Source organism: Amycolatopsis sp. NPDC034160, from assembly GCF_055575355.1.
In genome coordinates, this window is the sequence record NZ_JBVISU010000004.1 from 290,933 (window position 1) to 348,603 (window position 57,671).

39 protein-coding genes and 3 pseudogenes (1 of these 42 cut by a window edge) are annotated in these 57,671 nt (G+C 69.7%); 22 read left to right on the forward strand and 20 right to left on the reverse strand.

The window, feature by feature from the left end:
• Positions 1-1,250, reverse strand: a 1,250-nt coding sequence (locus ACZ54P_RS13010; protein WP_465461714.1) for a glycoside hydrolase family 27 protein, incomplete at its 3' end; no start/stop codon positions are given.
• 541 nt (positions 1,251-1,791) lie between these two features.
• Between ACZ54P_RS13010 and ACZ54P_RS13015 the strand changes: the two genes are divergently transcribed.
• Entirely contained in the window at positions 1,792-4,101 is a 2,310-nt protein-coding gene (locus ACZ54P_RS13015) for a beta-L-arabinofuranosidase domain-containing protein (protein WP_465461715.1), read from the forward strand.
• A gap of 257 nt (positions 4,102-4,358) precedes the next feature.
• Here the strand turns inward: ACZ54P_RS13015 and ACZ54P_RS13020 are convergent.
• The 6 genes and pseudogenes from ACZ54P_RS13020 to ACZ54P_RS13045 all read right to left on the reverse strand — a co-directional run.
• A pseudogene (locus tag ACZ54P_RS13020) lies at positions 4,359-4,505 on the reverse strand (HNH endonuclease); the annotation flags it as partial.
• 138 nt (positions 4,506-4,643) lie between these two features.
• A complete protein-coding gene (locus tag ACZ54P_RS13025; protein WP_465461716.1) occupies positions 4,644-5,525 on the reverse strand; it encodes a carboxymuconolactone decarboxylase family protein in 882 nt (293 codons plus the stop codon).
• Positions 5,525-6,758, reverse strand: a pseudogene (locus ACZ54P_RS13030) (RNA polymerase sigma factor). Before ACZ54P_RS13030 ends, ACZ54P_RS13025 begins: the two are co-directional and overlap by 1 nt.
• Complete coding sequence (locus ACZ54P_RS13035) at positions 6,755-7,129, reverse strand: YciI family protein (RefSeq protein WP_465461717.1); 375 nt, start codon at positions 7,127-7,129, stop codon at positions 6,755-6,757. The pseudogene ACZ54P_RS13030 and the gene ACZ54P_RS13035 overlap by 4 nt, the downstream one beginning before the upstream one ends.
• Positions 7,130-7,433: 304 nt before the next feature.
• Positions 7,434-7,805: a hypothetical protein gene (locus ACZ54P_RS13040; RefSeq protein WP_465461718.1), complete on the reverse strand. Its 372-nt coding sequence runs from the start codon at positions 7,803-7,805 to the stop codon at positions 7,434-7,436.
• A 112-nt stretch (positions 7,806-7,917) separates the two neighbouring features.
• The gene (locus ACZ54P_RS13045; protein ID WP_465461719.1) at positions 7,918-8,049 is read right to left on the reverse strand and encodes a hypothetical protein; all 132 of its coding nucleotides are present in this window, start codon (positions 8,047-8,049) and stop codon (positions 7,918-7,920) included.
• Between the two features lie 330 nt (positions 8,050-8,379).
• Between ACZ54P_RS13045 and ACZ54P_RS13050 the strand changes: the two genes are divergently transcribed.
• Complete coding sequence (locus ACZ54P_RS13050; RefSeq protein ID WP_465461720.1) at positions 8,380-8,781, forward strand: sensor histidine kinase; 402 nt, start codon at positions 8,380-8,382, stop codon at positions 8,779-8,781.
• Between the two features lie 130 nt (positions 8,782-8,911).
• On the opposite strand, the gene ACZ54P_RS13055 is transcribed toward ACZ54P_RS13050, so the two are convergent.
• The 5 genes and pseudogenes from ACZ54P_RS13055 to ACZ54P_RS13075 all read right to left on the reverse strand — a co-directional run bounded on the left by ACZ54P_RS13055 (position 8,912) and on the right by ACZ54P_RS13075 (position 11,361).
• Entirely contained in the window at positions 8,912-9,724 is an 813-nt protein-coding gene (locus ACZ54P_RS13055) for a S1 family peptidase (RefSeq protein ID WP_465461721.1), read from the reverse strand.
• A gap of 9 nt (positions 9,725-9,733) precedes the next feature.
• On the reverse strand, positions 9,734-10,099 hold the full coding sequence (locus tag ACZ54P_RS13060) for a hypothetical protein (protein ID WP_465461722.1): 366 nt from the start codon (positions 10,097-10,099) through the stop codon (positions 9,734-9,736).
• A gap of 80 nt (positions 10,100-10,179) precedes the next feature.
• The gene (locus tag ACZ54P_RS13065; RefSeq protein WP_465461723.1) at positions 10,180-10,305 is read right to left on the reverse strand and encodes a hypothetical protein; all 126 of its coding nucleotides are present in this window, start codon (positions 10,303-10,305) and stop codon (positions 10,180-10,182) included.
• A 67-nt stretch (positions 10,306-10,372) separates the two neighbouring features.
• Positions 10,373-10,513 (reverse strand): annotated as a pseudogene (locus ACZ54P_RS13070) (hypothetical protein); the annotation flags it as partial.
• A gap of 89 nt (positions 10,514-10,602) precedes the next feature.
• Positions 10,603-11,361 carry a calcium-binding protein gene (locus ACZ54P_RS13075; protein ID WP_465461724.1) on the reverse strand — a complete coding sequence of 253 codons (759 nt, stop codon included), beginning with the start codon at positions 11,359-11,361 and terminating at the stop codon, positions 10,603-10,605.
• 460 nt (positions 11,362-11,821) lie between these two features.
• On the opposite strand from ACZ54P_RS13075, the gene ACZ54P_RS13080 reads away from it, so the two are divergent.
• Complete coding sequence (locus ACZ54P_RS13080; protein ID WP_465461725.1) at positions 11,822-12,730, forward strand: universal stress protein; 909 nt, start codon at positions 11,822-11,824, stop codon at positions 12,728-12,730.
• A gap of 60 nt (positions 12,731-12,790) precedes the next feature.
• On the opposite strand, the gene ACZ54P_RS13085 is transcribed toward ACZ54P_RS13080, so the two are convergent.
• Positions 12,791-13,768 (reverse strand): FG-GAP repeat domain-containing protein, encoded by a 978-nt coding sequence (locus ACZ54P_RS13085; protein WP_465461726.1) that lies wholly within the window; start codon positions 13,766-13,768, stop codon positions 12,791-12,793.
• A 105-nt stretch (positions 13,769-13,873) separates the two neighbouring features.
• Between ACZ54P_RS13085 and ACZ54P_RS13090 the strand changes: the two genes are divergently transcribed.
• Positions 13,874-14,260, forward strand: a complete 387-nt coding sequence (locus ACZ54P_RS13090; protein ID WP_465461727.1) for a VOC family protein — start codon at positions 13,874-13,876, stop codon at positions 14,258-14,260.
• Between the two features lie 50 nt (positions 14,261-14,310).
• On the opposite strand, the gene ACZ54P_RS13095 is transcribed toward ACZ54P_RS13090, so the two are convergent.
• Positions 14,311-15,645 carry an MFS transporter gene (locus ACZ54P_RS13095; RefSeq protein ID WP_465461728.1) on the reverse strand — a complete coding sequence of 445 codons (1,335 nt, stop codon included), beginning with the start codon at positions 15,643-15,645 and terminating at the stop codon, positions 14,311-14,313.
• Between the two features lie 136 nt (positions 15,646-15,781).
• Positions 15,782-15,904: a hypothetical protein gene (locus ACZ54P_RS13100; RefSeq protein ID WP_465461729.1), complete on the reverse strand. Its 123-nt coding sequence runs from the start codon at positions 15,902-15,904 to the stop codon at positions 15,782-15,784.
• 816 nt (positions 15,905-16,720) lie between these two features.
• Here ACZ54P_RS13100 and ACZ54P_RS13105 point away from each other — a divergent pair.
• The 8 genes from ACZ54P_RS13105 (at position 16,721) to ACZ54P_RS13140 (ending at position 41,210) form a co-directional block, all read left to right on the forward strand.
• Positions 16,721-20,149: a non-ribosomal peptide synthetase gene (locus tag ACZ54P_RS13105; protein ID WP_465461730.1), complete on the forward strand. Its 3,429-nt coding sequence runs from the start codon at positions 16,721-16,723 to the stop codon at positions 20,147-20,149.
• Positions 20,146-23,604: an acyl carrier protein gene (locus ACZ54P_RS13110; protein ID WP_465461731.1), complete on the forward strand. Its 3,459-nt coding sequence runs from the start codon at positions 20,146-20,148 to the stop codon at positions 23,602-23,604. The genes ACZ54P_RS13105 and ACZ54P_RS13110 overlap by 4 nt, the downstream gene beginning before the upstream one ends.
• 190 nt (positions 23,605-23,794) lie before the next feature.
• Entirely contained in the window at positions 23,795-29,128 is a 5,334-nt protein-coding gene (locus tag ACZ54P_RS13115; RefSeq protein ID WP_465461732.1) for a type I polyketide synthase, read from the forward strand.
• Positions 29,129-29,256: 128 nt separating this feature from the next.
• Complete coding sequence (locus ACZ54P_RS13120) at positions 29,257-32,295, forward strand: non-ribosomal peptide synthetase (protein ID WP_465461733.1); 3,039 nt, start codon at positions 29,257-29,259, stop codon at positions 32,293-32,295.
• Positions 32,292-37,727, forward strand: a complete 5,436-nt coding sequence (locus ACZ54P_RS13125) for a non-ribosomal peptide synthetase/MFS transporter (RefSeq protein ID WP_465461734.1) — start codon at positions 32,292-32,294, stop codon at positions 37,725-37,727. Before ACZ54P_RS13120 ends, ACZ54P_RS13125 begins: the two co-directional genes overlap by 4 nt.
• Positions 37,724-38,995 (forward strand): ATP-grasp domain-containing protein, encoded by a 1,272-nt coding sequence (locus tag ACZ54P_RS13130; protein ID WP_465461735.1) that lies wholly within the window; start codon positions 37,724-37,726, stop codon positions 38,993-38,995. The genes ACZ54P_RS13125 and ACZ54P_RS13130 overlap by 4 nt, the downstream gene beginning before the upstream one ends.
• On the forward strand, positions 38,992-40,269 hold the full coding sequence (locus tag ACZ54P_RS13135; RefSeq protein ID WP_465461736.1) for an ATP-grasp domain-containing protein: 1,278 nt from the start codon (positions 38,992-38,994) through the stop codon (positions 40,267-40,269). The genes ACZ54P_RS13130 and ACZ54P_RS13135 overlap by 4 nt, the downstream gene beginning before the upstream one ends.
• The gene (locus ACZ54P_RS13140) at positions 40,266-41,210 is read left to right on the forward strand and encodes a TauD/TfdA family dioxygenase (RefSeq protein WP_465461737.1); all 945 of its coding nucleotides are present in this window, start codon (positions 40,266-40,268) and stop codon (positions 41,208-41,210) included. The genes ACZ54P_RS13135 and ACZ54P_RS13140 overlap by 4 nt, the downstream gene beginning before the upstream one ends.
• A 547-nt stretch (positions 41,211-41,757) precedes the next feature.
• Here the strand turns inward: ACZ54P_RS13140 and ACZ54P_RS13145 are convergent.
• Complete coding sequence (locus tag ACZ54P_RS13145; protein WP_465461738.1) at positions 41,758-42,159, reverse strand: hypothetical protein; 402 nt, start codon at positions 42,157-42,159, stop codon at positions 41,758-41,760.
• Between the two features lie 550 nt (positions 42,160-42,709).
• Between ACZ54P_RS13145 and ACZ54P_RS13150 the strand changes: the two genes are divergently transcribed.
• The 3 genes from ACZ54P_RS13150 to ACZ54P_RS13160 all read left to right on the forward strand — a co-directional run bounded on the left by ACZ54P_RS13150 (position 42,710) and on the right by ACZ54P_RS13160 (position 46,967).
• Positions 42,710-45,115, forward strand: coding sequence for an ABC transporter permease subunit (locus ACZ54P_RS13150; protein ID WP_465461739.1), 2,406 nt, complete (start codon positions 42,710-42,712; stop codon positions 45,113-45,115).
• Positions 45,116-45,142: 27 nt separating this feature from the next.
• Positions 45,143-46,117, forward strand: coding sequence for a glycine betaine ABC transporter substrate-binding protein (locus tag ACZ54P_RS13155; RefSeq protein ID WP_465461740.1), 975 nt, complete (start codon positions 45,143-45,145; stop codon positions 46,115-46,117).
• A gap of 61 nt (positions 46,118-46,178) precedes the next feature.
• Complete coding sequence (locus ACZ54P_RS13160) at positions 46,179-46,967, forward strand: LLM class flavin-dependent oxidoreductase (protein WP_465461741.1); 789 nt, start codon at positions 46,179-46,181, stop codon at positions 46,965-46,967.
• A gap of 103 nt (positions 46,968-47,070) precedes the next feature.
• On the opposite strand, the gene ACZ54P_RS13165 is transcribed toward ACZ54P_RS13160, so the two are convergent.
• A complete protein-coding gene (locus tag ACZ54P_RS13165) occupies positions 47,071-47,427 on the reverse strand; it encodes a hypothetical protein (RefSeq protein WP_465461742.1) in 357 nt (118 codons plus the stop codon).
• A gap of 116 nt (positions 47,428-47,543) precedes the next feature.
• On the opposite strand from ACZ54P_RS13165, the gene ACZ54P_RS13170 reads away from it, so the two are divergent.
• From ACZ54P_RS13170 to ACZ54P_RS13180, 3 genes are all read left to right on the forward strand, one after another.
• The gene (locus ACZ54P_RS13170; protein ID WP_465461743.1) at positions 47,544-48,515 is read left to right on the forward strand and encodes a GlxA family transcriptional regulator; all 972 of its coding nucleotides are present in this window, start codon (positions 47,544-47,546) and stop codon (positions 48,513-48,515) included.
• Between the two features lie 96 nt (positions 48,516-48,611).
• On the forward strand, positions 48,612-48,965 hold the full coding sequence (locus ACZ54P_RS13175) for a DUF3253 domain-containing protein (RefSeq protein ID WP_465461744.1): 354 nt from the start codon (positions 48,612-48,614) through the stop codon (positions 48,963-48,965).
• Positions 48,958-49,257 (forward strand): hypothetical protein, encoded by a 300-nt coding sequence (locus ACZ54P_RS13180; protein ID WP_465461745.1) that lies wholly within the window; start codon positions 48,958-48,960, stop codon positions 49,255-49,257. The genes ACZ54P_RS13175 and ACZ54P_RS13180 overlap by 8 nt, the downstream gene beginning before the upstream one ends.
• A gap of 84 nt (positions 49,258-49,341) precedes the next feature.
• Here the strand turns inward: ACZ54P_RS13180 and ACZ54P_RS13185 are convergent, their stop codons facing one another.
• The gene (locus ACZ54P_RS13185) at positions 49,342-50,694 is read right to left on the reverse strand and encodes a hypothetical protein (RefSeq protein ID WP_465461746.1); all 1,353 of its coding nucleotides are present in this window, start codon (positions 50,692-50,694) and stop codon (positions 49,342-49,344) included.
• Between the two features lie 267 nt (positions 50,695-50,961).
• The gene (locus ACZ54P_RS13190; protein ID WP_167386329.1) at positions 50,962-51,117 is read right to left on the reverse strand and encodes a hypothetical protein; all 156 of its coding nucleotides are present in this window, start codon (positions 51,115-51,117) and stop codon (positions 50,962-50,964) included.
• A gap of 535 nt (positions 51,118-51,652) precedes the next feature.
• Here ACZ54P_RS13190 and ACZ54P_RS13195 point away from each other — a divergent pair.
• Complete coding sequence (locus ACZ54P_RS13195) at positions 51,653-51,937, forward strand: hypothetical protein (RefSeq protein ID WP_465461747.1); 285 nt, start codon at positions 51,653-51,655, stop codon at positions 51,935-51,937.
• A 172-nt stretch (positions 51,938-52,109) separates the two neighbouring features.
• On the opposite strand, the gene ACZ54P_RS13200 is transcribed toward ACZ54P_RS13195, so the two are convergent.
• Positions 52,110-54,887 carry an AfsR/SARP family transcriptional regulator gene (locus ACZ54P_RS13200; RefSeq protein ID WP_465461748.1) on the reverse strand — a complete coding sequence of 926 codons (2,778 nt, stop codon included), beginning with the start codon at positions 54,885-54,887 and terminating at the stop codon, positions 52,110-52,112.
• A gap of 137 nt (positions 54,888-55,024) precedes the next feature.
• On the opposite strand from ACZ54P_RS13200, the gene ACZ54P_RS13205 reads away from it, so the two are divergent.
• The 3 genes in view from ACZ54P_RS13205 to ACZ54P_RS13215 are tightly spaced (each overlapping or abutting the next) and all read left to right on the forward strand, a layout consistent with a single transcriptional unit that may run on beyond the window.
• Entirely contained in the window at positions 55,025-55,705 is a 681-nt protein-coding gene (locus ACZ54P_RS13205) for a hypothetical protein (RefSeq protein WP_465461749.1), read from the forward strand.
• Positions 55,702-57,381: a PrsW family intramembrane metalloprotease gene (locus ACZ54P_RS13210; RefSeq protein ID WP_465461750.1), complete on the forward strand. Its 1,680-nt coding sequence runs from the start codon at positions 55,702-55,704 to the stop codon at positions 57,379-57,381. The genes ACZ54P_RS13205 and ACZ54P_RS13210 overlap by 4 nt, the downstream gene beginning before the upstream one ends.
• Positions 57,374-57,671, forward strand: the beginning of a protein-coding gene (locus ACZ54P_RS13215; protein ID WP_465461751.1) for a hypothetical protein. Its footprint extends 299 nt past the window's final position; 298 of the gene's 597 nt are visible here — the first part of the coding sequence; the start codon lies at positions 57,374-57,376; the stop codon falls past the right edge of the window. The genes ACZ54P_RS13210 and ACZ54P_RS13215 overlap by 8 nt, the downstream gene beginning before the upstream one ends.

The following is a 57,671-nucleotide window of genomic DNA, read 5'->3' on the forward strand; positions in this document are numbered from 1 at the left end:
GTACCGCCCTCGACCCGGTACACCGCCACGCCGTGCGCCGGGACGACGGCGGAAATCTGCCCGCCGCTGCCGGACGTGGCACCGGTCCACAGATCGGTCAGCGTGAACGACCCGCCGGACAACCCGATCTGCGCCGACGTGGTGGTGACGGTGGTGGTCGCCTCGCCGCGATTGAAGAGGCCGACCGCGACCGAACCGTCCGACAGTGCTTTGGCGAAGATCTCCGTGGCGCCGTCGTCGCGTACCCGGCGTCCGCCCGCGCCGAGTTTGTCCTGGTTCACCGCGAGCAGCCGCTGGCTGCGCAGGATCGCGCTGACGTCGGCGGACATGGTCCGGATGTCGTTGCCCGCCATCAACGGCGCGGCCATCAAGGCCCAGAGCGCGAAATGCGACCGGGACTCGGTGAGCGTCAGGCCGGGCCGCCCGACCACCAGCATGTCCGGGTCGTTCCAGTGGCCGGGGCCCGCCTGCGAGGCCAGGGGAGCGGTGATGTCGACGACGTTGCCGACGCCCATGGGGTAACTGTTGGTGTTGCCGTTCTGCCAGATGTCCAGCAGATCCTCGGTGGTGCGCCACAGATCCGCGATCTCGCCCCAGTTGTACTTGTCACCGGTGGGGGCGTGATAACTGTTCGGGTTGATGCTGTACACGATCGGCCGTCCGGTGGCACGCACCGCGTCCCGCATGATCGTGAACCGGGCGACCTGTTCGTCCCGGCTGCCGTCGGGGGAACACCAGTCGTACTTCAGGTAGTCCACGCCCCAGGAAGCGAACGTGCGCGCGTCTTGCGCTTCATGCCCCATGCTGCCGGTGGAGCCCGGGTACGCGCCGCCGCGCTGAGCACAGGTGCGCTCGGTCGGCACCTGGTAGATCCCGAACTTCAGGCCCCGGTCGTGGATGTAGTCACCCAAGGCCTTCATACCACTGGGGAACTTCGTCGGGTGGGCACGCAGATTTCCCTGGGTGTCACGCTGCGGGTCGAACCAGCAGTCGTCGACCACCACGTAGCGGTATCCCGCGTCCCGCATCCCCGAAGAGACCATCGCGTCCGCCGCCTGGCGGATCACCGTCTCGTTGACACCGCCGCAGCCGAAACTGTTCCAACTGTTCCAGCCCAACGGAGGAGTGACCGCGGGACTGCCCGGTGCCGCGTCGGCCACCCGCCGATCCGACGCGCCCGTCACCAAGGCCAGCGCCGCGGCCGCGATCGCCACCACGGCGACCAGTCGCCGGCGTGCTTGAGTGAGCATCGTTGCTCCTTCGGTGGTCAGTGTGATCCATTGTGGACACTCGGCTGATCAGCAGGATTTCGTGTGGGGAGAGACCGGGACATCGGCGGGAGAAAGGACTAGTGGCCCCGAAATGCGGGCACGGTGAAGAACGCACCGAGAGTGAACGGAGTGGCGAGCGATCCAGTGGCGATTCGCCGGTGAACCATGAGGACTCCCGGAAGAGTGCCGAAACCGGTTCGATCAGCTCCATATCGTACGGGATTCGCCGCGGAGAGCGCAATGCGTCGGGTTCACGGCCGGGGCCGAGGAGCGAAACCTGTACGGCGCCTTGACTGTGGCGGTGTTATCGGCCACGCTCGTGCTAGCTCTGCCGAGTACCGCCCTTGCTCTGTCGACTCGCAGCACCGGTCTCATCCATGCCTGCCAGGCGAACGGATAGGTATGTTAGCGCTAACAATACCGCTGTGGCAACGACTTCACGGTGGCGCCGGGTAAGGCGGAGCTATGTCCACAATGTACTGATTTCGGCGCGTCGTTCTCCAGGGAAAGGGACACAAGGATGTCTTCCTCTTTCAGCCGGCGGCGGCTTCTGCAAGCGACGGGAGCCGCGACGGTCGCCTCTGTCGTGGGGGACTACTTCGGCGGCTCGCTCGCGCATGCGGCGGTGCCCCCGGTCAGGCCGGACCTCGGGGTGTCCGCGTATCCCTTCCCGCTCGGCCAGGTGCGGCTGAGCGCGAGCCGGTGGCTGGACAACCAGAACCGCACCGTGAACTATCTGCGGTTCGTCGACGTAGACCGGTTGCTGTACAACTTTCGGGCCAACCACCGGCTGCCCACCAAGGGTGCCGCTCCCACTGGCGGCTGGGACGCGCCGGATTTCCCGTTCCGCAGCCATATGCAGGGACATTTCCTCTCGGCGTGGGCGCAGGTGTACGCGGTGACCGGGGACGCCGTCTGCCGTGACAAGGCCGTGTACATGGTGGCGGAATTGGCCAAATGCCAAGCGAACAACGGCGTGGCCGGGTTCCGCGGCGGGTATCTGTCAGGCTTTGCGGAGGCGGACTTCAATGCCTTGGAAGCGCGGACCCTGACCAACGGCAACGTACCGTACTACTGCATCCACAAGACCCTGGCCGGTTTGCTGGATGTGTGGCGCTACCTGGGAAGTACTCAGGCCCGTGACGTTCTGTTGCGGCTGGCGGGGTGGGTCGACCAGCGCACCGGCCGGTTGACCGGACAGCAGATGCAGGCGATGTTGGCGACGGAGTTCGGCGGCATGAACGCCGTGCTGGCGGATCTGTACCAGCAGACCGGCGACTCGCGCTGGCTCGCCGTCGCCCAGCGCTTCGACCACGCCGCGGTGTTCACCCCGCTGGCGGCCGGCCAGGACCAGCTCAACGGGATCCACGCCAACACGCAGGTACCCAAATGGATCGGTGCCGCGCGGGAGTACAAGGCCACCGGTACCCCTCGCTACCGCGACATCGCCGGAAACGCCTGGGGGATCTGCGTCGACGCGCACACCTACGCCATCGGCGGCAACAGCCAAGCCGAGCATTTCCGGCCGCCCAACGCCATCGCCGGCTACCTGAGCAAGGACACCTGCGAAAGCTGCAACACTTACAACATGCTGAAACTCACCCGGGAACTGTTCGCGCTGGATCCCGGCCGGGCCGAGCTGTTCGACTACTACGAGCGGGCGTGGCTGAACCAGATGATCGGCCAGCAGAACCCGGCGGACCCCCATGGACACGTCACCTACTTCACTCCGCTGAACCCGGGTGGCCGTCGTGGTGTGGGGCCGGCGTGGGGCGGCGGCACATGGAGCACCGACTACGACTCGTTCTGGTGTTGTCAGGGCACGGGCCTGGAGATGCACACGGCCCTGATGGACTCCATCTACTTCTCCAGTGGCTCCACGCTGATCGTGAACATGTTCCTGCCCTCCGTGCTCAACTGGGCGCAGCGGGGGATCACCGTCACGCAGACCACGTCGTACCCGGTCGGCGACACCACGACCTTGCGGGTCACCGGCAACGTCGGCGGGACGTGGTCGATGCGCCTCCGCGTCCCCGGCTGGACGAGCGGGGCCACCATCAGTGTCAATGGCACGGCCCAGAACATCACCACCACGCCGGGCAGCTACGCCACCTTGACCCGCTCGTGGAACCCCGGCGACGCAGTCACCCTTCGCCTGCCGATGCGCGTCATCACGCGCCCGACCAACGACGATCCGAACGTCGCCGCGATCACCTACGGCCCGACGGTCCTGTCCGGGAACTACGGGAACACCGCACTCAGCGCACTGCCGTCACTGAACACTTCCTCGATCACCCGGACCAATGGCAGCTCGCTGGCCTTCACCGCCACCGCGAACGGATCCACCGTCGACCTGGGTCCGTTCCACGACGCCCACGGCCACAACTACACCGTCTACTGGAACGTCGGCGGCACTGCTCGCCTCGTGAACGTGGGCAGTGGCCTCGTGCTGGGCATCCAGGACATGTCCACGGCCGACGGCGGCCGTGCGCTGCAGTGGCCCGACTCGGGCACCGCGGACCACGACTGGGAGATCATCACGGAGGGAGACGCCGTCCGCTTCCGCAACGCCAACAGCGGCAAGGTACTAGGTGTCCGCGACATGTCCACAGTGGACAACGCGGAGGTCCTGCAGTGGGCGGACAACGGCACCGCCGACCACCGGTGGACGCTGCTCGACCAAGGGGACGGGACGTACAAGATCCGCAACGTGCACAGCGGCAAGCTGCTCGGCATCGAGAACAATTCCGCCAGCGTGGGCGCCTTCGCCGTCCAGGAGGCCGATAACGGCACCGCCGACAACCGATGGCGAATCGTGCGCGACAACTGACGGCGAGCGTGGCCCCGCGCGGTTCCGTTGAGCGGTAAGTCAAAGGTCTCTGGTGGCCGAGGCCTGTGGTTCCCGAGGTCGCGTTGGGAACCTATGCCGCAATGCACGCCATCGGTCCGATGGTGGGTGTGTTTCCGGAAACGCTGCGTGTGTGGATCGTCTAGGCCGGTCCCATGCCGGTGCCCCAGTGCGGTCTCCAGGCATGGCGAGGGGCTCGTCGCCGGTGTGGCTGGCGGGTTCCTCGGGTGATGCGGGGGTCAAGCGGCGCGGTGGAGGATGTTGCGTCTGGGTTTTCGTAGCGGGTCCAGGTACTGGGGCGGTGTGGACTCCGGGAGCCCGTTGGCCGCCAGTCGGACTTCCCAATCCCCGTGGTGAATCAGTCGGTGATGAACACCGCGCAGCAGAGGCCGCTCCAGAAGTGGTAAGTGCCCCGCACCCTCCATGATCTACCGAGCCCCACTGTCGATTACCGGACGGAAGTCTTTTACGGTCAGGGTACGAATCGGCCACCACGCGCCATGTTCGCCTTACCCCTCAACGGTTCACCGGGACGGACCACCGCCGAGAGCGTGGTGGCCGGCGTCGAAGCTGCGCAGGGCCGCTCCGACCGCGGCGGCGACGGTGATCTCGAAGGCTTCGTCTTCGCTGTGGCCGGCCTCTGCGAGTGCGGCGAAGTCTGTTTCAGTGATCTTGAAGGAAGTGTCGCGAACCTTCTTCGCGTAGGACTGCAAAGGCTCGGGGAGGGCGTCCCCGGCCGCGGCGGCGGTTCGGCGAGCGGGGCTGGTCGTGGCGGGTGCCCTCAGCACCGAGTGCCGCAGGTTCTGGACGACGTCGCCGTGGTCGGCTGGGCGGCCGTCGGCGAGCAGAAAGCCGGGGAAGCGATAGCCGAACCGGTGCAGCGAGCGGGTTCCGCTCTGCAACTGGCCCTCGCGGAGGGTGAACCCGAACGCGTTGGCCAGGCGGTTGACGATGTTCCACACCAGGTTCACGCGCAGCGCTTCGAGGACGGCGTGCTCGGGGATGCCGGTCGTCGTGGCGGCTTCGAGGTGGTCGGGGTCGAGGGTGACCGATTCGAGGAAGGCGCGGACGGTGAGGAGTTCGGGTCGCGCGGAGGCGGGGTCGTCCGGATCGATCTCACCGGTGCCGGCGATCCGGGTCAGCTCGGCGTGGGTGACGACGCAGAACGGGCATTCGTGCAGCTGTGCCGTGCTCATGGCGAGGAATTCGCGTTCCCCCGCGGTCCAATACGACGGCCCGCGCATCGCCTCGGCTGTCAGGTCGAGCAGTGGTCTGGTGAGAAAGCCGGGGCGATACAGCAGCATCTTCACGATGTCCGAACTGGCCACGCTCGACATTTTGGAGGTGAGGGCGAAGAACACCTTCGCGCGACGTCGGTGGTTGTTGTCGAGAATGGACAGTCTCATCAGGACTCCGGAGTTTCGAGTGCGTGCAGCCGGCAGGCGAGATAGCGCCGGTCAGCGGGGTTGGCGGCGAGGTCGTGCGCGCGCCGGTATGCCGTGGCCGCGTCTTCGGCGCGGCCGAGGCGGCGCAGGAGGTCGGCGCGGGCCGCGTGTAGCAAGTGGTAGCTGTCGAGGCCCTTTATCTCGTCCATGAGCGCCAGTCCTTCGGCCGGGCCGGTGGCCATGGCGACCGCGACAGCGTGATTCAACGCCACCACCGGGGACGGTGTCGAAGCGAGCAGCCTGGCGTACAGGGCGGCGATGCCGGACCAGTCGGTGTGCGCGGGCGTCGGTGCCTGAGCGTGCATGATCGCGATGGCGGCCTGCAGCTGGTAGGGGCCCGCCGTGCCGGAACCCAGCGCGCGATCCAGCAGGCTGACGGCTTCGGCGATTTCGGCGCTGTCCCAGCGTGAGCGATCCTGGTCTTCGAGCAGGACGAGGTCCCCGGCGGGGTTGTAGCGGGCCGCGGTGCGTGAGTCGTGGACGAGCAGCAAAGCCGCCAGTCCCAGCGCTTCCGGTTCGTCGGGCATGAGGGTGGCGACCAGCCTGGCGAGCCGGATCGCCTCCTGCTGCAGTTCGCGGTATTCGGGCTGGTCGCCGCCGGCGGTGTAGCCCTGGGTGAAGATCAGGTAGATCACCGCGAGGACGCCGGAGAGCCGCTCGGGCAGGAGATGGTCGGCGGGTACCTCGAAGCCGACCCCGGCGTCACGGATCTTGCGTTTGGCCCGCACCAGTCGTTGGGCCAGGGTCGCTTCACCGATCAGGAAGGTGCGGGCGATCTGCCCGGCGGTCAGCCCGGCCACGGCCTGCAAGGTCAGCGCGACCCGTGCTTCCTCGGCCAGAGCGGGATGGCAGCAGGTGAAGAGGAGGCTGAGCCGCTCGTTGCCGATAGCGAGAAGGCTGTCGCCACCGGGATCCATGGTCATCACCTCCTCCTGTGCTCCCAGCAGCGCGAGCTTTTCCCGCCCGCGCCGGGATCCGGCGGATCCGGTCGATGGCGCTGTTGCGGGCCGCCGTCAGCAGCCATGCGACCGGATCGTCAGGTGCCGTGCCCGCCCATTTGTCCAGCGCGAGCGCGCACGCGTCCTGCAGTGCGTCTTCGGCGAGTTCGAAATCGCCCAGCGCACGGACGAGGGCGGCGAGCATCCGGCCGCGGTGCTCGCGGTAGACCTCCAGCAGGACGCGGGTGGAGGTCATAGGCCGGTGGCCGCCCGGTGATCGAGGTCCGGTATCCCGGCGATCGGCCGGACCTCGATGGTGCCCTCTTCGGCCATCGGGCACAGCGCGGCCAGTTCGAGGGCTTCGTCGAGGTTGCGGCAGTCGAGGATGTACGCCCCACCGAGATGTTCATGGGTCTCGAGGAACGGGCCGTCGGTGATCAGCGTCTTGCCTTCGCGGACGCTGACCGTGGTGGCGGTGTGCTCACCCCGCAGGGGATGGCCCGCGACGAACGCGCCGCGACGGCGGCATTCTTCGGCGAACGCGTTCACCCTGGCCAGCGCCTCGGGAAAGCCGGGATCCCCCGGTTCGGGGCGCTCGCAGTTGTAGACCAGCAGCATGTATTGCATCTGTCCTCCAGCGCAGCGGATTCGGACTGTCGAAGAGGATGACGAACAGCCTGACCGTATCTCGACAGACGACCGCCGCTGATCAACGTGGCGAGGAGGTGGTTGCGCTTCTGGCCGAGCGCCATACCCGCGGAATTCGCTCCGAAGGCCCTTTGAGACTGGACTACAGCTCCCGCAACTCTTTCGAGGCGCTGCCGATCCCGCTCGACGCGTCGGGGAGGCTGACGCTGCCCCTCCGTGTCACACCCTGCCGACCGGACCAAGGTACCCGAGATCCGGCGACGAGAAGGGGTGAACCGAGAAGCTAGCGAGGCCGCTGCGGCCAGGCGGGATGGCTGGGCGGTTCGGCGAGGTCTTCGAGATAGGTGACCTCGCTGAAGTCCTCGTCCGCGACGGGGGTCCGACGGGGACGAGGCGGCGGCGGGGGAGCTTCGGACACCTGTTCACCGGCGAGTTCGGCTTCGACGGCGGCCAGGGCGGGCCAGACCTTCTCCTTCGCCTTCGGCGCGAACAACGCGAGCGCCAGTGGGTGGTCGCACGTGCCCGCGGCGACGTCCTCCCAGGTGAACTTGCCCTCGCGGACGGCGTCGGCGGCCCGCGAGAGCCGAGGTGAACAATCCGGCCGCGCGGCGGCTCGCCGGAACACCTCGGCGGAGAACGCGGGTTCGACTGTCACGGGACCTCCCGCCGGATCAGGGGGCAGGCTGCCTCGCCTCAGACGAGTTCGCCGATGCCTACGGACGCGCCGCTTGATCTTACCTTCTTAGTGGGTGATCACGTCTCACACGTCAGCGCGCCGGACCAGGCGCGACGCCCTCGTTGACGGCGAAGAGCGCGATGACCAGTCCTGCCACCGCGTCCAGCCAGGTCCAGCCGAGCACCGCGTAAGCCACCAAGCCGAGGAGCGTGGTCACGCTCAACCAGACGCAGAGTCGCGTTTCGGCCGCGTCGGCGACGACGAGCCGCGAGTTTCATCTCCAGTCCGGTCCGGCGTTTCGCAGCGGTGAGAAAGGACATGGTCACGATGGAGACCGCGGTCAGGACGAGGCCGACCACCGATTGCCCCGGTCTGGTTCCGCCGACGATTCCCGGACACTCTCGAAAAGGATAAAAGCACCCAAGGCGAAGAACGTGAGCGCCACGAACCGCGGCGCGCGGTATTCCTTTGGGCCGAAGAGCACATCGCCGAGGTGCTCGTGGCCCGTGAAACCTACGACGCTAGTTCTTTTCCGGCATCGCCGAAGAGCGCCGTGGGAACGCCGGAACGTGTCCGGGCGGCCGACGTCGTCGACGACCGCTGCGAGGTATGGCGCGCCGTCGCCGCGGAACGCGGTGTGCGCCTGCGCGCGGACCACGCGAACGGGGACCTGGAGGTTCTGGTCAGCCCCGGCAACCTCGAACAGGTGCTGGACAACGTGCTCGCCAATGCAGTGGGGCTCTCGCCGTCCGGTGGTGCGGTCGTCGTCCGGACCGCCAGGGAGGGCGAGCACGTGCTGATCGAGGTGGCCGATGAAGGGCCCGGTCTGCCCGAGGCCGGCCAGCTCCAGGCGTTCGACCGGTTCTGGCGCGGTTCGGGTACGACCGGGCCCTCGGGCTCCGGCTGCGGGCTGGCGATCGTCAACAGCTCGTCACGGATGACGGCGGCACCGTAGGTCTCTCGGACGCCGACGGCGGGGGCTTGTGCGTCCGCATCCGGCTGCGTTCCGTTTCCTAGCGGCTTTTTCTTCGCGGGAAACGACCATCATCCCTTGTGGACAGTCCGGTAAGGCGGGACCGGGCACATCAGCGGATGGTGTGGCGGATCCAGTCGGCGTAGGCGGGCACGCTGGTGTAGAGGCCAGGCCCGTTGGCGCAGGGCACGTCGTTGTCGCCCGGACCGGAGGTGACGCCGATCAGCTCCCACCGGCCACCCTTCCCGCGCTGGACCTGCGGCCCGCCGGAGTCGCCCATGCACGCCATCGCGCCACGCTTGCGGCTGATGGTGCACAGCCTGGTCGAATCCGCGTATCCAGGGGAGCACTCGGACTCCGCCCCGCGGCGGGTGTCGAGCTGCTGGAGCCGTTCGGGGAACACCGCCTTGGTGATGTCGGCGGTGTCGACGGTGGTGCCGAAGCCCAGCAAACGGGTCGGCGTGCCGGGGCGACCGGGACGGACGGCGATGCGGATCGGCTGTTCGGAGACCGGACGGTCCAGGCGTACCAGCGCGATGTCGTTCTTGTTCGGCGAGTCCGGCTGGTAGCCGGGGTGGCGCACCATGCGATCGATCGCGCGGACGGTGCCGCCGGAGGTCCGCCGCTCACTGCCGATGCGCACGGTCCCCTCCGGCCTGGCCGGGTTGTTCTCCGGGTCGACGCAGTGCGCCGCGGTCACCACCCACTGAGGGTGGATCAGCACCGCCCCGCAAACACCCTTGGCGTTGTTCATCTCGGGCACGACCTCCGGGATCGAGGCCATGAACTCGTAACGCTCGGTGGAGTTCTTCCCGTTCACCACGGCATCGGCGCCGCCGGGTACCGCGACCGCGCAGAACGCCACGGCCAGCGCGACACTGGCGGTACGAATCATGTTACGGCGCAAGTAATCCACTCTCGACATGCTCTTCCTTCATTCGGTGGCTTCGGTCTTTTCCAGCATCGCCGTCCGCCGCGTCTCGCACCATCGGGTCAGCCCGCCGATCCGCGGTGGCGGCGCCCCGACTCGGGTGGTAGCGCCTGCGCTACCAGCGTCGGAGGCAGGGCCAGCCATGGTGCGCCGGCGGGCATGCGGTTGACGGTCGTGGCGAGACCGCGCCAGTCGTCGTGGCCGGGCTGGAAGAGCCCGCCGGAGAACCCAGCCGTCGACCGCGTCCTTGGCCGTCCTGAGCACGGTGCCCTGCCCGGGCAGCATCGCGAAGCGCAGGTCGTCGCGCAGCAGGGACATCAGCCCGTCGAGATCGTTGCGCTCATGGGCGTCGATGTAGGCCTTCACCACACCGCGCTCGTCATCCGACAGTTCGTGGGTGGCGGGGCCGCGCCAGTCAAGGCGGTGGCCGGGCAGTCGCCCGCGCATCGTCACGCGCGCGGCGGCAGGTGCTGGACGGCGACGATGAACGCCAACTCGATCGTCTCCCGCGCCATCACCGATTCCTGCGGGTGCTCGGGGAGCGCCCGGCCGGGGTACGGCTGCAGGTACAACATCTCGGAGCCGTACCCCGGCTGTGCGCTTCTCCAAAAAGTCCAGGCAAACGTTCGTCGCGATCCGGTACAGCCAGGTCCGCAGCGCGGAGTTGCCCTTGAACGACTCCCGCTTGTTCCACGCCCGCGCGCCGTAGCACCTGAACGGGCCGCCGCGATGAACGTGGTTTCGTCGCTGCCCAGCGGGCTGGCGTCGGTCATGGTCGTCAATCCTTCCACCGCGGCGAGGGGGCTACCAGAACTGATGCCGCGGTGGAGGACTTCTGATCGGTGAAGCCCGCTGGGGAGCGACGAAGGCCGTCAGATGGTGACGTGGGTGGCTCGTGGCCCGGCGGGTAGGAGGCAGGTGTAGCTCAATGGGAGCAGGCTCACGAAGGTTCCGCCCGCCCCGGTGCAGATGCGGTTGGCTTCCTGGACGCGGCGGTTGGTCGTGTTGAGAGGGTTGAACACGCAGACGTAGCCGACCGGATTCACGGTGAGGGTCAGTACGCCGCCGGTGGCGTTGCACAGTTCGGTGGCGTTTCCCGTGCTCGAGCCTGGTCCCGTTGTCGGTGGTGTGCTCGTGTTCTCGCAGCTGGCGTGGATGTCGGGGTCCGGCGTGGGTCCTTGGCAGGTGTCGATGCCGTCGCCGCCGTCGAGACTGTCCTGGCTGCCGTCGTTGGAGGCGCCGATGAGGGTGTCGTTGCCCGCGCTGCCGGAGATGGTGTCGATGTCCAGCCCGCCGGCGAGCGTGTCGGCCCCGGTGCCGCCGGTGATGGTGTCGTTGCCGTCGCCGCCGTTGACCGTGTCGTCGAAGTCCGAGCCGGTGATGGTGTCGTTACCGCCGTTGCCGTTGATCGTCTTGGCGGGGTTCGTGCCCCCGCAGTCGATCGTGTCGTTGCCGGGACTTCCGGTCACGACCGTGCTGGTCTGGGTCACGCCCGGGCTGACGACGCAGTTGACGGCGGCGTGGGCGGTCAGCGGGGCAGCAGCCCACAAGACCGGGACCGCGAGGGTTCCGGCCAGCATGGCGACGATTCCCCGGCGGACTGGATTCTGCTGAAATCTCATCTTCTTCATTTCCCGAAACACCATGAGCGATGACTCGCGCGGGCGCGGCGCGCCGGCGGAATGGAGTGGTGCGAACTGTCGACGTTCGCCTCGTTCGCACAAAAAACCTCGGTTCGTGATCGTGAACCGGGATTTCACGGATATGTCACGTCACCGAGGTCTGGGGGTACGACAGGCAACTTACTCCGGCGGTCACGGAAACCGATACGGCAGTACCCCGAATGCGCGTGCATCGTCTCGCCGGTGCGACCGGCGCCTCATCGCGTTGGATGGCGCTGGGAGGCGTAGAGTCCGCTGTGTCGAGAGCAACTCGTGCGCACGCGTCTGATCTTCGACTTTTCTCCTCGTCCCAGGCCCCTGGACGGCCAGGGAAGACCTCTGGATCACCCAAGAGACTCGGTGCCGAACCGACACGCGTGATGACCGCGGTGAAGAAGACGGTCTCGCCACGACTAACAGGAGTTGCCCGATGAACGACATGATGTCCGGTCTACCGGTCGTCGCCGGTGTCGACGGGTCGGTCTCGGCCACCCACGCGGCGCACTGGGCGGCGGCGGAGGCCACCCGCAGGCACGTGCGGTTGCGGCTGGTGCGCGCCATCGACGTGGCCGCCTACGCCCACCACGGCGGATTCGGTGCGCCGCACGGTTTCCTCGCCGCTTTGCAGGCTGAGGGGAAGCAGGTGCTCGACGATCTGCGCGACGCGCTGCTGCGGATCCATCCGGCTCTGCCGATCGAGACGGAACTGCGGACCTCCGATGCGGTGCCCGCCTTGCTGGCCGACTCCGCCAAAGCCTGTCTGGTCGTCCTCGGTTCCCGAGGTCTTGGTGGATTCAGCGGCATCCTGATCGGGTCGACCGCGGTCGCACTTCCCGCGCGCGGGAAGTGCCCGGTCGCGGTGATCCGCGGCTGGACCGGCCATGAGGTGCCCGCCTCGGCCGGGCCCGTGGTGGTCGGGGTCGACGGCACGTCCGCCGGCGAACCGGCGCTGGCGGTGGCCTTCGAACAAGCCTCCGCGCTCGGCGCGGACCTCGTCGCCGTCCACGCCTGGACCGAGCTCGCCTCGGTCGCCGCCCACACCTACGCCCACCAGTTCGCCGTCGACTGGACCGCGATGGAGAACCGCGAACGCGACGCGCTCGCCGGACAACTCGCCGCCTGGCAAGAGAAATACCCGGACGTGACCGTGCGCCAGGTCGTCAGCCGCGACCGACCGGTGCGGTGCCTGCTGAAGAACGCCGAGAACGCGCAGCTGCTGGTCGTCGGCTGCCGAGGTGACGGCGGGTTCACCGGCATGCTGCACGGCTCGACCAGCCAAGCCCTCGTCTACCACGCGACCTGCCCGCTGCTGGTGGTCCACACCGACGTCCCGCGATGAGCGCGCTCGGTCAGGGCGGTGGCGTGACTGCGGCTTCGTGTTCGACGGTGACGGAGTACGTCATTGCGAGCGCAGAACCCAGACGTCGGTGTCGTTCACCGCGACAAGGTCCGCGTCGCCGTCTCCGTCGACGTCGGCCGTGAGGGTCTCCTTCGTGCCGAAGAAGGAACCCGCGTACCACGACTCGGGTGGGGAGTAGCTCGACCCGGTGGAGCGCATCACCCGCACGTCGTTTTCGTTGACCGCGATGAGGTCCGCGTCTCCGTCGGCGTCGATGTCCGCGGTGAGGGTCTTCTTGCTGCCGTGGAAAGGAATCGCCGACCACGACACCGGAGCGTCGAACCAGCGGTTCGCCGTGCCGGCCACCACCCTCGTGCCACTCGCGTCGACAAGAATGAGGTCGGCCTTGCCGTCACCGGTCGCGTCGGCCGCCAAGGTCGCCTTCCCGCCGCGGATGGGTGGTGCCCACGCGACCAGCGGCAGGGTCGCGGTGCCGTCCGACCTCGCCGCCAGGGTGGCCACGTCGAACAGGCCGAGCACGTCGGTGTGCCCGTCGCCGTCCAGATCGGCGGCCAAATTCCCGTAGTCCCCGGCGATGGTGTTGTTCAGCCACTGGGTGGGCGTCCCGAACCGTTCCACGCCGAAGTGGTCCACGATCGACCTCGCCACGAAGATGCCGCGCGGTGTCGAGGCCGTGGGCCGCCGGACGGCGATGGCGTCCGCGCGGCCGTCGTTGTCCATGTCGCCGACGAAGTTGGCGTTACCGTTGAAACCGCTGCTCAGGAAGTTTCCGGCGCCCCAGTTTTGTTGTGGCCCGAAGGCGGAACCGCTCGACCGCAGCACGTAGCACCCGTACAGATAAGTGTTGTAGCTGACCAGGTCGTCCTTGCCGTCGCCGTCGACGTCCCCCGCCATGACCGCGACCTGCGCCGTGAACGGTCCGGCCGACCACTGTTCCGGGACGCCGGACGCAGCCGCCGGCGGGGCGAGAGTCAGGATGAGCAGACCGGCCACACCGGCCATCACCAAAGCACGCATCACGTCCCCTTCGTGTCGGCTCCAGTACTCAAGTCGTGACGGGCCGCGAAACGTTACGGGCGAGCGTGTTGACCTCCAGCGGACTCGAGGTGTCATGGTGCTTTCATGACAGTGCAGCTGAATCACACCATCATCAACGCCACCGACCGATCCGCCACGGCGGACTTCCTGGTCTCGATCCTCGGTCTGCCCGAGCCCGCCGAATTCGGCCCGTTCCTGGTGGTCCAGACCGGCAACGGCGTCTCGCTCGATGTCATGCGCAGCACCGAGGAGTTCTCCAGGCAGCACTACGCTTTCCTGGTCGAGGAGGACGAGTTCGACACGATCTTCGGGCGGATCCGCGAAAAAGGTCTACCGTACTGGGCGGGGCCGGGACACCTCGGTGCGGGGGAGATCAACACCAACGACGGCGGCCGGGGCGTCTACTTCGACGACCCGGACGGTCACGTGCTGGAGATCCTCACCAGGCCGTACGGATCCGGTAGCGCCTGAGAAACGTCCGGAGCCGACCACGGTGGCCGGACGACTTGAAGATTCTCGAGTCACCTGCTGTCGGAATTCAGGTCGGCACCCCGGGTTTCGGCGCTGAGGAGCAGCGCGACGAGGGTGACGGCGATCGTGCCGACGAGGTACAGCACGACCGCCGTGGGACCCTGTTTTTCGACCAGCCAGACGGCGATGAGCGGCGCGGGCGCGCCGGCGACGATCGAGGAGCCCTGGAACACCAGGGAAGCCCCGGCGAACCGGCGGCGGGTCGGGAAGAGTTCGGCGATCCACGCGGCTTCCGGTCCGGCCAAAAGGCCGTGCAGTGCCGCACCGACGCCGATGCCGAGATAGAGCAGAACCAGATTGTCGGCCTGGACGACGGCGAAGAAGACCGGTGCCCACACCGCGAGGCCCGCCGCCGGGACCAGCATGGCGAGACGCCGTCCGACGAGGTCCGACCAGTGGCCGCCGGCCAGCATTCCCGCGAACTGCAGCAGTGATCCGACGGCCACGGCGAGGAGGACGTCGGGCTTGTCGTAACCGAAGGTCTTCGTGGCATAGGCGACCACGAAGACGGTGTAGACGTAGAAGGCCACGTTCTCGCCCAGCCGCACGCCGAGACCGCGGAGGAGAGGACCGGGGTGGGCGAGTGTCTCGACGATGCTCGACCGCTCCCGGACGACGTCCGCCGCTGCCCGCGCCGCCTGGAACGCCGGCGACTCGTCGATGCGCCGCCGGATCCAGAAACCGATGACCAGGAGCGGGATCGCGAACAGGAAACCGACGCGCCACCCCCACTCGTCGAAGGCGTTTTCGGGGAGTACCAAGGCGATCCCGCCGACCACGGCCGTGGCCAGCACCGTGCCCAGCGGCGCTCCCGCCTGCGGCCACGCCGACCAGAAGCCGCGCCGCTTCGGGCTTCCGTACTCGCTGACCATCAGCACCGCCGCGCCGAACTCGCCACCGAGGGCGAACCCCTGGATCAGCCTCAGCACGACGAGCGAGATCGTCGCGCCGATGCCGACCTGGGAGTAGGTGGGGAGCAGCCCGATCGCGGAGGTCGACAGGCCGAGCAGCAGGAAAGTGGTCACCAGCATGGGTTTGCGCCCGAGGCGATCGCCGAGATGCCCGAAGACGATGCCGCCGATCGGGCGTGCGACGAAGCCGAGTCCCTGTGTCGCCAGCGCGAGCAGCAGCTGGGCGAACCCGTCGCCACCGGGGAAGAACAGCGGCCCGAGCACGGTGGCCGCCAGGATCCCGTAGAGCGCGAAGTCGTACCACTCCAGCACCGCGCCGGCGGTGCTACCCGCCAGGACCCGCCTGAACGCCGACCGGCTGACGCCGCCGGAACTCGGCCCGGCCGTTTCGTGCGAGGCGGGCACGTTCGTCACTTTCACTCCTCGTCGAGTCGGCCGGATCAGGCGCCGCGTTCGATATTCGGACACCTTGAGACGTCATCCGGACACGGAGGAAGATAGACGGCGGTGGCGGGATCGCGCAAACATTCCGAGCGCCGATGTCGGCCGCTCACGGCCACCGGGCGGTGAGCTGTTCCGCCGCCGGCACGTTGTCGCCGGCGGGCAGTTCGACCACGAAGGTAAAGTGGATGCTCGCGCGGCCGCGGTCTCCAGTGTCTCCGGCGAAAGCCATGCCGGTGTCTACAAGGGACATTGCCCGGCGACCGAATGTCTGATTGACGGCTCTATGTCCGGATCTCTGGGTTGTGAGTGCCAATGAGGGTTATAGAGGGGTAAGGCGTGCGTGTCGTGGTGGAGTTGGCGGGATCGGGCAGCGGCTGGGCTGTGAAGGAGTCCTTGAGGGACCCAGAGTCCCTCGAAATTTCCCTCACCCTGTGCCGGAAGGCCATGCGTGGTGACGACGGTTCTTTCCGATGGCTGAGGAAAAGTGGCGTAGTCGAGTCGCTGTGGTCGTGAGTGGCGATTCGGGTTAGAACCCGAATCGCCACTCACGACCAACCCAGCCCATCTCGCGCTGGACGCCGGGTCGGTCGGTGGGCGGGTGGACGATCACCCGGGTGTCGAGCACGCCACCGTGCCGAACAAGTTACGCGAACGCGACATTCATCGTAAGACGGCGCGGTCGCATTTCTGAATCGATTACAGAGAATCGGCCGCCAGTGGTTCGTGAACGTATTCCGCGACAAGGTGTCAGTTAATCTCCGACGCATTACTGAACGTAATTGATCGAGTGTCGAAGGTGGTCGGCAAGTCGGGCGCGAAGTGCGGACCGGCCCGCAGATTGGGCTGAAAGACGTGGTCAGCTGCAACATGTGGTCCAAGATCGTGGGCTATTCGGACTAAATCGAAGGAATCCGTATTCCTCGACGCGCCCGGTCGACTTAACCTTGCGTAATTCTTCACCGGAATGTTCACTGGGGAGCAAGATGAAGTCCACGCCGTTGTTGTCGCGCGTCCGAAAAACCTCGGAGCGACTGCTCGACGCCCGATGACCCAAATCGGTTGCGTCGAAAGATTCGACGTGCACGTCCGGCATTCGCCCGACCGGATCGCGGTCTTCGAGCACGGTACCGGCCTCACCTACGCCGGGCTCGCCGGGCTCGCGGGCGGCCGCGCGCTGCGGTTGCGCGACGCCGGTGTCCGGCCGGGGGAGCGGGTCGGGCTCGTCACCGGGCACGGCAGCGCCGCGATCGCGGCGCTTTTCGGCACCCTCGCCGCGGGCTGCACTTACGTCCCGCTGGACCCCACCTTCCCCCGGGAGCGTCTCGAGTACCAGCTCGCGGCCGCGCGGGTGACCGCCGTGCTCGCCGATCCCGAGTACGTCGAGCTGGCGGAGTTCTTGTGCCGCACCGGATCCGCGCGGCTCGTGCACTCGGGCACGGAGACCGCGCCGCTCCCGGTACCGGAAATCGATCCGGACAGCCCGGCGTACGTGCTGTTCACCTCCGGGTCCACCGGCAGGCCGAAGGCGGTCGCGCAGAGCCACCGGAACCTCCTGCACGTCGTCGACAACCAGATCGCCGCGCTCGGCATCACCGCGGCCGACCGGCTCAGCCTGCTCGCGTCGTTCGGCTTCGACGCGGCGATCCCGGATCTCTACCCGGCACTGCTCACCGGTGCCGCGCTCGTGCCGGTCGACCTGCGCGCGCACGGACTCGCCCACGCCGCGCGCGAGCTGGCCCGGCACGAGGTGACCGTCTACCACTCGACGCCCACGGTCTACCGGCACCTGCTCGACATCCTCGGCGAGACGGGCCTCCCGTCGGTGCGGACGGTGCTGCTCGGCGGCGAGCAGGCGACCCACGCCGACGTCCGCCGCGGCCGGTTCGCGCCGGACTGCGTGTTCGTCAACGGCTACGGCGCCACCGAGGTGACTTTCGCCGCGCAGTACCGGACGACCGCCGCCGAACTGGACCCGGCCGCCGACGGGCCGCTGCCGATCGGGCGCGCGCTGCCCGGGTTCACCCTCGCCGTGCTGGACAGCGGCGAACTCGAAGTGCGCGGGCGGCATCTCGTCGGCGGCTACCTCGACCAGCCGAGCCCGGCGTTCGGGGTGACGGCCGACGGTGGCCGTCGTTACCGGACCGGCGACCTCGGCAGGCTGCTGCCGGACGGGAACGTCGTCTGCCTCGGCAGGCTCGACCGGCAGGTCAAGGTGCGCGGCTTCCGGGTGGAGCTGACCGAGATCGAGGCCCGGCTCGCCGAACAGCCCGGCGTGGCCGAGGCCCGCGCGATCGTGCGTGACGGCGACCTGCTCGCCTACGTGACCGCGGCCGGCCCGCGTCCGGACGGCCAGCTGCTGAGGGTGGCGCTGGCGGCCGTCCTGCCCGGCTACTCGGTACCCGCGGCCGTCGCCGTGCTGGACGAATTTCCGTTGACCGTCACCGGAAAACTCGACGAACGGGCGCTGCCGGACCCGCGCTCGACCGCGACCGTCCCGGCCGAGCGGCTGACCCCGGCCGAGGAACGCGTGCACCGGATCTGGTGCGCGGTGCTGGGCCGTGACCGGGTCGGGCGCACCGAGGCGTTCTTCGACGCGGGCGGCGACTCGCTGCGGCTCGGCCGGGTGCAGGTGCGGCTGGCCGACGAGTTCGGGGCGGACGTCCCGCTCCTCGCCCTGTTCGAGCGGACGACGATCGCCGGGCAGGCAGCGTGGCTCACGGAGTCCACTTCGGACATTCCGCCGCCGGTCACCGCCGAGGAGCCGGCCGGGGATCTCATCGCCGTCGTCGGGCTGGCCTGCCGGTTCCCCGGCGCGCCGGACGCCGCCTCGTTCTGGTGGAACCTGTGCGCGGGCGTCGACTCGATCCACGACTACGCCGACGACGAGCTGGCGGTGCTGGGCATCGGGCCCGGCCTGCGTGCCGACCCGGCGTATGTGCGGGCGGGCGGCCGGATCGAGGGTGTCGAGGAGTTCGACGCCGGGTTCTTCGGGTTCACCGCCGACGAGGCCGCGCGGACCGACCCGCAGCACCGGCTGTTCCTCGAAACGGCGTGGCGGGCACTCGAGGACGCGGGACGCGACCCCGCCGCCGAGACCGGGCCGGTCGGGGTGTTCACGGCGACCTCGGTGAACCGCTACTTCCTGTTCCATCTGTTCGGCAACCCGGCGGTGACCGGTGACGTCGACCCGGACGACTGGGAGGGCCGGCTGACCGGCCGCCAGCTCTCCGACCACCTGCCCGGCCAGGTCGCCTACCGGCTCGGGCTGACCGGGCCCGCGATCGCCGTGCAGAGCGCGTGCTCGAGCTCGCTCGCGGCGGTGGCGCTGGCCGCGCAGAGTCTCGCGGACTACCGGTGCGACGTCGCGCTGGCCGGCGGGGCGAACGTGACGTGGCCGCGGTACCGCGGCGGCGGGCTCGTCTCGCCGGACGGCAGGTGCCGCGCGTTCGACGTCGCCGCGGCGGGTGCCGGGTTCAGCTCGGGCGCCGGGGTGGTCGTGCTGCGGCGGCTGGCGGACGCGCTCGCCGACCGCGACCACGTCTACGCCGTGCTGCCCGGCTGGGCGATCACGAACGACGGCCCGGACCGCGCGGGCTACGCCGTGCCCGGACCGGCCGGGCAGGCGGCCGCGGTGGCCGAGGCACTGGCCATCGCGGAGGTCGCCCCGAACGAGGTCGCGCTGCTCGAAGCCCACGGCAGCGGCACCCCGCTCGGCGACGCGATCGAGGTGGCCGCGCTCAACCGCGTCTACCGGGACGCGCCGCCGGAAACATGCGCGCTGGGCTCGGTGAAGACGAACATCGGGCACCTCGACGCGGCGGCGGGCGTGGCCGGGCTGATCAAGGCCGTGTTGTCCGTGCGGCACGGCGTCATCCCGCCGAGCCTGCACTTCACGGCCCCGCACCCGGAGGTCGACCTGGCGGGCGGCCCCTGGTACGTCCCGGCGAAGGCCGCCGACTGGCCCGCCCGTGAGCGGCGGGTGGCCGGGGTCAGCTCGTTCGGCATGGGCGGCACGAACGTGCACGTGATCGTGGAGGAGGCCCCTGCCGCCCCACCACGGCAGGCGGCGAGCGGTCTGTTCGTACTGCCGGTGTCCGCGCGTGACCCGAAGGCGTTGCGCGCGGCGGTTTCCCGGCTGCGCGAGCGGCTCGCCACGGACGCGCCGGACCTCGGGGACGCGGCGTACACGCTTTCCGTCCGGCGGGCGTTCGCGTGCCGCGCCGCCGTGGTGGCGGACTCGGTCGCGGCGGCGGTCGCCGCGCTCGATGCGGTGCTGGCGAACGGAACCGACGTCGAAGGCCCGGCCGGGGCGGAGCGGGACCTGGCTGCCCACTGGGTCGGGGGCGGCGACGTCGGGTGGGCCGCGGGCGCTGAACCGGGCCGCGTCCCCTTGCCGGGTTATCCGTTCCAGCGGGAGCGGCACTGGATCGACCCACCGTCTCACCACACATCCGATCAGGGGAGCCTTCGGTGACCGACACTTTGCCCGTCGCGGGCGGCCACGGCCCGCCACTGTCCTATCCGGACACCACGCTCACCGGGCTGATCCTCGCCCAGGCCGCGCGCACCCCGGGCGCCGTCGCCGTCCGGCAGGGCGCCGTCCGGCTCACCTACCGCGAACTGGTCGCGTCGGCGACCGGCGTCGCCCGGCTGCTGCGGGCTCACGGCGCCGGGCCCGGCGCCCGCGTCGGGGTCTGCGCCGACCGGCGGCCGGAGCTGATCTCGACCGTCGTGGGTGTGCTGCTGTCCGGAGCCGCCTACGTACCGCTCGAACCCGGTGGACCGAAGGCCCGGCTGGCCGAAATCGCCGCGGACGCCGGGGTCTCCCTCGTCGTCGGTAATCGCGCACGGGCCGAATTCGGTGCCACGGAAGGCATCGAGGCCCTCGACGTGCCCCCGCCCGCGGACGGGCCCGCCGAGTGCCCAGCCGGGCCGGACGACCTCGTCCACCTCCTCTACACCTCCGGCTCCACCGGTCGCCCCAAGGGCGTGCTGACCAGTCACCGCAACGTGGTCGCGTTCGTCACCGGATTCGCCGCCGCCCTCGGGATCCGGCCCGGCGCCCGGGCGCTCGGCATCTCCTCCCTCGCCTTCGACGCCTTCACCATGGACGTGTTCGTCCCGTTGGCGCACGGCGGATCGGTCCAGCTCGCCGGTGCCGCCGACCGGGCCGACCCCGAACGGCTGCGGCGGTTCCTCGTCGAGCACGACGTCGAGTGGGGCTTCGTCACGCCGACGCTGCTGTCCATGGTGGACCCCGCCGCCGTACCCGGCTGGCGCGTCATCGCCTGCGGTGGCGAGCCGGTGCCCGCGGAACTCGCCGCGCGCTGGCTGCCGGGACGGCGGTTCTTCAACGCCTACGGCCCGACCGAGACCACCGTGGTGGTTCTCACCGACGAGGTCACCGGCCTCCCCGCCGACCCGCTGCCGCTCGGCCGTCCGACACCGAACCACCGGGCGTACGTCGTGGACGCCGAGCTGCGGCCGGTCGCGCCCGGCGAGGTCGGCGAGCTGCTCATCGGCGGTCCCGGCCTCGCGCTCGGTTACCTCGGCAGCCCGGAGCTGACCGCCGCGAAGTTCGTCGACGACCCGACCACACCGGGGGAACGGCTTTACCGCACCGGCGATCTGGCCCGTGAGCTGCCCGACGGCCGTCTCGAGTTCGCCGGCCGCGCCGACCGGCAGGTGAAGGTCCGCGGCCAGCGGATCGAGCTGGGCGAGGTGGAGGCCGCGCTCACGACCCACCCGGCCGTCGCCGCCGCCGCCGTGGAGGCCGTCCCCGGCCCGGCAGGCACCCGGCTGGTGGCCTTCCTGGCACCGGCATCCGCACCGTCCGATGTGGACGAACTCGGCCGGGACCGGCTCACCGCGGCGATGCGCCCGGCCGCGGTCCGGGTACTCGACCGCCTGCCGGTCAACCCGGTCACCGGCAAGCTCGACCGGCCCGCGCTGCGCGACCTGGCCGAAGCGGTGCTGGCGGGGCAACGGGCGGACCTCGGCCCGCTCGGCACCCCGGCGGAACGCGCGGTGGCGGCCATCTGGCGGCGAGTGCTCGGCGACGGCGCGGGGCCGGATTTCCTGACCTCGGGCGGGGATTCGATCACCGCGATGCGCCTGGTCGCGGCGCTGCGGGCGGAGCTGGCCGCGGACGTCGCCACGGAGGACGTCCTCGCCGACGGCACTCTCGAAGGGCTCACCCGGCGGGTCGCGGCCGCGTCTCCGCTGACCGGACCGGGGCTGACCACCGGGCACGCGCCCGCGTTGTCCCCGCCGCAGCGGCGTTTGTGGTTCCTCGACCAGCTCGCCCCGGACGCCGCGCCGTACAACATCGCGATGGCGTTCCGGCTGACCGGCGCGCTCGACGTGGACGCGCTGCGCCACGCGTTGCGCGCGGTCGCCGAGCGGCACGACGTGCTCCGCTGGCGGATCCGGGCCGTCGACGGCGCGCCGGTGGCGGATCGCCTGCCACCGTCGGACGTTCCGCTGCCGGTGGTGCCGATGACCGAGGGCGGCCTGCGGTCGAGGCTGGCGGCCGACGCCGCGACGCCACTGCATCTCGACCGCGATGCTCCCTGGCGCGTGCGGCTCTACCGGCTCGGCGAGACGGAGCACGTGCTCGGCTTCACGCTGCATCACGCGGTGTTCGACGGCTGGTCGCAAGATCTGCTTTGTGCCGATCTTTCAGCGGCCTACCGGGGCGAGCCGCTGCCGCCGCCGGTGGCGTCCTATGCGGACTACGCGGTGTGGCGGGCCGGACGCGACGAACGCCGGGAAGCCGTGGATGTCGCCTGGTGGACCGGACAGCTCGCCGGTGCACCGGCCACAGTGGACATTCCACGGGATCGGCCGCGCCCGGCCGTACAGACCTATCGGGGCTCGAGCCTGCGTCAGTCCTTTTCGGACGGTGTCGCCGAGTCGGTCCGGGCACTGGCCGCCCGCACCGGCACGACGCGCGCCGGGGTGCTGCTCGCCGCGTTCGGCCAGCTGCTGCGGCGGCTCACCGGCGTGGCCGACCACCTGGTCGCCACGGTCGTCGCGGACCGGCAGCTCGCCGAGTTCCAGGAGGTGGCGGGGTTCTTCGTGGACATCGTGCCGGTGCGGCTGCGGGCCGACGACACCGCGGACTTCGCCACGCACGTCCGTGACGGCGGCGCGGAACTGCTCGCCGCGACCGCGCATCCGGCCGCGCCGGTCGAGCGGCTCGTCGAGGCGCTCGGCGTACCCCGCGATCCCGCGCACGCCCCGCTCGTGCAGGTGATGTTCAACGTCCTGAACTTCACCGAGCCGCGGCTGGACCTGCCCGGCGTGGCCTCGGCGTGGCTTCCGGTCGACAAGCCGGGATCGCCGTTCGACCTCACGGTGTACGTCCACGACGACGGCGTCGAACTGCTGTACAACCCGGACCTGTTCGACCACGCCCGGATGGCGGGGCTCGCCGAGGACTACGTCGCCCTGCTCGCCGCGCTGGCCGCGGCGCCGGACGCGCCGGTCGGCACGAGCGTGCCGGAGCTGCCACGGGCGGGCGTCCGCACCGCCGCGCCCGCCGCGTCGACCCGGGTCCCGCCGCGGCGGCCGCCGTCGGTGACCGCGGACCCGGCGGCGGCTGCGGCGACCGAGGCCGTGATCGCCCGTGCCTGGTGCGACGTCCTCGGCGTCACCGAGGTCGGGCACACCGACAACTTCTTCGACGTCGGCGGGCATTCGCTCGCGCTGGCCCGGGTGCACGCCCAGATCACCGCCCGGCTCGGCCGCCGGATCCCGATGGTCGACCTGTTCAGCCATCCCACCGTCCGCGCCCTCGCCGCGCACTTGCACTCCGGCGGCGCCCCCGCCCCGGAACTGGCCCGCGCCGCCGAACGCGTCGCCGCCCGCCGCGGCCGCACCCAGACCAGAAGACCCCGTAGCACCGCCGGCCCGGCCGGCCCTTGAGAGCCAGTTTGGCGGAGCTGCGACTTGCTTCGCGAAAGGGACATAACGCGTGAACCCGCCCCGGCCGAAGGCCCCGCTATCGCGGTGGCAGGGCGCCTCTGTCGCCAACGTGAGAGGTAAGACCAGGTCGCGCCCTGCCGACGCGATCGCGGACGCGGGTTCACCGACAGACACCGATAGGAGCACCACCGTGACCCACCTTCCCGAAACCGGCACCGGCGATCCCGGAGCCGAACCGATCGCGATCGTCGGCTTGGACGTGCGCGTGCCCGGCGCGCGGGACGCGCGGCAGTTCTGGCGCAACCTCGTCGACGGTGTCGAGTCGATCGTGCCCGCCACCCGCGAGGAGATGATCGCCCGCGGCGCCGAAGAGGCCACTGTGGACGATCCGAGCTGGGTGAACGCCACCGCCGTGGTCGACGGCTTCGACGAGTTCGACGCCGAGCTGTTCGGCATGACCAGCCGCGAGGCCGAGATCACCGACCCGCAGCATCGACTGTTCCTCCAGTCGTGCCACGCCGCGCTGACCGACGCGGGCTACGACCCGGCCCGCTTCGACGGCGCGATCGGTGTCTACGGCGGGTCTGGCGGCACCGGCTACCTGAAGGAGAACCTGCTGCGCAACGAGCGCATCATGGCCTCGCAGCACGGTGGTATCGGCATCTCGACCGGCAACCAGCCGAGCTACCTGACGACCTCGGTGTCGTACAAACTCGACCTGCGCGGCCCGAGCCTCGCGGTGTTCACCGCCTGCTCGACGTCCCTGGTCGCGGTGCACCTGGCCTGCGAGGCGCTGCGCAACGGCGAATGCGACATGGCGCTGGCAGGCGGGGTGAACCTGGAGATGCCGCACGGCATCGGCTACATGGGTGTCGAGGGCTTCACCTCGCCCGACGGCCACGTGCGGGCGTTCGACGCCGGTGCCAACGGCACGGTCTGGAGCAGCGGCGCCGGGGTCGTGCTGGTGAAGCGGCTGTCGCAGGCGATCGAGGACGGCGACCACATCCGGGGAGTCGTGCTGGGCAACGCGATCAACAACGACGGCGCCACCAAGGTCGGCTTCTCCGCGCCCAGCGTGTCCGGGCAGACCGAGGCGATCGCGCAGGCCGTCGGCATGGCCGGTGTCGACCCGCGCACCATCGGCTACGTCGAGGCACACGGCACCGGCACCGCGCTGGGCGACCCGATGGAGATCACCTCACTGTCCACTGTGTACGGAAACGGGGTCGCGGACACCGGCTGGTGCGCGATCGGCTCGGTGAAGTCCAACATCGGTCACCTGTCGCAGGCGGCGGGTGTGGTCTCGCTGATCAAGGCCGTGCTCGTCATGGAGCACGGGCTGATCCCGCCGACCATCAACTATCACGAACCCAACCCGGGCATCGACTTCCCGGCGAGCCCGTTCTACCCCGCGAGCGGGGTGACGAAGTGGGAGGCGGGCCGGGTGCCGCGGCGGGCGGGCGTCAGCTCGTTCGGCGTCGGCGGTACCAACGCGCACGTCGTGCTGGAGGAGGCGCCGGTCCTCGAGCGGTCCCGGACGCCGCATCCGGCGCATCTGCTGCGGGTGTCGGCCACCACCGCGGAAGCGCTCTCGGCCGCGGTCGACCGGCTGGCCGAGCGGCTGGCCGGGGACGTCGACCTCGATCTCGCCGACGTGGCCCACACGCTGGCCGCCGGGCGTACCGAGTACCCGCACCGCGCGGTCGTCGTCGCCCGTGACCTGGAGGACGCTGTCGACGGGCTGCGGGACTCCCGGCGCCTGGTGTCCGCACAGGCCGGGGAGCCGAACGTGGCGTTTCTCTTCCCCGGCCAGGGTTCCCAATACGCCGGGATGGGCGCCGAGCTGTACGAGGCCGAGCCGGTGTTCGCCGCGGCCGTCGACGAATGCCTGCGGCTGCTCGAATCCGGGCTGCCGGAGCTGCGCGACCTGATCTTCCGGCCCGGTGGCGAGCAGGCGCTGCGGGAAACCCGCGTGACCCAGCCCGCGCTGTTCGTCGTGGAGTACGCGCTGGCGAAACTGTGGCAGAGCTGGGGCGTGCGGCCCGCGGCGATGATCGGTCACTCGGTCGGCGAGTACGTCGCCGCGACCGTCGCCGGGGTCTTCACCCTGCCCGACGCGCTGAACCTGGTCGCCACGCGCGGCCGCCTGATGCAGTCGATGCCCGCCGGGGCGATGCTGGCCGTCCAGCTCGACGAGGAGAGCGTCGCCACGCGGCTGCCGGGCACCCTCGCGATCGCCGGGGTGAACGGGCCCGGCACGTGCGTCGTGGCCGGGCCGTCGGACGCGATCGCGGACTTCGCGGAGACGCTCAAGGCGAGCGGTGTGCAGTGCCGCGAGCTGGTGACCTCGCACGCGTTCCACTCGCCGATGATGGACCCGATCCTCGCCGAGTTCACCGACGCCGTCGCCGCCGTCGCCCGCACCGCGCCCGCGCTGCCGTTCCTGTCGAACGTCACCGGTGACTGGATCACCGACGCCCAGGCCACCGATCCCGCCTACTGGGCATCCCACCTGCGTCAGGCCGTCCGGTTCGGCGACTGCGTCAAGAATCTGTTCGCGCGCGGCGGCCGCTGGGCGCTCGTCGAATGCGGCCCGGGACATCAGCTGTCCGGCCTGGCCCGCGGCCAGGTCCCGAAGGGCATGCCCGCGCCGCAGCCGAGCCTGCCGGGCCGTACCGAGCGCATCGGCGACGTCGAAACGCTGTATGGCGCGGCCGGTCTCTTGTGGACGAACGGGGTTTCGCTCGACCCGCGGACGTTCGGCGCGCCCGGCTACCTCGTACCGCTGCCCGGCTATCCGTACGCGCGCAAGCGGTACTGGGTCGACCCGGACCCGATCACGGCCGCCCAGCCCGCGCGGCGGAGCGGTCCGCTGCCCCTGTCCGAGTGGTTCGCGGTCCCGGCGTGGCGGCAGGCGGAACCGGATCTGAGACGCGAGCCCTTCGCGAACGCCCTCGTCTTCGCCGCCGATGACGTCCTGCCCGGACTGCTGCGCGAGGCGGGTGTGACGGTCACCGAGGTGCGACCCGGCGACGGGTTCGCCGCGACGGACACCGGCTTCACCGTCCGCCCCGGCGTGCGCGAGGACTACGACGCGCTCGTGGCCGCGCTGCCCGCCCGCCCCGAGCGGGTCGTCCACGCCTGGACACTGGCCGGGCACGAGCGCGGCATGGCCGCCCAGGATCTCGGGTTCTTCAGCCTGCTCAACCTCGTCCAGGCCTGGGGTGAGCCGGTGCGGATCGACGTCGTGAGCACCGGCACCGCCGACGTCACCGGCACCGACCTGACCCGCCCCGAGCACGCGACCCTCGCGGGCATCGCGCGGGTGGTGCCGCTGGAGGTCGCGGGCACGGTGGTGCGCCGGATCGACGTGGATCGCTCGCAGGAGGCCGTCGCCGAGCTGTTCCGCCCGGCCGACGCGGCGGCCGAGGTCGCGCTGCGGGCCGGTCGTCGCTGGGTGCTTGACCACACCCAGATCGAACTGCCCCCGGCCGCCGAGCCGGTGCTGCGGGACGGCGGCCGGTACCTGATCACGGGCGGGACCGGCGGCATCGGCATCACGCTCGCCGAGGACCTCGCCCGCCGGGTGCGGGCGAAGCTCGTGCTGCTCGCCCGTGCCGGACTGCCGCCGCGGGCGGAGTGGGACGCGCACCTCGCCGCGCACGGCGGCACCGACCGCGCCGGGCGCACGATGCTCGCCGTGCGGCGGATGGAGGCCGCGGGCGCGGTGGTGCACGTCGCCGCCGCCGACGTCACCGACGCGGCGCGCCTGCGGGAGGTGCGTGAGCTGGCCGAGCGCGAGTTCGGCGGCCTGGACGGGATCGTGCACGCCGCCGGGATGCCCGGCGGCGGCGTCGCCGAGGTGAAGGAGCGGGCCGCGGCCGAGGCCGTGCTGGCCCCGAAGATCGCCGGGACGCTCGCGCTGGCCGAGGCATTCGCCGACCTGCCCATGGACTTCGTCGCGTTGTGCTCGTCGATCACCGCCGTGGTCGGCGGCATCGGGCAGGTCGACTACTGCGCCGCCAACAACTTCCTCGACGCCTACGCGCGCGGCAGCCACGGCTGGCGGGCGCGGTTGGTCTCGCATGCCTGGGGTGGCTGGGACGAGGTCGGCATGGCCGCGGAGGTGGCCGCGCCGACCACGATCCGGACCGCCCGGTCGCGGTCGCTCGGCCCGGTCGAGCACCCCGTGCTCACCACCCGCACCGAGGACGGCGCGCACGGGCTCGTCTCGGCGGCCACGCACTGGCTGCTCGACGAGCACCGCATCGCCGGGGTGCCGGTGGTACCGGGCACGGGACATCTGGAGACCGTCCGCGCGGCGGTGGCCGCGGCACTGCCGAAGCCCGGTGACGGGCACGTCGTCGAACTGCGGGACGTCGCGTTCCTGGAGCCGTTCGGCGTCCCGGACGGCTCCACCGCGGAGTACCGCGTGGAGTTCGACGGCGACGAGTTCACCGTGACCAGCCACATCGCCGGCGCGAGCCGGACCCACGTGCGCGGATCCGCCGGATGGGTCGAGGCCGAAGCGGCGTCCACTGTGGACATCGAGGCGGTGGCGGGGCGGACCGAGCCGATCGACGACGGGAACGGCTTCGGCACCGGCCGCACCAGCATGGTCACCTTCGGCCCGCGCTGGGCGGCGCTGCGCGAACACCGCATCGGCGCACAGGAGGAGCTGGCCACGATCTCGGCGCCCGATGCGGCGGTGGGTGACCTCGGCGCGTGGGGGTTGCACCCGGCACTGCTGGACGTCGCGACCGCGTTCGGCCGCGGCCGGGGGAGCGGCACCTATCTGCCGATGAGCTACGGCCGGATCGTCGTGCACGACGCGCTTCCGGCGAGTTTCCGCAGCCACCTGCGCCACCGCGACTCCGGCGGCGACCAGGTGGTGGCGGCCGATCTGTCGCTGTGTGACGAGACCGGCCGCGTACTCGTCACGATCGAGGACTTCGTGCTGCGCCAGGTCGATCAGGACGCCGTCGGCGGTGGCCTGACTTCGGCGTCCACGGCGCCCACTGGGTCGACTGTGTCCACTGTGGACAAGACGTCGACCGGGATCCGGCCGGTGGACGGGGCCGAGGCGTTCGTCCGAGCGCTGGCACCCGGCCTCGGCGGACAGGTGGTGATCACCACCCTCCCGGTGCGGGAGCTGATCGAACGCCGGGTCAGCGCCGAGGAGCTGGACGAACCAGGCGAAGCGCCGGTGAAGGTGTCGGAGGACGACTACGTCGCCCCGCGCACCGATCTGGAGGCCGAGATCGCCCGCCAGTGGACCGAGCTGCTCGGCGTGGAGAAGATCGGCGTGCACGACGACTTCTTCGCCCTCGGCGGCAACTCGCTGGTCGCCATCCAGCTCATCGCCCAGGTGCGCAAGGCCACCGGCACGCGGCTGGCGATGAAGACGCTGTTCGAAGCGTCCACAGTGGCCACTCTGGTCGAGCGGATCGAGGAGCTGCGCGCAGACAAGGCCGAGGCGCCCGCCGAACCCGCCCGGACCACCATCCCGAAGCTCGAGCGCTGAAGCGGTGGCGTGGTCGCCGCGCGGGTCGTGAGTGGCGTTTCGGGTGAGAACCCGAAACGCCACTCACGACCACCTGTACCCACCACGCCAGCAGCGCCTTCACCGACAGACCTTGAGAACAGGAAATCATGAGCGACACGAAGGAATGGACGTTCCCGGCCTCGTTCGGGCAGGAGCGGATCTGGCTGTCCGGCCAGCTCGACCCGGCGTCCCCGGTGTACAACCTGCATTGCCAGGCCCGGCTTGACCGCCCGCTGAGCGCGGCGCAGTGGCGCACCGCGCTCGGCGTCATCGTCGGACGGCACGAGGCGCTGCGCACGTCGTTCCGCATGGACGGCGGCGCGCTCCTGCAGGTGGTGCACGCCGAGGTGCCGATCGAGCCCGAGGTGCACGACCTGCGGGACCTGCCCGCCGACGCCCGTGACGACCGGCTCGCCGAACTCGTCGGCGCCCTTTTGCGCGGTGCCATCCCGCTCGACTCGCCGCCGCCGTGGCGGGCCCAGGTGTGCCGCACGGCCGACGACGAGTGGGTGCTCACGTTCGTCGTGCACCACACCGTGTTCGACGCGGGCTCGGTGCTGGTGTTGAGGTCCGAGCTGAGCGAGGCGTGCGACGCCGCGTTCGAAGGCCGCGAGCCCAGGCTGCCCGAGCTGGCCATCCAGTACCCGGACTACTCGGCCTGGCAGCGCGGGCAGCTCGAAACGTCGGGCGAACAGCTGGACTACTGGCGGAAGCAGCTCGCCGGGCTGCCGCCGGTGCACGGCCTGCCCACCGACCGGCCGCGGCCGTCGAAGCTGACGTTCGCCGGTGACCAGGTGGACTTCGCCCTCCCGGACGGACTGATCGACCGGGTCGGCGAGCTGAGCCGCGAGCTCTCGGCGTCGCCGTTCATGGTGTTGCTGGCCGGTTACGCGGCGCTCCTTTCGCGACTGTCCCGAGCGGACGACATCGTCGTCGGTGTCCCGGTCGCCGGCCGCGACCTGCCCGAGCTGGCCGATTTGATCGGCATGTTCGTCAACCAGATGGCCGTGCGCGTCGACTGCTCGGGTGCGCCCGCGTTCACCGAGCTGGTCGGCCGGGTGCGGACCACGCTGCTGGAGGCGATCGACCACAGCCAGGTCCCGTTCCAGGCGGTCGCCGAGGCGGCCGGGATCGAGCGCGACCCCGGCGTGCAGACGCTGTACCAGCTCGGGTTCAACTTCCTGCCCGAATCGGGCCTGGAGCCGGTCCGCTCGGCCACCGCGAAGGACGACATCGCGATCGACCTGACCGCGGTGGACGGCAGGCTCGTCTACCGCACGGACCTGTTCGACCGCGAGACCGCCGAAGCCGTTGCCGAGCGGTACCTGCGGCTGCTTTCCGCGGCACTGGCCGATCCGGCTCGGTCCGTCGCGGACCTGCCGCTGCTGTCGGACGCCGAGCGTGAACTGGTCCTGACCGGGTGGAACCCGACCGAAGCGTCCACATCGGACACTGTGACGGTGCATGCCAGGTTCGAGGCGCAGGTCCGGCGGACCCCGGACGCGCCCGCCGTCGACTTCGGCGGAATTCACCTGACGTACGCCGAGCTGAACGCGCGAGCCAACCGCGTCGCACACCGGCTGCGTGAGCTGGGCGCCGGTCCCGGCGTCGTCGTCGGCGTATGCGTGCCGAACTCGGCGGACCTGCTGGCAGGCGTGCTCGGGGTGCTGAAGAGCGGCGCGGCCTACGTCCCGCTCGACCCGGCCAACCCGGCCCCGCGGCAGGCGCTGATTCTCGCCGACGCGCGCGTCCCGTTCGCGCTGGTCACCGGGAAGTCCACTTTGGACACCAAAACACTGGCCCTCGACGACCCGGCCGAGTGGTCCGCCGCGGCCACCGAGGACCCGGAACCGGCGGCCGGCCCGGGCGACGTCGCCTATGTGATCTACACGTCGGGCTCGACCGGGCGGCCCAAGGGCGTCGAAGTCGAACACCGGGCCGTCGAGACGTATCTGGCCTGGGCGCGCGAGGCGTACCCCGGGCTGGCCGGACGGGCGTTGCTGCACACGTCGCCGTCGTTCGACCTCACGGTGACGACGCTGCTGGGCACCCTCACCGCCGGAGGCGCGGTGGTCGACGGCGGCCGCCCGACGTTCGTCAAGGCGACCCCTACGCATCTCGCCGTCCTCGCCGAGGAACTGTTCCCGACGGGTGAGCTGGTGCTCGGCGGCGAAGCGCTGACCGCCGAGGCCGTTCAGCCTTGGCGGGAGCGGCACCCCGGCACGCTCGTCGTCAACGAGTACGGCCCGACCGAGGCGACGGTCGGCTGCGTCGCGCACCGGATCGAACCCGGGGCCGAGCTGCCGTCCGGACCCGTCCCGATCGGCCGTCCGGTGCCCGGCACCCGTGTGTACGTCCTCGACGAGCGGCGGCGGCCGGTGCCGCCGGGTGTCCCGGGCGAGCTGTACATCGCCGGGCACCAGCTTGCCCGCGGCTACCTCGGGCTGCCGGAGCTGACCGCCGGGAGTTTCACCCAAGGTCCGCACGGCCGGATGTATGCCACCGGCGACCTCGCCCGCTGGCGCCGCGACGGCACGCTCGACTACCTCGGCCGCGTCGACGAGCAGGTGAAACTGCGCGGCTACCGCATCGAGCCCGGTGAAGTCGAAGCGGCGCTGCGCGAGCTGCCGGAGGTGCGGGACGCGGCCGTGGCGGTCCGCGGCGACACGCTCGTCGGCTATGTCGTCGGCAGCACCGAGGGTGCGGCCGAGGCCCTGCGGAAGACGTTGCCGGACTATCTGGTGCCGACCCGGTTCGTGCCGCTCAACGCGCTGCCGATGGCGGCCAGCGGCAAGCTCGACCGGGCCGCGCTGCCGGATCCCGAACCCGGCGAGGCGACCGCGTATGTCGCACCCCGGACCGCGGCCGAAGAACTCGTCGCCGAGGTGCTCGGCGAGCTGCTCGGCGTCGACGACCTCGGCGCGCACGACGACTTCTTCGACCGTGGCGGCAACTCCCTGCTGGCGATCCGCGCGATGGCCCGGCTCCGCAAACAGCTCGAAGTCGACATCCCGGTGCGAGGGCTGTTCTCTCTCACCACCGTCGCCGAGCTCGCCGCCGAGGTCGAGCGGCGGCTCGCCGAGGACCTCGACCAGCTCAGCGACGAAGAGGTCCAGCGCCAGCTGGCCGAAGGCGAGCTCTCATGACCACGATCGACGAAACCGGCAGCGCGGCCGCGCGCCGCGCCCTCCTCGAACGACGGCTGCGACGGCGCACGGAGCAGGCCGCGACCATCACGCCGCGCCCCGCCGACGCCGCCGTCCCGCTGTCGTATCAGCAGGAACGCGTCTGGTTCATGGAGCAGTTCGCGCCGGGCACCGGGTCGTACCACATTCCGGTGCCGATCCGGCTGACCGGCAGGCTCGACGTCGCCGCCCTTCAGTCCGCATTGGACACCCTGCCGGCGCGGCACGAAGCGCTGCGGATGCGGTTCCCGGCGGGGGACGATGGGCAGCCGACCGTCCACATCGAACCCTCGGTCACGGTCGGTCTGTCCCTTGTGGACGCCGGAAGCGAGGAAGCGGCCCGTGCCGCCGTCGACGCCGCCGCGGCCGAGACGTTCGACCTGGCCACGGGTCCGCTGCTGCGGGCGACCCTGGCCCGGGTCGCCGCCGAGGAACACCTGCTGGTCCTGTGCACGCACCACATCGTGGGCGACGGCTGGTCGGTCGACCTGCTGCTGCGTGACCTCGCCGCGCAGTACCACGCCCTGAGCACCGGCGGCACGGCCGAGCTGCCCGCGCTGAGCATCGGCTACGGCGACTTCGCGCACTGGCAGCGCCGCACGCTCACCGGTGGCGAACTCGACCGGCAGCTGGAGCACTGGAAGGCGCAGCTCACCGGGGTCGAGCCCCTGGAGCTGCCCACTGACCGGCCTCGGCCGGCCAAACAGAGCTTCGACGGCGCGATCCACGAGTTCTTCGTCGAGCGCGACCTCGCCCGTGCCCTCGGCGAGCTGAGCCGCGAGCACGGAGTCACGCTCTTCATGACCCTGCTGGCCGCCTACCAAGTGTTGCTGGCGCGGTACTCCGGCCAGGAGGACTTCGCGATCGGCTCGTCGTCGGCCGGGCGCGGCCTGCCCGAACTGGAGGGCGTGGCAGGCATGTTCATCAACATGCTGCCCTTGCGTGCTCAGCTGGCGGGCGACCCGACGTTCGCCGAACTGCTCGACCGCACCCGGCGGCACGTGCTGGACGCGTTCGAGCACGCCGACGTCCCGTTCGAGCGGCTGGTGAACGCGCTCGGCGTACCCCGTGACGTCAGCCGCTCGCCGGTGTTCCAGGCGATGTTCGTGTTGCAGAACTACGAAATGGGCCGGATGGGCGCGGCAGGCGAGTCCGCTGTGGACTTCCGCTGGCTGCCGATGGACCTGCCCGCGACCCGGTTCGACTTCGAGTTCCACGCGATCGAGGTCGAAAGCGGGCTGATCGGCAAGTTCGTGCACAACACCGCGCTGTTCACCGCGGACACGGTCGCCGGGATGGCCGGGCGGCTGGTCACGCTGCTGCGCTCGATCGTCGCCGGCCCGGACCGGCGACTGTCCGAACTGGACATCCTCGACACCGGGCAGCGCGAACTCGTCCTGGACCGCTGGAACGCCACGACCACCGAATTCCCGCAGACCACGCTGCACGCGCTCGTCGAGGAACAGGCCGCCCGGACGCCGGACGCGCCTGCGGTGACCTTCCGCGGCGCGTCGCTGACCTATCGCGAGCTGGACGAGCGGGCCAACCGGCTCGCACAGCGGCTCCGTGGCCTCGGCGTCGGACCTGGTGTGCTCACCGGGGTGTTCGCACAGCGGTCGTTCGAGCTGGTCGTCGCGCTCCTCGGCGTGCTGAAAGCCGGTGGCGCGTACGTTCCGCTCGACCCGGAGTACCCGGCCGACCGGCTGGCGTTCATGCTGCGGGACGCGGCCGCGCCCGTCGTGCTGACGCAGGCGGCGTTGCGCGAAACGCTGGGTTTCCAGTGTGACGCGACTGTTGTCGTCCTGGAAGACCTCCCCGAGACAGCAGGGCAACCGGCCACCCCGCCCGAGCCGCTCGCCGGACCGGACGACCCGGCGTACGTCATTTACACCTCGGGATCCACGGGGCAGCCGAAAGGCGTGCCCAACGGTCACCGCGGCATCGTCAACCGGCTCGACTGGATGCAGCGCGCGTACCGCCTCGACGGCACCGATTCGGTGCTGCAGAAGACCCCGGCCGGCTTCGACGTGTCGGTCTGGGAGTTCTTCTGGCCGCTGATCACCGGCGCCCGGCTCGTGCTCGCCGAACCCGGCGGCCACAAGGACGCCGCGTACCTGCGTGAGCTGCTCGCGTCCGAAGGCATCACCACCGCACACTTCGTGCCTTCGATGCTCACGCTTTTCCTGGCCGAGCAAGGCGTCGAGACCTGTACGGCGTTGCGGCGGGTGGTGTGCAGCGGTGAGGAGCTGCCGCTCGACGCCGCCCGCGAGTTCGTCCGGCGGCTGCCGGACTGCGAGCTGCACAACCTCTACGGCCCGACCGAAGCCGCCATCGACGTCACCGCTTGGCACTGCACGCCCGCCGCGCTCGCCGAGGTCGCGTCGGTGCCGATCGGGGCGCCGATCCAGAACATCCGGATCTACGTACTCGACCGGGCCGGGCGCCCATGTCCGGTCGGTGTGCCCGGTGAACTGCACATCGCCGGCGTCGGCCTCGCCCTTGGCTACCACAACCGTCCCGAATTGACGGCCGAGCGGTTCGTCCCCGACCCGTTCCACAGTGGACGGATGTACCGCACCGGTGACCTCGCGCATTGGCGCCCGGACGGGACGATCGCGTTCCTCGGCCGGATCGACCATCAGGTCAAGCTGCGCGGCCTGCGCATCGAGCTGGGGGAGATCGAGACGACCTTGCGTGCCCAGCCGGGTGTGCGCGACGCCGCCGTGATCGTCCGCGAGGACACGCCGGGGGACAAGCGGCTGGTCGGGTACGTCGTCGGTGACGCCGAGCCCGGCGCGCTGCGGACGGCGCTCAAGCAGAGCCTCCCGGACTACATGGTCCCGCCGTCGTTCGTCGCGCTCGACGAGCTGCCGCTCACCCCGAACGGCAAGCTCGACCGCAAGGCGCTGCCCGCTCCGGTCGCCTCCCGGGACGCGACCAAGGAACTGGTCGCGCCGTCGACCCCGGCCGAGATCCTGCTGGCCGGGATCTGGCGGGACGTGCTCAAAGTGGACGAGCTGGGCGTCGACGACGACTTCTTCGACCTCGGCGGCCACTCGATGCTGGCCACGCAGGTGGTGGCGCGGATCGGCAAGGCGGACGCCGGCCAGGTCGGCGTCATGGACCTGTTCCAGCACCGCACGATCCGCGAGCTGGCGTCCTTTATGGAGGGTGACGCCACCGACCGGCCGCGCCATCTGCTGTACGAGCTGACCAAGCCGACGTCGCGGCGGACGCTGACCTACGTCTGCTTCCCTTACGGCGGCGGCAGCGCGATCGTCTACCAGCCGCTGGCCGACGCGCTCCCGGAGGGCTACTCGCTCTACTCGGTCGCCATCCCCGGTCACGACGTCGGACTGACCGAAGAGGCCCTGCCCTTCGACGACCTGGTCGAGCGGCTGGCCGACGAGATCCTCGACCGCGTCGACGGCCCGCTGGCCATCTATGGTCACTGCGGGGTCGGCAACGCCCTCGCCGTCGGCGTCGCCCGGCTGCTCGAAGAACGCGGCCGCGAGCTGGAGGTCGTCTACATCGGCGCGATCTTCCCGTTCGCGCGGATGAAAGGCGCGGTGGGCACGCTGCGCACCCGGCTGGAGAAGCTGCGCAGCAACCGGTACTACTCGAACTGGCTCAAGGGCATGGGCGTCGACACCGACGACCTCGACCCGGCGCAGGCCGATCGGATCATCACGAACATGCGTGCCGACAGCCGCGCCGCCGAGGAGTACTTCAGCGGCCTGCTCGACGCCCGCGTGGCCAAGCTGCGCGCGCCGATCGTGTCGGTGGTCGGCTCCGAGGACCCGGTCACCGACTACTACACCGAGCGGTACCGGGAATGGGAGTTCCTCACCGACACCACCGCGCTCGTGGTGCTCGACCGGGCGGGGCACTTCTTCCTGCGCTATCGGGCCGACGAACTCGCGGAGATCGTCACGCGGGTGCATCCGGCGCTGGACGATCCCGGCGAACTCGACGTCCGTACCCGCGGCGAAGACGCGGCCTGGGCGGTGCACGAGACCCATCGGGCAGAAGTGGACACCGAACCCGCGGTGCGGCCGAGCATGGCCCGGTTCGTCACGATCACGATCGGGCAGCTGGTGTCCTCGACCGGCTCGGCGCTGACGTCGTTCGCGGTGCCGATCTGGCTCTACACCCGCACGGGCTCGGTCGCCGACCTCGGCCTGCTGTGGGCGCTCGCGCTGCTGTTCGGCGTGCTCGTCCTGCCGGTGGCGGGCGCACTGGTCGACCGCGGCGACCGGCGGCGGATCATGATCGCGGCCAGCGGTGCCGCCGGTGGGATCCAGCTGATCCTGGCGTTGCTGCTGATCACCGGGCACGTCCAGCTGTGGCTGTTCTACGTGCTGATCCCGCTCGGATCGGTGGCCGCTTCGTTCCAGCGCATCGCTTACCAGTCGTCGGTGGCGCAGCTGGTGCCGAAGCAGTACCTCGGGCACGCGATGGGGCTCGCGCAGTTGTCCACCGGTTTCGCCCAGTTGCTGATGCCGGTGCTCGCGGCCGGGCTACTGGCGACGATCCAGCTGTCCGGCATCCTGATCCTGGACATGGTGAGCTACGCGTTCGCGATCGTGGGCCTGCTGCTGGTGCGGTTCCCGGACATGCTGGGCTGGCGCCCGCGCGAACCGCTGCTGACCGCGATCGCGGGCGGGCTGCGGTACTCGTGGAACCACCGCGGTTTCCGCACGATGCTGCTGTACTTCGCGCTGGCGAACGTCTTCCTCGCACCCGCGCTGGTGCTGGTCTCACCGCTCGTGCTGTCGTTCGGCTCGGTCACCGATGTCGCGCAGGTGGCACTGGCCGAGGCCGTCGGCGCGGTCGCGGGCGGCATCGGGATGGCGCTGTGGGGTGGCCCGCGGCACCGCCGGATGGTCGGCGTGCTCGTCGGCAACATCGGGATCGCGCTGGGCAGCCTGGTGATGGGCCTGCGGCCGTCGCTGATCGTCGTCGCGGCCGGGGTGTTCCTTCTGGCCGCCGCGATGTCCGTGTCGCAGGGCATCTACGCGACGCTGGTGCAGGTCAAGGTGCCGCAGCGGTTCCACGGCCGGGTGTTCGCGATCAACCAGACGATCACCTGGTCGACGCTGCCGATCGGGTTCGCCGTGCTGGCGCCGCTGGCCGTCGGCTGGTTCTCGCCACTGCTGGCGCCGGGCGGCGCGCTGACCGGGTCGGTCGGCACCGTGCTCGGCACCGGTGAGACCCGGGGTATCGGGCTCGCCTATGTCGTCTTCGCGCTGATCCTGCTGCTGATCAACATCGGCGGGTTCTCGCTGCGGATGCTGCGCCGGTTCGACACCGAGGTGCCCGATTCGCTGCCCGACGACCTGGTCGGGGCGCAGGAACGGGAGCGCAAGCTCGCGGGGAAGGAAGCCGCATGAGTACGGCAGTGCTGATCAGGGAGGCTCGCGGGCATTGGGTCGGCGAGGTCGCGCCGTCGATGCGGGCGGCCGGGCACCGCGTGGTGCTGCTCGCCCCGCCGATGGACGCGGCCGAGCGGGCCGCACTGGCCGGTGTGGTGGACGACGTCGTCGCGCTCGACGACGTCCACGATCCGGAAGCCGTCGCGGCGAAGGTCCGGGAGATCGCAGGCGACGCGTTGGCCGGCGTCTTCACCGGCTCGGACGGTGCCATCGCGAGCACCGCCCGCGCCGCCGAGCTGCTCGGGGTGGCGCGCTGCCCGGCATCGGTGTTCACCTTGTGCGCGAACAAGTTCGCCGTCCGGGAGGCCCTCGCCGAGGCTGGGCTGCCCGGACCCGCCTACGCCCTGATCTCGTCGGCCGCCGAGGCGGCATCGGTCGCTTCGGCGGCCGGGCTCCCGGCGATCGTCAAACCGGTCAACGGGGCGGGCAGCAACCTCGTCCGCACCGTGTCCACTGTGGATGAACTGGCGGCCGCGTACGAGCTGCTGGCCGCGCGACTGCCCGAGTCCGCGGATCCGCGCTACCACCGTCCACTGGGGACACTGGACCCGTCGAAGACGTTCCTCGTCGAAGGATTCCTGTCCGGTCCGGAGTACGCGGTGGACGTGCTGATCCGCGATGGCGTGGCCGAGCCGGTCGAGATCCTCGACAAGCCGCTGATCGACGAGCGGAAGTTCGAGCTGGCGCTGTCGTGCCCGCCCGCCGGGCTCACCGCCGACCGGGCCGAGCTGGTCACCGCGGCCGCGGTCGCCGCCGTCCACGCGCTGGGGCTCGACAACACCTGCGCCCACGTCGAGCTGATCGACGACGTCGACCGCGGCCCGACGATCGTCGAGGTCAACGCGGGCAGGCCCGCCGGGTCGATCATGCCACTGCTGGCGAAGCTGCGCACCGGCATCGACGTGTTCGCCGAGCTGGCGGCGCTCGCGGTGGGTGCTCCGCCGCCGGTGCGGGAACCCGCGAAACTGCCGATCCCGCTGGGGATGCTGATCCTCTACGCGGCCGGTTCGGGCCGGTTGAGGAGCATCGGCGGGCTCGACGAGATCGCCGAGCTGCCCGAGGTGATCGACGTCGTCACCACCGTCTCGCCGGGACAGGTGCTCACCGACGAACAGGAGATCTACGCGGTCAACCTCGTCGTGGCCGGGTTCGCCGATCACGACGACCTCGCCGCCCTGCACGCCGAAGCGAGCAAGCTCGTCCGGCTGGAACTGGAGGACGTGTGAACACCGCGTTCGTGGTCCGGGAGACCGCGGGACAGTGGATCGCCGACGTCGTGGCCGCCGTGCACGCGACCGGGCTGCGGGCCGAGCTGGTCACCCAGCCTTTGGAACCAGCCGAGCAGGCACAGTTGACGGAATCGGTGGACGGCTTCGTTTTCGTCGACGACGTCCGTGACGCCGAAGCCGTCGCCGAGGCCATCCGAGCGCGGGACGCCCGTCCGGCCGGGGTGGTGACCGCCGCCGAGGGGATCATCGCGAGTGTTGCCCGGACGGCCGAGCTGCTCGGCGTCGCGCGCTGTCCGGCGTCGGTGTTCACCTTGACACACAACAAGTTCGCGGTCCGGCAGACACTGGCCGCGGCCGGATTGCCGGGGCCGCGCTGTGCCCTGATCTCGTCGGCTGCCGAGGCGGAGGCGGTCGTCTCGGCGGTCGGGCTCCCGGCGATCGTCAAGCCGGTGAACGGCGCGGCGAGCAACCTCGTGCGCACGGTGTCCACTGTGGACGAGCTGGCGACGGCGTACCGGCTGCTGGCCGAGCGGTTGCCGCTGTCGGAGGACGCCCGGTACCACCGGCTGGTCGGCGGCGGGCCGGCGCCGATCGACCCGCTTCGCGTCTTCCTGGTGGAAGGGCTGTTGTGCGGCCCCGAGTACGCGGTCGACGTCCTGGTGCGCGACGGCGTCGCCGAGCCGGTGGCCGTGGTGGAGAAGCCGCTGATCGACGAGCGTAAATTCGAGCTGGGTATGGTCTGCCCGCCACTCGAACTGTCCGAAAAGGACACCGAGCGGCTGTTCGCGCCGGCGACGGCCGCCGCGCTCGCGCTGGGCCTGGACGACACCTGCGCGCACGTGGAGCTGATCGATGACGCCGAGCTGGGCCCGACGATCGTCGAGGTCAACGCGGGCCGCCCGGCCGGTGGAGCCCAGCCGGTGCTGCTGAAGCTCGCGACCGGCATCGATGTCATCGCCGAGGCCGTGTCGCTGGCACTGGGCACGCCACCTCCCGCGCGAGGCGCGGGCCTGCCGGTGCCGGTGGGCTATCTGATCTTCTACGCCGAGGGAACCGGACGGCTGGTCCGCGTCGACGGCACCGACGAGGTCGCCGACCTGCCCGAGGTCCTGGAGGTCGTCACGATCGTGCGCCCCGGTCAGCTGCTCACCGACGACCAGGAGATCTACGCGGTGAACGTGCTCGCCGCGGGATTCGCCGACACCGAAGACCTCGCCGCACTGCACGCCGAGGCCGCCAAGCTGATCCGATTCGAACTGGAGGAGTCATGACCGCCGAACTCGCGGCGCACCTCGGCAGTGCCGGCCACGTCGAGGGCAACGAACACACGAAGCTCACCGTGTACGCGGCCACCGGCCTGGACTGGGTGCGCGCGCATCGCGAAGTGCTGCAAGGCCGGCTGCGTGAGAACGGCGCGATCCTGCTGCGCGGGATGCCTGCCGACCTGACGCTGTTCAACCAGGTCACCGAGGAGATCGGCGGCTCGCTGCTGACCTACACGGAACGCTCGACACCACGGTCCGCGGTCTCGGGCAACATCTACACCTCGACGGAGTACCCGCCTGCCGAGTCGATCCCGATGCACAACGAGAACTCGTACTCGGCGCACTGGCCCGACCGCCTGTTCTTCCTGTGCGACACGGCGGCCGAAACCGGCGGCGCTACGCCGATCGCCGACAGCCGCGCGATGTACCGCCTGCTACCGGAAGACTTGCGTGAGCGGTTCGCGGGCGGCGTCACCTACGCACGGGCGTTCCGCGAAGGCCTCGGGCTGACCTGGCAGGAGGCGTTCCAGACCGAGGACCGCCAAGTGGTGGCGGATTACTGCACCAGCAACGGGCAGACCTACGAATGGACCGACGAAGGCCTGCGCACGCGGCACGTGCGTCCGTCCTTTGTGGAGGAACCGCGCACCGGCGCGATGGTGTGGTTCAACCAGGCCAACCTGTTCCACGTCTCGAGCCTGGGGGAGGAGGTAAGCGAGGCGCTGCTGGAGCTGTACCCCGAGGAAGACCTGCCCCGCAACGCGTACTTCGCCGACGGCTCGCCGATCCCGCGAGCGGACCTGGCCACGATCAAGGCGACCTATGACGAGGTCAGCTACGCGTTCCCGTGGCAGCCGGGCGACATCATGGTGATCAACAACATGTTGATGGCCCACGGGCGCGAGCCGTTCACGGGCAAGCGGCGGACCCTGGTCGCGATGACGTGACCCGGCTCGGGCTTCGCCCGGCTGGTGAACGCACGCTCTATTGTCCGAGTGACGCTTATTTGACGGGTAAGGCAAAAGTGGCGTTGTCGAGCTTCTGTCGCGTAGGCCTTTCGCTGGCGTCAGGGTGGCGAGAGGGAGCTTCGCGACGTGGGTCTGGACTGTTCGACGAGCCGATCGCGCGCGCTGGATGTCCACAAGAGACATTTCCTGGCATTCGAGTGTCCGGTTGATGACACTATGCCCGGTTCTGCGGAGGGTCGTGAGTGTCAATGAGGGTTAGAACGCTCATTGGCACTCACGACCCCTTGCGAAACCGCACAAAGTACTCAAATAAGACACTCGAACAGCGACGAGTGTCCTTTATGGACAGCGGAGATCGTGTCGAGCCCTTGGTGAGCCCGATCATGCGGGACAGTTTCAGTCAGTGCCATCAAGGTCACCGACGAGCGGACAAACCGCTGCATTTCACTACGGCACGCGGAGCCCTTGTGCCCGATCCCGAACCGCCCGTCGTTCGACGTCGATCGTCATACGCGGTGAACGCGGATCACGTACGGCTCCAGCTAGTGCAGAACCACACGTTCGATTTCTGGCAGACGCGGTAAGAGACGATCGGATTGGACGACGATCCCCGGACGACGTCGCTGCAGCCCTTGGCGCTGCCGTTCGCGTCATCCACGTGTCCCGCGGTGCCGTTGTGGAGCTTGAACTCGGTGCGGACGCCGATCCCGTCGCTGTAGGTGTCACAGGAGTAGGCGCGGGTGTGGTTGTTCGTGACGCCCCCATAGCCGCACTGCGAGGCCAACTGGGGGAGAACTCCACAATGGTTCACGGGCACTGACGCGTCGTGCGCGGACGCCACCGGTGCCGTGAGCACAGTGCCGCCGCAGGCCGCGGCCACCATGGCCGCTCCCGCGAATACCTTGCGGATCCGCACTGCTGTGCTCATTTTCGACTTCACTTTCTGCATCATCACTCCTTGGGCTGATCGTGGTCTCGTTATCCGGCCATGCGGCTACCGGGCCGTTTGGCGTGGCGGTGTTGGCGTTAGGTCGCCATCGGCGATCCCCAGATGGCCGGCTGGCCCGGTGTGCACCGGACGACCCCGCCTGTGACATATCGAGTCCAACTGTCACATTAGCAGCTTGGCAGGGGAGATCCACTTCGTCAAGGGTGAGATGTCCAGGCCTGTTGGCCGACCGGTTCTTCGGTGCGAAACGCGGTCAGCGGGGAGAAGGTGGTGTGCGCCGCCGCACTGGGCATCCGCCTGCGCGGCAATCCCGGCAGGGTCGGTATCGCCGCCGATCCAACGCCCCTTTGCCGAAAGAGACAGCGAACGCCGGCACCGAATCTTTACGTCGAGCTGTGGACAGAACCCCCGCGGACATGTTGGGTTGAGACGCGGCCGAACCTGGGTGGTCGGCTGTTTCTGCCCTGCGACGTCGAGGAGCGGCGCCCTGAGCCTGTCGGAGTACCTCCGGGAGAACTGGATCGACGTCGTGAACGACGCGATCCTGCACGTGGATCTCACGCTGGCGGCGATGGCATTGGCCGTGCTGGTCGGAATGACGATCGGTCTGCTCACCTACCGCCGCCGGTGGCTCGGTGCGATGGCGACCACGACGACGGCGGCGTTCCTGACCGTCCCGTCGATCGCGCTGCTGGGCATCCTGATCGGCCCGTTCGGGCTGGGGTTGACGAATGTCCTGTTCGCACTGGTGCTCTACGCGCTTCTGCCGATCACGCGCAACACCATCGTCGGGCTGCGTGGCGTCGATCCGGCCGTGGTGGACGCGGCGCGTGGTATGGGGTTCGGCCGCGCGAGGCTGCTGTTTCGTGTGCGCCTGCCGCTTGCGTGGCCGGTGATCCTTTCCGGCATCCGGGTTTCGACGCAGATCACGATCGGTATCGCGGCCATCGGCGCCTATGTCAAGGGCCCCGGCCTCGGCAACGAGATCTTCGACGGGCTCGGCCGGTTCGGCTCGGTCAACTCGCTGAACCAGGTGCTCACCGGAACGCTCGGGATCATGGTGCTGGCGCTGCTGTTCGACCTGGCCTTCGTGGTGGTCGGCAAGCTGACCACCCGCCGACGCCCCCGTGCCCGCCGAGCGGCGGCTTCGGCGACGTCCGGGGGAACGGCCGGAATGGGCGGCGAGACGATCGAGCTGCTGGACGTCAGCAAGCGCTACCCCGGGCGAGCGGTACCAGCGGTCGAAAACCTGACGATGCGCATCCCGGCGGGCGAAATCGTCGTGCTGACCGGTCCGTCGGGTTGCGGCAAGACGACGACCATGCGGATGATCAACCGGCTCGTCGAGCCCACCTCGGGCGTCGTCACGATCGGCGGCACCGACGTGTCGGCGCTCGACCTCGACGAACACCGGCGCAACACCGGCTACGTCATCCAGCAGGTCGGGCTCTTCCCACACCTGCGAGTGGACGCGAACATCGGCGTCGTGCCGCGGCTGCTCGGCTGGACCCGACGACGCGTCGCCGGCCGCGTGCGCGAGTTGCTCGACGTCGTCGGCTTGACCCGCGAGCACGGCATTCGGTACCCGCGTGAGCTTTCCGGTGGACAGCAGCAGCGCGCCGGGGTGGCGCGGGCGATGGCCGCGGACCCGCCGGTCATGCTGATGGACGAGCCGTTCGGCTCCACCGACCCGATCACGCGCGCCCGTCTGCAGGATGAATTGCTTCGCCTGCAACGGGAAGTACGCAAAACGATCGTGTTCGTCACGCACGATTTCGACGAGGCGCTGAAGGTCGGCGACCGGATCGCCGTGTTGCGGCCGCGGTCGGTCATCGCTCAATACGACACGCCCCAGGCGATCCTCGCCGCGCCGGCGGACGACTACGTCGCGAGTTTCGTCGGCTCGAAGCGGAATCTGAAGCGGCTCGCGCTGATCCGGGTGGGGGACCTGGACCTGCGATCAGCGGCCGGTCCGGACGGCCTGCCTCCGGTCCGGCCTGACGCCACCCTGCGCGACGTGCTGGACGTGATGGTGCGGACCGGCAGCACCGCGGTCATCGTCACCGAGGACAGCGCCGCCCAGGCGCTGGGGGTGTGCGATGTACCCAGCCTCGTCGCGGCGCTCAGGCTTACCGAAAAGAGGCCCGCGCCCGCGATCCCGGACGCGGAGGAGACCCCTGAGCAGGGTCCGGACCCCACAGAGCCCGCGCGGCCTCGCCGCCGGCTCGGGCTGCTGGTGCGCCCGGTCCTGCTGACCCTCGTCTTGCTGGTGCTCTTCCTGATCGTGCGTGCGCACCCGATCGACTCGATCGAACAGCGCTTTCTCAACGCCGGCGAGATCTTCACCGAACTGGGCGCGCACCTGCGGCTCACCCTGATCTCGACGGCGTGCACCATCGCCATCGCCCTTCCGCTCGGCATCCTGCTCACCCGCGCCGGCGCCCGCTGGGCCCGGCCCATCGGTCTGGGGCTGGGCAACCTCGGCCAGGCGATCCCGTCGATCGGGCTCGTCGTGCTGCTCGCGCTCTGGATGGGCACGGGTACCGCGACAGCGGTGACGGCACTCGTCGTCTACGCGACCTTGCCGGTGCTGCGCAACACGATCGTCGGGCTCGACGGCGTCGACCCGACCGTCGTCGACGCCGCGCGCGGCATGGGCATGGGCAAGACGGCCATCCTGTGGCGGATCGAACTGCCGCTGGCGGTCCCGGTGATTCTCGCCGGGATCCGGACCGCGCTGGTGCTCACCGTCGCGAGCGCGACGCTCGCGACGTTCGTCGACGGCGGTGGTCTCGGTGGCGGGCTGGTCGCCGGCATCGGGCTGTACCGCCCCATCCTGAGCCTGACTTTCGGCATCGTCGTCGCCGTGCTGGCGCTCTTCGTCGACTGGCTGGGGCTGGTCGCCGAGGAGATCCTGCACCCGCGCGGTATGTAGCTCGACCGACGTCAAGGAGGACCAACCATGCGGATGCTTCAGCGCACGACAGCCGCCGCGCTCGCGCTCGTCGCGGCAGCGGCGCTCGCGGCCGGCTGCACGATCGGCAAGGACGAGACCGGCGCCCAGGTGGGCGCGGGATCCATCAAGAAGATCGACGCGCTGAACGGTGCCCAGATCCGCGTCAGCTCCAAGGAATTCGACGAGCAGTTGCTGCTCGGCCAGATCGCCCTTGTCGCCCTGCAGGCGGCCGGGGCCAGCCCGCAGGACAAGACCAACATCACCGGCTCGAGCAACGTCCGCCAAGCGCTCACCAGCGGCGCGGTCGATCTGTACTGGGAATACACCGGCACCGCCTGGATCAGCTACCTCAACCAGACCAAGCCGATCAGCGATCCCCAGGCGCAGTACGACGCGGTCAAACAAGCCGACACCGCCAACGGCGTCACCTGGTGGGCGCGCTCACCGGCCAACGACACCTACGCTCTCGCCGGCAATCCGGCGACACTGGCCCGGACCGGCGTCAAGACGCTGTCCGACTACGCGGCCCTGGTGAAGCGGGACCCGGCCGCGGCTTCGACCTGTATGGGGCCGGAGTTCAAGAGCCGGGACGACGGTTTCCCCGGGCTGGCGAAGACCTACGGGTTCACCCTGCCCGACCCGCAGGTGCACCTGCTCAACGACGCCGTCGTCTACCCGAGCGTCGGCAAGGGAGACCCCTGCGGCTTCGGCTCGGTCGCCTCCACCGACGGGCGCGTTGCCGCGCAGAACCTCACCGTGCTGGAGGACGACAAGCACTTCTTCCCGATATACAACCCCGCGATCACGATCACCACTCCGCTCGCCCAGAAATATCCGCAGCTGGAGCAGGTTTTCACCCCGATCGCCGCGAAGCTCGACACCGCGACACTCACGGAGCTGAACAAAAAGGTCAGCGTCGACGGCCAGAAGTCCGCCACGGTCGCCCGCGACTGGCTCAAGTCGGCGGGCTTCATCAGCTGAATTCCCGCGGCGAGCCGATCACCCGGCGACGGAGGGCCGGGGTGGGACTAGCGTAGGGATCATGGCCGAGGTTCGTGTTGGTGTGGTGTTCCGTCCGCAGTTGCCGCCGGAGGAGCTGCGGGAGGCCGTCGTCGCGGCCGATGAGGCCGGTATCGACGAACTGTGGCTGTGGGAGGACTGCTTTCTCGAAGGTGGTCTCACCAGTGCCGCGGCCGCGCTGGCGTGGAGCGAGCGGCTCACCGTCGGGATCGGCCTGATGCCGGTGCCGCTGCGCAACCCGGCCGTCGCCGCCATGGAGATCGCGACGCTGGCGCGGATGTTCCCCGGCCGGTTCGTCCCGGCGGCCGGGCACGGGGTGCTCGACTGGATGGCGCAGGTCGGTGCCCGGGCCGCGTCGCCGATGACGTTGCTGCGCGAGCACGCCGACGCCGTCCGGCGGCTGCTGCACGGCGAGACCGTCAGCGTGACCGGGCGCTATGTGAACCTCGACGCGGTGGCGCTGGACTGGCCGCCGGTGCGGGTCCCGCCGCTCATCATCGGCGGGCGGGGGCCGAAGACCGTCGCGCTGGCGGGTGAGGTGGGTGACGGCGTGCTCCTGGACGCCTTGCTCGTCACCCCGGACTACGTCGCTTCGGAGGCGGCCCGTGTAGCCGAGGCCGCCCAGGCAGCGGGCAGGCCGGCGCCGCAGGTCATCGTCTTCGCGGAGATCGAACCGAACATTCCCGCCCTCGGCGACCGTGCCCGCGCTCTGATCGACGAACTGGCCGCCGCCGGCGCCACCTCCGTCATCCTGCAAGGCACGTCGCAGCATCCCGATCCGAGCCCGCTCATCGCCGCGCTGTCCCGCTGACAGCAGCCCGAAGCCAGGTGGCGTTGACGCGGACAAGACGATGTTCGCGTCAACGCCACCTGGCTTACGGGCTCGAGCGTGTCGGCGCCCTGGCCGGAGCCGATCAGTCGCGGTAGCAGCCCCAGGAGTACGGGTCGTTGTAGTTGGTGTACGCGGCGTAGGTATCGGTGCCCCAATAGAAATCGCAGGCGGCGTTCAGGTCGATACCGGATTGCCCGCCGTCGTGGTCGACGCAGACCCAGCCATAAACGTCCCAGCGAATGATCCCGGAGCGGGCGTGCCCGGTGAGCTGACACCAGTTGTCCAGCGGCAATCCACCTACGTAGGTCGAATCGACCGACGTACCGGCTCGGTCGGTGACCGCGCCCTTGTCGTCCGCGGCGAACGCGGCACTCCCGCTCAGCCCGATCCCGAGCACCACACCGGCGAGAATAATTGCCCGCTTCAGCGAATTAGGCATAGCTGATTACCTCAGTTCTCGAAAGCGACTTGTCGTTCAACGAACAACACTCAGTTTCGATGGTTTCCTGTTTCCGAAACAGTGGCTTTCACGTCAGGCCGAGTAAGATTTACGCCATGAGCGTCATGGGGGCCGCACGGGTGCAGGTGGTCGTGCCACTACTGGCCGATCTTCCGTTGTTCGAACTCGCGGTGCCATGCGAGGTGTTCGGCCATGATCGGTTGGATCTGACCTCTCGCTGGTACGAATTGGTCCTGTGTCAGGCGAGGCCAGGTCCGCAACGCGCGCAGGGAGGGCTGCTCATCGAGTCCTGCCGCGGGCTCGACGCCATCGAATCGGCGGACCTGGTCGTCGTACCGGCGACACCGGTCACTCCCTACGATCCATCGGCCGCGTTGGTGGACGCGCTTCGCGGAGCGCATCGCCGAGGCGCACGGATCGCGTCGGTGTGCTCCGGCGCTTTCGTGCTGGCCGCCGCGGGACTCCTGGACGAGCGCAAAGCCGCCACACACTGGATGCACGCCGACGATCTGCGGCGCGAGTACCCGCGGGTCACGGTCGACGAACGCGCGCTCTACATCGACGAAGGGGACGTCCTCACCAGCGCCGGTACCGCCGCGGGGATCGACATGTGCCTGCACATCGTCAGGCAGGACTTCGGTGCGGGCATCGCCACCGAGGTCGGCAGGCGCATGGTCATGGCTCCGCACCGGGAAGGCGATCAAACACAGTACATCCCGGCACCGGCGAAACCGCCGGAGAACGTCGACAGCCTCGCCGCCGTTCTGGATTGGGCCCTGTGCCACCTGCACCAACCGCTGACCATCGAACAACTCGCGCGACACGCGGCGATGAGCACCCGGACGTTCGGCAGGCATTTCACTCGCCAAGTCGGGCTTCCCCCGCTGAAATGGCTGAACCAGCAGCGCCTCACCGCGGCCCGTGAGCTACTGGAAACCACCACACTGTCCATCGACAGCATCGCCGCCCGCACCGGCTTCAACAACGGACATCTACTGCGGCAGCATTTCCACAGAAGCCTCGGTACGACCCCCGCCGCCTATCGCCGCACATTCGGCTCCCGATAGCGCGGAAATGCCTACTTCGGGATATCCGGCGCTCCGAAATGGGGGTCGCTCACCGTGTACGCGGCGAAAGGGGCCGATCGGTGCGACCCTGGAGGCATGACCGATCGACCGGGGCCACGAAGAGAACTGGAGCGGATTAGCGCGAGTGCTGGACCGGGCGCGGCACAATCCCGGATCGCTCTGGGCACCGGGCCGCTTCCCGATCGGCTGCGGGCCGCCATCCTCGCCTTGGCTTTCGCGAGGGGCGAGGGCAGCAGCACGTGTCCTTCGGATGCGGCCAGGGCGGTGGTGGACGAGTGGCGTCCGCTGTTGCCGCAGGCTCGGGACCTGGCACGCGAACTCGCGCGGTCCGGGGAGGTGCGACTGACCCAGGGTGACCGGTCGCTCGACCCGGATGGGGAGTGGGAGGGGCCGATCAGGATCCGCCTGTCGGGGCGCGCGGATGGCTGAGCCGGACCGCACGCCCGACGGGCGCTTCGTCGTGATCGACGGCCGGCGCTGGCGAGCGACCGATCCGGAGATCCCGGAAGAAGCGGCAGCGCGGTTGCGCGGTCTGCTGATGCGGGCTCGCCGGGACGTCGGCGCGGCCCGCCGTGCCCGGGATTCCGAAGCCGAGCGAGAGGCCCGGGCGCGGGTGCACACCGCCAAGGTCGCTTTGGGCGAGCGCGGTACCCCATGGTGGGAGCAGGATCACGCGGAGCGGCGGCAACGGTGGCAGCGGGGCCTGGACATCTTGAGCTGACCCCCTGCCGGAACCCGCAGGCCACCAGAGCCAGCATCGCTGTATCCCCTCGATGGGCGACAGCGTCTGACTCCTGCTACAGCGTTACTGGCCGGTTTTCTCTTCCAGCGTGCGGCGTCGAGCGGTCACCTCGTCGGGGTCGTCCCCGAGGACCAGCAGTTGCAAGGTGCTTTGCCTGATTGGGTTGTCCGTGTGGCCGGTGTCATGACCGGCCACGATGAGCAGGCCACCGGCGGCCAAAGCCGGGCGTATCTCGGCGAGCAGGTCGGTGAGTGCGCCGGCGACGGTGAGCTTCACGGACTCGGCGGGGCTGTCGAGAGCGTCGGGGCGGACGGACTGCATCGCCAGCAACGGGATCGACCCACTGGTGATCCGGAAGTTCAGGTCGAGCACGACCTGCTGGCCGTCCTGGGTTTGGGCGCAGTCAAGGCTGCACAGGCCGCGGTAGCCGACATCGGCGGCGCGCTGGGTGATCGCCAGGCATTCGGCGAGCAGTTCGGCGGGGGGAGTGGTGACCGCGCCGAACCTGCCGCCGGCATAGACCCCGGTCGCGTCGACGCGCTGTTCGGTCACAGCCAGCAGGCGAGCCCGCGCGTCCGCCCCCACGTAGAACTGCAAGCCCCAGTTGCGAAGGATCTGCAGATACTCCTCGACGACGAACTCGGTGAGCACATCGGTGAACGCCGGCAGAGTGATCTGCTCGTGGGCCCGGTGCAGATAGACATCAAGGCTGCCGCCGTGCGCGTCGTTGGTCGCGGCCTTGAGCACCCACGACTTCTCCGCCGGTGCCGCCTCCGGGAGTTGCGCGCGAGTCACGACGCTGCGGTGCGCCTGGAAACGTGGATCGACCAACGTGGTGATGCTGGCCTTGTTGTTCAAGTAACCGACGAGTTGCGCGCTTTTGAGCGCGCGTTCGTCCGGGCACAGCGTGGTCGGCTGCGGGTACTCCATCGACATCAGCAAGCCGTCGGACATCGCTTCGGTCACGCGGGCCGCGAATTCTCTTTCGCTTCGGAACTCGCGCAGGTCTGTGCCGACAGGCAGGCCGCTGTCACGCAGGTGCGCCAGTAAATCCCGGTCCGTGCCCCCGGCGCTGCAGATCACCGGCATGTCAGCCGCGACAGCGATCGGTCGCGCGGAGACGACGTCGCGGCTGTGGCGGTGCCTGTTCACCGGTTCGGTGGCGGCCAGTTCGGGCCGCGCGCAGACGGCGATGCCGGGACCATATACGTCGATGAGAGAACGAGGAGCGCTGACGGCGTACGGCAGAACGACTGGGACGCTGATGGAGAGTCTCCTGTGGAGTGAGTCGGACCGGCCAGAGCCGGCTGTGGCATGCGAGCAGAAGTGAGAAGAAACGACAGCGTTGGTCAATCGACAGCCGCGAGCACCAGCAGCAGGGAGCTTGCCCCGACCGGCACCGTCCAACAGCGTCACACCTACTGCCTGATCACCATGGTACGTCTTGACCCGGTGTAGTGGGCAGGAGCGCGGGCTCGATCTGGTCGAGCCGGGGATGGGGGAGATGATCCACCGCTCCCGGTTCGTCTCCGAGTATCGCACCGAGTTCGGTGTGTAGCGGTGGTGTCAGGTTCTGGCCTGCCTCGGCAGGGCTTCCACGAGGGGCCGCAGGACGTGGGCAAGAAAGTGGCCCCGGTCCGCGCGAAGCGCGGACCGGGGCCATCGGGTCGGACGACGAGTGGCTCAGAACCAGTGGGCGCGGCCGCCCACCTTGCGTCCCGTGCTGCCGAGGATCGCGAGAACCACGCCCGCTACGGCGACGACGGCGCCGATGGTGGTCAGCACGGGAATGTCGACGATCAGGCCGATCACGAGAATGATGACTCCGAGCACGATCATGGTTACTCACTTTCTGGAGCGGTCGGTACGAATCCGCCGCCACGATGGGGACTGGTGCTCGTAGTGCCCCAGCCGGAGTCACGTCAAACATCGCCGCCCCGGTTTCGCTTCCATGTCGGGAAGTTTCGGATGCTCCGCCGGAACCGTGCGCCGCATCTCACGGTTTAGGGCGACCGTTCGCGGGTAAAGGCTCTGAGTCGTCGTGAACAGCCGTCGGAGGAAAAGCAGTGTTGTTTCGCAGGAAAGCAGTTGTGCCCGTCGGTGATGTCGAGCGGGCGATGGCCGTTTTGGTCGCTCGAGGTGTCAGCCGTGAGCGGGCCGGCGGCGAACTGAGGGAGATGGCACGCCGTCGGCACATCTCGCTGGCCCGCTGTGCTGCCTTGGTGGCGTCGACCGGCCGAGTACCGCGCTCGACGTGATTTCGCCCAAGAGAAGCGAATGCGCCGATTTCACGCCGAAACACCGCAGAACGGTGCCGAGGCGGTGAATCTGCAAGCCGAAGACCGGGGAGGCGTCGGCTGTTAGGGTCCGGGCCATGCGGATGTGGTGGGGCGGCCTGGTCATGAGCGCGGGTGTGCTGGTCGGCGCGTGCGCCGGGGGCGGGTCGGGGAAGGGCCAGGTGGTGCCCCCGACGATCCCGCAGGCCCCGAAGACGGTGGCGACCGGCCCCCTGAAGACGCCGACGTCGTTACCGCCGAAAACGCCGGTGACCACTACGACCCAGCTGACGCCGGAGCCGACACGGGCCACGACTCATCGCTCCACGACAACCGCGAAACGCCCGACGACCCCGCGCCGCACCGCCACCCGGAGACGCTGACGGCCTTGGCCACTATCCGCCGTTCAGGCTTGACAGTCCACATCGGACCCGCCACACCGGGCGCCGTCAGGTTGCGGTGGTCACGGGTGCCGAGACAACCTCCAAGGACATTTACGCGACGATCCGCTGAATCTTGAAGGTGCTCGGATTCATGCGTCCTGTTCCTTGCCGGCTATCGGCGCGCGCTGGTGTTGAGGAGCTTGGCTTCGATCTCGACGGTGTCGGGGTGGGTCAGCGGTTCGAGGATTTCGAGCGCCCGGGTCCATGCGTCGAAGGCTCCGTGGTGGTCGCCTGCGGCCTGTAGCGCGTCGCCGAGGTGGTCGAGAGTCGTTGCTTCCAAGTAAGAGCTGCCTAGTTCGTGGAAGAGGGCGAGTGAGTCGCGGTAGCACTGCGCGGCTTCGGTGTGCTGGCCGAGTTCGTAATGCGCGCGTGCGAGGCAGTGGAAGTTGTGGGCTCGGCCGTCTCGGTCTCCGATGCGGTCCAGTAAGGGTTTGGCCTCGCTGCAGTGCGCGAGGGCTTGCTTGTGATGGCCCGCCTTGCCGTGGTACCAGCCGATGGCGGTGAGCGTGAAGGCTTCCCATGCGTGGTCGCCCGCTTCGCGGCATAGCCGTAGTGCGTCGTGGGCGTGCTGCAGTGCCCGGGTGTGGCACTGCTGCAGGTCGTAGGCCGAGCTGAGGGAAAAATGGGTGAGGGCCATGCCGGTTGTGTCACCGAGGTGCGCGTAGCCCTCGAGTGCGTGCCGCAGGTGCTTCAGGGCTTGGTCTTGGTTTCCCAACAGGATTTCGGCTCTGCCGAGTAGATGTCGGCTGGTCGCCCGGGCGAGGTCGTCGTCGAGGCGGTCGGCGGCCTCGAGCGCTGTTCGCTGGGACTCGGCGCGCTGCGCCAGGTGTCCTCGTCTGCTCAGGTAGGTGCTGTGTACCCAGGGCAACTGCCAGGCGTGCACGTCCAGGCGTGCGCGGACGGCTGCCGCCGTCGCGGCGAGCAGTGTGGCGTGCTCCGCGGTGAGCCATTGCATGGCCTGGTGATAGTCGGTGACGGGGAAGCGCGGGACGTGGTCCTGTGCCGCGGTGAGTGTGATCGGTGGCCAGTGCGGTGCCAAGTGTCGTTCGGCGGCGAACCCGGTGCGGAGGTAGAAGTCGAGGCATCGGCGCAACGCCGTTCGCCGTTCGTGCTCGGTGTCCTCCTGCTCGGTCAGCTCGGTCGCGTACGCGCGGAGCAGGTCGTGCGAGCGGAAGCGGCCGGGGCGATGCTCGTCCACGAGGTGTGTCCGCGTCAGCTCGTCCAGCAGAGTGCGGGTGCGTGCCAGGTCGATCCCGGCCAGCGCGGCCGCGGCGAACCGGTCCGCGTCGGGGCCGGGATGCAGGCTCAGCAGCCGGAACAGCCGGGCCGCCTCGGGACTCAGCGTCCGGTACGACCAAGAGAACACCGTTCGCACGCTCGATGTGGTGCCGTTCGCTTCCAACGCGTCCAGCCGAGCTCTCTCATCGTGTAGTTCGTCGGCCAGCGCGCTCAGCGGGAACGCCGGGTTGGCCACCGCGCGACCCGCCACCACCGCCAAGGCCAGCGGAAGCCGGGCGGAGTGCGCGACGAGTCGCGTCACCGCGTCGGGTTCGGCGGTCACCCGGTCGGGTCCCAGCCGCCTGCTGAGAAGCGACACGGCCTCGGTCTCGTCGAGCACGGTCAGGGGGACGGGCACGGCTCCTTCGTGGGTGATCAGATCGGTGGCCCGGTCACGGCTGGTGATCACCGTCAGGCAATCCGCGCCACCTGGCAGGAGGGGCCGGACCTGGTCGGCGTCGTAGGCGTTGTCCAGCATCACCAGTGCTCGTCGGCGAGCCAGCTGACTGCGGTACAGCGCGGCCCGTGCGTCTGTACCGGCCGGGACGTGCTCTGCCGGCACGCCCAGCGCCTCCAGGAAACCGTGCAGCACGTCATCCGGAGACAGCGGTCTGCCTATTTGATCGAACCCACGGAGGTTCACGTACAGCTGTCCGTCGGGGAACCGCCCGGCCTCGCGGTGCGCCCAGTGCAGTGCCAACGACGTCTTGCCCGATCCTCCGGTACCCGTCACCAGGACCACGCCGGCGGCGGCTTTCAGCGCGTTGTCGAGCAGACCGAGTTCGTGGGTGCGGGAGATGAACCACGGTGACGCCGCCGGTAGCTGCTGTGGGACCCGTTCCTGGGCCTGGGCCGTCTGCTGGGCGGCGGGCGGAGGCGGCACCTGCGAGGCGAGCATCTGCTGATGCAGACGTCGCAGCTGATCGCCGGGCTCGACTCCGATCTCCGCCACGAGCCGGGCGCGGAACGTGCGGTACCGCGTCAACGCCTCCGCCCGGCGCCCGCATCGGTACAGGCCGAGCACGTGCTGACCGGCGAGTCGCTCGTCGAATGGGTTCGCTGCCGACGCGGTCGCCAGCTCGGCCAGTAGTTCGGCATGCATCCCCAGGTTCAGTGCCACGTCGTGACGCTGAACCTGGGCGGTGAACCGCTCTTTCTGCAGTTGGTCGCGCACCGACGCCAGCCACGGGCTGTCCATCTCGTCGAACGGCACACCTCGCCACAGGCGCAAGGCGCGGTCGAACAGGGTGAGCGCTGGCTGCCCTTCGGCTGCTTCGCGAGCCTGGCCGAGGAGGCTGCGGAACAGGTGCAAGTCCACGGTCTCGGGGTCGACTTCCAGGACGTATCCGCCACCCCGACGAGCGATGTCGAACCCCGCGACGTTCCGCAGGGCGGTCCTGAGCCGGAAGAGGTAGCTGTAGAGGGCATTTCGAGCTCGTAGAGGGGCCCGCTCTCCCCACACCCGGTCGACCAGCTGGGTGGTGGTCACTTTGTGGCCGGCCTCGGCAAGCAGGACGGCGAGCACGGACCGCTGGCGAGCGTGCCCGATGTCCAGATCCCGTCCGTCGATCTGCACACGGACGTCGCCGAGGACGGCGAACTCGACCCTCACAGCACCTCCTGGCTCCACTCGAGAATCTCTCTCACCTGCCGCTTCAAGATTAGCGCGAGATAGGTACAGGACTGATCACCCACCGTAGTAGCCGAAGACAGGGTGCTCGTACCGGCTTGCGGAGGGAGAGGGCACGCATGAGGTTCCACCCCGGTGGTCCGGTGGCGCAGTTGGTCGTCGCCGTGCTCCAGCCGGCACTCGTGGTCGCCTCGGCCCTGGTCGGGGCCTGGTTCAGCGCACACGCATCGCGCGTGCTGGGCGGGGTCCTGTTCGTCATCGGCCTGCTGCTCTGGCTGACCTCCATGCTCCTCGCCGCACCGCTGGGATGGATTCTGGCGGGAGCGGCGGCCACGGTGATCGCCGCTATCGCCGCGTTGGAGGGAGTGAACGATGCGGCGCTGTACGAACGCGGCGTCCGCACGTCTTGCACGGTGCTCGACATCGAGACCCGTCGCGTGCCCATCCGAACCTATGACGGGCAGCAATGGAGCACGACCACGGACACCTACTACGCCCACCGTCTCGTCTGTGGAGACGGACGCGAGGAGAGCCTGTCTCTGTCGTTCCGTGCCGCTGGTGAAGGTGCCCGGCTGGACGTCGTCCACGACCCCGCCGGCGTGGTCGCGACCCAGTCCGCCGGAGCGGTGTCGGACGGAACTCCCTCCGCCTGGATCGGTGCGGCCGCGTTGCTTGCCGCCGTAGGCGCGCGCGTGCTCGGGGTCGTGCACGACGGGCGGCCCTTCGCCAGCCACGTTCAGCCGGGGAGAGATCGGCGACCGCGGAAGTCCCGGTCGCCGGAAAGGGTGCGTCCGTCGTGAACAGGAAACTCGCGGGTGATTCCGGTGGCTGGGACGCCGGCCGGAGGGTGGAATACGAATCTGATCCGCACCGGCGGATTCTGGCGATCTGCGCGGTGATCGGTGCCGTCCTGGCGTTGGTGCCGCTCCTGCTTTTCCTGACCATGCCGGCTCTGGAGATTCCGGCCGGCGCGTTCTCCGAGAGCTTCGGACTCACGAAGACCAAGACGTCCCGGTCGGTCGCCGCCGGATTCCTGATCCTCATCCGGCTCCTGATGCTCGTCGTCCTGTACCGGGCGGTGCGCCGTCGTTGGCTCGCCGCCCCCGACGCACCGGTGACCAGGGCCCTGGCGGTCATGGCGTCGGTGCTGGCCGTGCTGTCCGCCCTCCACCTGATGGTGGCGGCCGTGCTGTTCGTCCAGCCGAAGTACCAGGTGTCGGAGATGGTCACGGCGAATATGAACGCCGGCCTCAGTGCCCTGTTGCTGGCTTGCCTGATCCTGGGCGGCGACCGACTCCACCCCGCTCGCGCTACCGACGACGAGCGACTGAGGCGTCGCGACCGGACCAGTCAGCTGCTGCTGGCCTCGGCTTGTGCCCTACCGCCGACCGCCCTCCTGATCAAGCTGATCCACGGAATGGTTCAGAGCGGAGCGGATCTGGTGTCTCCCGCGCTGCTCTCACTGCCCACGACGGCGATCGCGCTGTGGGCCGTGCGCCGGATGCAACGCCATCGGCGGATGCCGTTCCGGATCCTGCTCGCCGGATTCGGCTGGGGCGCGGTGGTGGCCACCGGGCTCGGCCTGGCGCTGCCGCTGTTGTACGGCTCCCTGAGCGACTCACTGCTGGGCTACAACAGGTTCGTCGCGATCATCGACGGCTTCAAGAGTCCGGTCTTCGAGGAATTGGCCAAGGGTGTCGGCGTGCTGCTGATCGCCGTCGTGGCGCGGCGGTGGGTCACCGACCTGGTGTCCGGTCTCGTCGTCGGCGCCAGTGTCGGGCTGGGATTCAACTTCCTCGAGTCGATGCTGTACATGGCGGTCCCGGGCATGGGCGGCACCCTGTACCAGCTTTGGTTGCGGCAGGTGGTCGGGATCATGGTGATGCATGTGGCCTTCTCCGCACTGGCCGGCGCGGCGATCGGCACCGCCCGGCAGATACGGAACCCGAGAACACGGCGCGCCATGATCGGCTCCGGGCTGCTGACCGCGATCTGCGGCCACTATCTGTACAACAGCCTGATCTCGTTGCTGCCGCTGATGTTCCGTGTCAGCGAACCGGTGTTCGCCATGGTCGTGTTGCCACTCCTGGTCCTGCTGCTCCTCGGCCCGTTCCTCGTCATGTACCTGGTGTTGTTGCGCCGAGGCCTGCGTTACCAGAGCGCCGCGCTCACCGCCGAGCTCCGGCGCGAGGCGAACAGCGGGCACGACGCGGTCACCGCCGCCGAGCTTCCGGTGCTGCTCAACCCCGCCCGCCGGTTCCGTGCTCGCGTCACCGCCTTCCGGTGTGGTGGTCCGCGTGCCTATAGCCGACTGTCCCGCCTGTACCAAGCTCAGCTCGACCTGGGCATGTGTCACTGGCACCAGACACGCCAGGACCCCGACCGGGCGGATGTGGACTTCACCCGGCTGCGGCGGCACATCCAGGACCTCAAGACCGGCCACGAAATCCGCCCGAGAAGGGTCCGTCATGCGTAGCGTGTTCGGGCGGGCCGCCCTCCTCGTGACCACCGTCTTCACCGGGCTGCTGCTCACCCCGGCCACAGCGCTCGCCCAGTGCACCGGTGGCCTGGTCAACACCCTGGACAGTCCGGGAAACGATGGCTGTGGCGGTATCTACCCCGCGGTCGGGTCAGTGATCGCGGTGGTCGCCGCCCTCGGCGCCGCCGCGGTCCACGCCGCGTTCAGCTATGCACGAGGTCGTGCGCAACTACCGGAGGAGCAGGACGCCTGCACCCACCTGAAAGCGGACGGAAGCCACGAACTGC

What these genes read in the sequence shown, in the direction of transcription:
- ACZ54P_RS13130 (WP_465461735.1), top strand. Translation starts at nt 37,724, where the DNA reads ATGAGTACGGCAGTGCTGATCAGGGAGGCTCGCGGGCATTGGGTCGGC.
- ACZ54P_RS13080 (WP_465461725.1), top strand. Translation starts at nt 11,822, where the DNA reads ATGAACGACATGATGTCCGGTCTACCGGTCGTCGCCGGTGTCGACGGG.
- ACZ54P_RS13105 (WP_465461730.1), top strand. Translation starts at nt 16,721, where the DNA reads ATGACCCAAATCGGTTGCGTCGAAAGATTCGACGTGCACGTCCGGCAT.
- ACZ54P_RS13035 (WP_465461717.1), bottom strand. Translation starts at nt 7,129, where the DNA reads ATGCAATACATGCTGCTGGTCTACAACTGCGAGCGCCCCGAACCGGGG.
- ACZ54P_RS13025 (WP_465461716.1), bottom strand. Translation starts at nt 5,525, where the DNA reads ATGAGACTGTCCATTCTCGACAACAACCACCGACGTCGCGCGAAGGTG.
- ACZ54P_RS13055 (WP_465461721.1), bottom strand. Translation starts at nt 9,724, where the DNA reads ATGTCGAGAGTGGATTACTTGCGCCGTAACATGATTCGTACCGCCAGT.
- ACZ54P_RS13090 (WP_465461727.1), top strand. Translation starts at nt 13,874, where the DNA reads ATGACAGTGCAGCTGAATCACACCATCATCAACGCCACCGACCGATCC.
- ACZ54P_RS13205 (WP_465461749.1), top strand. Translation starts at nt 55,025, where the DNA reads ATGAGGTTCCACCCCGGTGGTCCGGTGGCGCAGTTGGTCGTCGCCGTG.
- ACZ54P_RS13190 (WP_167386329.1), bottom strand. Translation starts at nt 51,117, where the DNA reads ATGATCGTGCTCGGAGTCATCATTCTCGTGATCGGCCTGATCGTCGAC.
- ACZ54P_RS13085 (WP_465461726.1), bottom strand. Translation starts at nt 13,768, where the DNA reads ATGCGTGCTTTGGTGATGGCCGGTGTGGCCGGTCTGCTCATCCTGACT.
- ACZ54P_RS13140 (WP_465461737.1), top strand. Translation starts at nt 40,266, where the DNA reads ATGACCGCCGAACTCGCGGCGCACCTCGGCAGTGCCGGCCACGTCGAG.
- ACZ54P_RS13075 (WP_465461724.1), bottom strand. Translation starts at nt 11,361, where the DNA reads ATGAAGAAGATGAGATTTCAGCAGAATCCAGTCCGCCGGGGAATCGTC.
- ACZ54P_RS13155 (WP_465461740.1), top strand. Translation starts at nt 45,143, where the DNA reads ATGCGGATGCTTCAGCGCACGACAGCCGCCGCGCTCGCGCTCGTCGCG.
- ACZ54P_RS13195 (WP_465461747.1), top strand. Translation starts at nt 51,653, where the DNA reads ATGCGGATGTGGTGGGGCGGCCTGGTCATGAGCGCGGGTGTGCTGGTC.
- ACZ54P_RS13160 (WP_465461741.1), top strand. Translation starts at nt 46,179, where the DNA reads ATGGCCGAGGTTCGTGTTGGTGTGGTGTTCCGTCCGCAGTTGCCGCCG.
- ACZ54P_RS13165 (WP_465461742.1), bottom strand. Translation starts at nt 47,427, where the DNA reads ATGCCTAATTCGCTGAAGCGGGCAATTATTCTCGCCGGTGTGGTGCTC.
- ACZ54P_RS13175 (WP_465461744.1), top strand. Translation starts at nt 48,612, where the DNA reads ATGACCGATCGACCGGGGCCACGAAGAGAACTGGAGCGGATTAGCGCG.
- ACZ54P_RS13125 (WP_465461734.1), top strand. Translation starts at nt 32,292, where the DNA reads ATGACCACGATCGACGAAACCGGCAGCGCGGCCGCGCGCCGCGCCCTC.
- ACZ54P_RS13065 (WP_465461723.1), bottom strand. Translation starts at nt 10,305, where the DNA reads ATGTTGTACCTGCAGCCGTACCCCGGCCGGGCGCTCCCCGAGCACCCG.
- ACZ54P_RS13145 (WP_465461738.1), bottom strand. Translation starts at nt 42,159, where the DNA reads ATGAGCACAGCAGTGCGGATCCGCAAGGTATTCGCGGGAGCGGCCATG.
- ACZ54P_RS13100 (WP_465461729.1), bottom strand. Translation starts at nt 15,904, where the DNA reads ATGGCTTTCGCCGGAGACACTGGAGACCGCGGCCGCGCGAGCATCCAC.
- ACZ54P_RS13170 (WP_465461743.1), top strand. Translation starts at nt 47,544, where the DNA reads ATGAGCGTCATGGGGGCCGCACGGGTGCAGGTGGTCGTGCCACTACTG.
- ACZ54P_RS13120 (WP_465461733.1), top strand. Translation starts at nt 29,257, where the DNA reads ATGAGCGACACGAAGGAATGGACGTTCCCGGCCTCGTTCGGGCAGGAG.
- ACZ54P_RS13180 (WP_465461745.1), top strand. Translation starts at nt 48,958, where the DNA reads ATGGCTGAGCCGGACCGCACGCCCGACGGGCGCTTCGTCGTGATCGAC.
- ACZ54P_RS13015 (WP_465461715.1), top strand. Translation starts at nt 1,792, where the DNA reads ATGTCTTCCTCTTTCAGCCGGCGGCGGCTTCTGCAAGCGACGGGAGCC.